Here is a 54,746-nt window from a genome sequence, read left to right as displayed (position 1 = left end):
CCGACGCCACCGCCGAGGTCGCCGAGGACGAGTCCGCCGAGGAGCAGGAGCCGGTCGATCCGGTGGCCGCCCTCCGTGACGAGCTGCGCGGCCTGCCCGGCGAGTGGTACGTCATCCACACCTACGCGGGCTACGAGAACCGCGTGAAGACCAACCTCGAACAGCGCGCCGTCTCGCTGAACGTCGAGGACTACATCTTCCAGGCCGAGGTGCCGCAGGAAGAGGTCGCCCAGATCAAGAACGGCGAGCGCAAGACCATCCGCCAGAACAAGCTCCCGGGCTACGTCCTGGTGCGCATGGACCTGACGAACGAGTCCTGGGGCGTCGTCCGCAACACGCCGGGCGTCACCGGCTTCGTCGGCAACGCCTACGACCCCTACCCGCTGACCCTGGACGAGATCGTCAAGATGCTCGCCCCGGAGGCCGAGGAGAAGGCCGCCAAGGAGGCCGCCGCGGCCGAGGGCAAGCCGGCGCCGTCCCGCAAGGTCGAGGTCCAGGTGCTGGACTTCGAGGTGGGCGACTCGGTCACGGTCACCGACGGTCCGTTCGCGACGCTGCAGGCGACGATCAACGAGATCAACGCCGACTCGAAGAAGGTCAAGGGCCTGGTCGAGATCTTCGGCCGGGAGACCCCGGTCGAGCTGTCCTTCGACCAGATCCAGAAGAACTGACCGCGCACAACTGAACCGGAGGGGCCCCGGCCCTTCCGGACACCGGCTGCCGACCAGGTCAGACGGGCCCGAGGGCCGGTCTGACCTGCTCGGTTTTTGGCCGCACGACCATACCCGTTATCGTTGTGCGGTATGCCTCCATCTGGATGACCGGATGGAACGGCGAAACACCTCTCACTAGGACCCGGAGAGAGCATGCCTCCCAAGAAGAAGAAGGTCACGGGGCTTATCAAGCTCCAGATCCAGGCCGGCGCCGCGAACCCGGCCCCGCCGGTTGGCCCCGCGCTGGGTCAGCACGGCGTCAACATCATGGAGTTCTGCAAGGCCTACAACGCCGCGACCGAGTCGCAGCGTGGCATGGTCGTGCCGGTGGAGATCACGGTCTACGAGGACCGTTCCTTCACCTTCGTCACCAAGACCCCGCCGGCCGCGAAGCTCATCCTGAAGGCCGCGGGCGTGGAGAAGGGCTCCGGCGAGCCGCACAAGACCAAGGTCGCCAAGATCACCCGCGACCAGGTCCGTGACATCGCCACCACCAAGATGCCCGACCTGAACGCCAACGACCTGGACGCCGCCGAGAAGATCATCGCCGGCACCGCCCGTTCCATGGGCATCACGGTCGAGGGCTGACCTCCAGCCCGTAAGGCACCTCCGTGGCAGGGCCAGGCGCTGGCCCGGACCACGACTCCACACCCACTGCACCAGGAGCAGAAGTGAAGCGCAGCAAGACTCTTCGCAACGCGGACGCGAAGATCGACCGGGAGCGTCTGTACGCCCCGCTCGAGGCCGTCCGTCTCGCCAAGGACACCTCGTCCGCCAAGTTCGACGCGACCGTCGAGGTCGCCATGCGTCTGGGTGTCGACCCGCGCAAGGCCGACCAGATGGTCCGTGGCACCGTGAACCTCCCGCACGGCACCGGTAAGACCGCCCGGGTCCTGGTCTTCGCGACCGGCGACCGTGCTGCGGCCGCGGAAGCCGCCGGCGCCGACATCGTCGGCTCGGACGAACTGATCGACGAGGTCTCCAAGGGTCGTCTGGACTTCGACGCCGTCGTCGCCACCCCGGACCTCATGGGCAAGGTCGGCCGCCTCGGCCGCGTGCTCGGTCCCCGTGGTCTGATGCCGAACCCGAAGACCGGCACCGTCACCCCGGATGTCGCCAAGGCTGTCACCGACATCAAGGGCGGCAAGATCGAGTTCCGCGTGGACAAGCACGCGAACCTCCACTTCATCATCGGCAAGGTCTCCTTCGACGAGACCAAGCTGGTGGAGAACTACGCCGCGGCGCTCGAGGAGATCAACCGCCTCAAGCCGTCCGCCGCCAAGGGCCGTTACATCAAGAAGGCCACCATCACCACCACGATGGGCCCCGGCATCCCGCTGGACGCCAACCGCACCCGCAACCTCCTCGTCGAGGACGAGGCCGTCTGATCTCCCCGATCGACGCCTCGTAGCGCGTAGCTGCCGTCAGGCCCCGAACTCCCCAGGGAGTTCGGGGCCTGACGCATGCGGTGTCACCCGTCTGGTCTAGAGTCGGCCCCGAGGTCCATAAAAGAAAACTAAGGGGGAGCCTCAAGTGCGCACCATGCGTATGGCCGCTGCAGCGGCGGGAGTTGTCATGCTGGTGGGCGGTCTGACCGCCTGTAACAGCGGCAAGAGCGACGACAACGCCGGCGGCAGCGGCGGTGGGGCGGGAGCCGGAAAGTCTCCGCTGCAGGCGGCGCTGGCGTCGCTGAAGACGGCCTCGCAGCAGACGGACGGCAAGAAGTCCGCGAAGATCGACGGCACCCAGAAGACCGGCCCGACCACCCGCACCATGAAGGGCGCGATGGACTGGTCGAACGGCATCCAGATGCAGCTGGACATCACCATGTCCGGCGGTCCGGCCGCGGGCAAGCCGATGAAGGCGCTGTACACCCCCGACGCGATGTACATGAACATGGGCATGCCGATGGGCGGCAAGTCCTGGATCAAGTACGACTACGACATGCTGGCCAAGCAGGCCGGCCCGTCGGGCGCGCTGATCAAGGACATGATGCAGAACAACGACCCGAGCAAGTCGGTCGAGTTGCTGATCGCCTCCGGCAAGGTCAAGGAGGCCGGCAAGGAGGACGTGCGCGGTGTGCAGGCGACCCACTACACCGGCACCGTCGACGTGGCCGAGCTGACCAAGATGCAGGCCAAGAACCTCACCGACGCCGATATGAAGGGGCTGGAGCGCCAGCTGAAGGCGACCGGTGCCTCCACGGAGACCATCGACCTGTGGATCGGCCCGGACAACCTGCTGGTGAAGAAGCGCGAGCAGATGAACGGCAAGCAGCCCTACGACTCCACCATCTTCTACTCGGACTACGGCACCAAGGTGTCGGTGACCCCGCCCCCGGCGAGCGACACCGTGACCCCTCCGGCCTCCTGAGCCCGCGGCGCTGAGGGACGTCACCGGCGTCCCTCAGCGCCGATTTGCCTGCCGCGGGCTGCTCCCGTACCGTATCCGGGAAGCCAAAGACCGCTGGTTGTCTCTGCGCGTCCGATCCCGGGCGTGTGGTGGCCGAAGGATCCGCTAGCTGCGGACGGCCTGCGCAGGTGACTGAGGAAGAACTCCCGGGCGTCAGCCTGGTCGAGTCTCGCCCCGTGCGCCTGCGCCGGGGCGTTTGTTTTGCCCAGCCCCTTCTGCGCGGTCCTCATCACCCGGAAGGAGGCCGAGGCTCATGGCGACGTCCGACAAGATCGCAGCCGTTGCAGAGATCACGGAGAAGCTCCGTGACTCCAATGCAGCAGTTGTGACCTCTTACACCGGACTGACTGTGGCACAGCTCAAGGAGCTGCGCCGTTCTCTCGGCGAGAACGCTCAGTACCGTGTGGTGAAGAACACGCTGACCAAGATCGCGGCCCAGGAGGCCGGGATTCCGCTGGACGAGCACCTCAATGGCTCGACGGCTGTCGCTTTCGTCACCGGTGACCCGGTCGAGGCGGCGAAGGGTCTTCGTGACTTCGCCAAGGAGAACCCCTCTCTCGTCATCAAGGGCGGTGTCCTTGACGGCAAGGCGCTGTCCGCCGACGAGATCAAGAAGCTTGCGGACCTCGAGTCCCGCGAGGTTCTGCTCGCCAAGCTGGCGGGCGCCATGAAGGGCAAGCAGTCCCAGGCTGCCGCGCTCTTCCAGGCGCTTCCCTCGAAGTTCGTCCGCACCGCGGAGGCGCTTCGTGCCAAGCAGGCCGAGCAGGGCGGTGCCGAGTAATTCGGCTCGCACATTGGCAGCCGCTGCCTAGGTACGCCTAGGCAGGGAGGCCACAGCGGGCCCGACGTACGCCCGCCTCACATGTACATCCGGCACCAGCCGAATTAGTGGAAGGACCGCCCATCATGGCGAAGCTCAGCCAGGAAGACCTGCTCGCGCAGTTCGAGGAGATGACCCTCATCGAGCTCTCCGAGTTCGTGAAGGCCTTCGAGGAGAAGTTCGACGTCACCGCTGCCGCCCCGGCCGCCGTCGTCGCCGCCGGTGTCCCCGGTGCCCCGGCCGCCGCCGCCGAGGAGGAGAAGGACGAGTTCGACGTCATCCTCACCGGTGCCGGCGACAAGAAGATCCAGGTCATCAAGGTCGTGCGTGAGCTGACCTCCCTGGGCCTGAAGGAGGCCAAGGACCTCGTGGACGGCACCCCGAAGCCGGTCCTCGAGAAGGTCGCCAAGGACGCCGCCGAGAAGGCCGCCGAGGCCCTCAAGGGCGCCGGTGCCTCCGTCGAGGTCAAGTGACCCCACTGAGTCTCTGACTCACGTCCTGAGCGCCTGAGGCGTAACGGACGACCAGCCAAGGGCGATCACCCATGCGGGTGGTCGCCCTTCGGCGTGCTCGCCACGGCTGCATTGCCTCGCGCCGGAGTGCGAGTATGGTGATCTTCGTTGCCCGGACGTGCTCCCATGTGACGATCTCGCAGAGGTGGGGGGCCTTGACGAACCGGACGCGGCGCGCAATTCTCGGGACGCGACGCAGAAGCGATCCAGGGTTCGAGGCATGGATCGCCGACGAAGAGGGAAGCATCGGTGTGCGCCACTGGCGCAGGGCTTTCGGCAGGCGCAGGGCATTGAGAAGAACAAACGAGGGGATCCTCCGCTGCGGAGGACGCGACTTCCCGGAGGAGAAGATCGGTATCACGGCGCTGAACCGGTCTCCGGAAACTCGCCCTGGACATCAGTGGGCCTTGTGGCTACACTGACCCTTTGCGCTGCCTGTTAGCTGCTCCCTGCCCGTCACCAGGGGCATATCCGAGCCCGAGCAAAGCTGGATGATCGGCCCTGACCTGGGCTTTCCCTCAGTCTGCTCGATTCGGAACCGGTACGCGCGTAGTGAGTCCGAGCCCTCGGAAGGACCCCCTCTTGGCCGCCTCGCGCAACGCCTCGACTGCCAATACGAACAACGGCGACAGCACCGCCCCGCTGCGCATCTCTTTTGCGAAGATCAAGGAGCCCCTCGGGGTTCCGAACCTCCTTGCGCTGCAGACCGAAAGCTTCGACTGGCTGCTCGGCAATGCCGCATGGAAGGGTCGCGTCGAGGCTGCGCTGGAGAGTGGGCAGGAAGTCCCCACCAAGTCCGGTCTGGAGGAGATCTTCGAAGAGATCTCCCCGATCGAGGACTTCTCCGGGTCGATGTCGCTGACGTTCCGCGACCACCGCTTCGAGCCTCCGAAGAACTCCATCGACGAGTGCAAGGAGCGCGACTTCACGTACGCCGCGCCGCTCTTCGTCACCGCTGAGTTCACGAACAACGAGACCGGCGAGATCAAGTCCCAGACGGTCTTCATGGGCGACTTCCCGCTCATGACGAACAAGGGCACCTTCTGCATCAACGGCACCGAGCGTGTCGTCGTCTCGCAGCTGGTGCGCTCGCCGGGTGTCTACTTCGACAGCTCCATCGACAAGACGTCCGACAAGGACATCTTCTCCGCCAAGATCATCCCGTCCCGGGGTGCCTGGCTGGAGATGGAGATCGACAAGCGCGACATGGTCGGCGTCCGCATCGACCGTAAGCGCAAGCAGTCCGTGACCGTCCTGCTCAAGGCGCTCGGGTGGACCACCGAGCAGATCCTCGAGGAGTTCGGCGAGTACGAGTCCATGCGCGCCACCCTGGAGAAGGACCACACCCAGGGCCAGGACGACGCGCTGCTGGACATCTACCGCAAGCTGCGTCCGGGCGAGCCGCCGACCCGCGAGGCCGCGCAGACGCTGCTGGAGAACCTCTACTTCAACCCCAAGCGCTACGACCTCGCCAAGGTCGGCCGCTACAAGGTCAACAAGAAGCTCGGCGGCGACGAGCCGCTCGACGCCGGTGTGCTCACCACCGACGACATCATCGCCACGATCAAGTACCTGGTGAAGCTGCACGCCGGTGAGACCGAGACGATCGGCGAGAACGGCACCGAGATCGTCGTCGAGACCGACGACATCGACCACTTCGGCAACCGTCGTCTGCGCAACGTGGGCGAGCTCATCCAGAACCAGGTCCGCACGGGTCTGGCTCGTATGGAGCGCGTCGTCCGCGAGCGCATGACCACCCAGGACGTCGAGGCGATCACGCCGCAGACCCTGATCAACATCCGGCCGGTCGTCGCCTCCATCAAGGAGTTCTTCGGCACCAGCCAGCTGTCCCAGTTCATGGACCAGACCAACCCGCTGTCGGGTCTGACCCACAAGCGCCGTCTGTCGGCGCTGGGCCCGGGTGGTCTCTCCCGTGAGCGGGCCGGCCTGGACGTCCGTGACGTGCACCCCTCGCACTACGGCCGCATGTGCCCGATCGAGACCCCCGAAGGCCCGAACATCGGTCTGATCGGCTCGCTGGCCTCGTACGGCCGGGTCAACGTCTTCGGCTTCATCGAGACCCCGTACCGCAAGGTCGTCGACGGCCAGGTCACGGAGGAGGTGGCCTACCTCACCGCCGATGAGGAGGACCGCTTCCTGATCGCCCAGGCCAACGCCAAGCTCAGCGAGGACATGCGCTTCTCCGAGCAGCGTGTGCTGGTCCGCCGCCGTGGCGGCGAGGTCGACCTGGTCCCCGCCGACGAGGTCGACTTCATGGACGTCTCGCCGCGCCAGATGGTGTCGGCCGCGACCGCCATGATCCCGTTCCTCGAGCACGACGACGCCAACCGCGCGCTCATGGGCTCGAACATGATGCGCCAGGCCGTTCCGCTGATCAAGGCGGAGTCGCCGCTGGTCGGTACCGGCATGGAGTACCGCTGTGCGGTCGACGCCGGCGACGTCATCAAGGCGGAGAAGGACGGTGTGGTCCAGGAGGTCTCCGCGGACTACATCACCGTCGCCAACGACGACGGTACGTACACCACGTACCGCGTCGCCAAGTTCACCCGCTCCAACCAGGGCACCTCCTTCAACCAGAAGGTCGTCGTGGACGAGGGCGCGCGGGTCATCGAGGGCCAGGTCCTCGCCGACGGTCCGTCCACGGACGAGGGCGAGATGGCGCTCGGCAAGAACCTGCTCGTGGCGTTCATGCCGTGGGAGGGTCACAACTACGAGGACGCGATCATCCTGTCGCAGCGCCTCGTGCAGGACGACGTCCTCTCCTCGATCCACATCGAGGAGCACGAGGTCGACGCCCGTGACACCAAGCTCGGCCCCGAGGAGATCACCCGGGACATCCCGAACGTCTCCGAGGAGGTCCTCTCCGACCTCGACGAGCGCGGCATCATCCGGATCGGTGCCGAGGTCGTCGCCGGCGACATCCTCGTCGGCAAGGTCACGCCCAAGGGTGAGACCGAGCTGACCCCCGAGGAGCGCCTGCTGCGCGCGATCTTCGGTGAGAAGGCGCGCGAGGTGCGCGACACCTCGCTGAAGGTGCCGCACGGTGAGATCGGCAAGGTCATCGGCGTCCGCGTCTTCGACCGCGAAGAGGGCGACGAGCTTCCCCCGGGCGTGAACCAGCTGGTCCGCGTCTACGTCGCGCAGAAGCGCAAGATCACCGACGGTGACAAGCTCGCCGGCCGTCACGGCAACAAGGGCGTCATCTCGAAGATCCTGCCGGTCGAGGACATGCCGTTCCTGGAGGACGGCACCCCGGTCGACATCATCCTCAACCCGCTGGGTGTCCCGTCCCGAATGAACCCGGGACAGGTCCTGGAGATCCACCTCGGCTGGCTCGCCAGCCAGGGCTGGAAGGTCGAGGGCTCCGAGGACTGGCAGCAGCGTCTGCAGGCGATCGGCGCCGACGACGTCGCGCCGCGCACCAACGTCGCGACCCCGGTCTTCGACGGTGCGCGCGAGGACGAGCTGGCGGGTCTGTTCGACTCGACGCTCCCCAACCGCGACGGTGAGCGGATGGTCAAGAGCTCGGGCAAGGCCCAGCTGTTCGACGGCCGCTCCGGTGAGCCGTTCCCGGACCCGATCTCGGTCGGGTACATGTACATCCTCAAGCTGCACCACCTGGTCGACGACAAGCTGCACGCCCGCTCGACCGGTCCGTACTCGATGATCACCCAGCAGCCGCTGGGTGGTAAGGCTCAGTTCGGTGGTCAGCGCTTCGGTGAGATGGAGGTGTGGGCGCTGGAGGCTTACGGCGCCGCATACGCCCTCCAGGAGCTGCTGACGATCAAGTCCGACGACGTCACCGGCCGCGTGAAGGTCTACGAGGCCATCGTCAAGGGCGAGAACATCCCCGAGCCCGGCATCCCCGAGTCCTTCAAGGTGCTCATCAAGGAGATGCAGTCCCTGTGCCTCAACGTGGAGGTGCTGTCCTCGGACGGCATGTCCATCGAGATGCGCGACACCGACGAGGACGTCTTCCGCGCTGCGGAGGAGCTCGGCATCGACCTGTCCCGGCGCGAGCCGAGCAGCGTCGAAGAGGTCTGACGGGTCTGGCCGGGACCTGCTCGTACGGACAGGTCCCGGCCCCGCCCCGGACCCCGACAGACCATAGAGACACGACCCTGAGAGGGATTGACGCATAGTGCTCGACGTCAACTTCTTCGACGAGCTGCGGATCGGCCTCGCCACCGCTGACGACATCCGTCAGTGGTCCCACGGTGAGGTCAAGAAGCCGGAGACCATCAACTACCGCACCCTCAAGCCCGAAAAGGACGGACTCTTCTGCGAGAAGATCTTCGGTCCGACCCGGGACTGGGAGTGCTACTGCGGTAAGTACAAGCGCGTCCGCTTCAAGGGCATCATCTGCGAGCGGTGCGGCGTCGAGGTCACTCGCGCCAAGGTGCGCCGTGAGCGGATGGGCCACATTGAGCTGGCCGCTCCCGTGACCCACATCTGGTACTTCAAGGGCGTGCCGAGCCGGCTGGGCTACCTGCTGGACCTGGCGCCCAAGGACCTCGAGAAGGTCATCTACTTCGCCGCCTACATGATCACGTGGGTGGACGAGGAGCGCCGCACGCGCGACCTGCCCTCGCTGGAGGCCCACGTCTCCGTCGAGCGTCAGCAGATCGAGCAGCGCCGCGACTCCGACCTGGAGGCCCGCGCCAAGAAGCTCGAGACCGACCTGGCCGAGCTGGAGGCCGAGGGCGCCAAGGCGGACGTTCGCCGCAAGGTGCGTGAGGGCGCCGAGCGCGAGATGAAGCAGCTGCGTGACCGTGCGCAGCGCGAGATCGACCGTCTCGACGAGGTCTGGAACCGCTTCAAGAACCTCAAGGTCCAGGACCTGGAGGGCGACGAGCTGCTCTACCGCGAGCTGCGGGACCGCTTCGGCACGTACTTCGACGGTTCGATGGGTGCCGCTGCCCTGCAGAAGCGCCTGGAGACCTTCGACCTCGACGAGGAGGCCGAGCGCCTCCGCGAGATCATCCGTACCGGCAAGGGCCAGAAGAAGACCCGTGCGCTCAAGCGCCTGAAGGTCGTCTCCGCCTTCCTGCAGACCCGCAACAGCCCCAAGGGCATGGTGCTGGACTGCATCCCGGTGATCCCGCCGGACCTGCGTCCGATGGTGCAGCTGGACGGTGGCCGCTTCGCGACCTCCGACCTGAACGACCTGTACCGCCGTGTGATCAACCGCAACAACCGCCTGAAGCGGCTTCTCGACCTCGGCGCGCCCGAGATCATCGTGAACAACGAGAAGCGCATGCTCCAGGAGGCCGTGGACGCCCTCTTCGACAACGGTCGTCGTGGTCGCCCGGTCACCGGTCCCGGTAACCGCCCGCTGAAGTCCCTCAGCGACATGCTGAAGGGCAAGCAGGGCCGCTTCCGTCAGAACCTGCTCGGTAAGCGAGTCGACTACTCGGCGCGTTCCGTCATCGTCGTCGGCCCGCAGCTCAAGCTGCACCAGTGCGGTCTGCCCAAGGCCATGGCGCTGGAGCTCTTCAAGCCGTTCGTGATGAAGCGCCTGGTGGACCTGAACCACGCGCAGAACATCAAGTCGGCCAAGCGCATGGTCGAGCGCGGCCGCACCGTGGTGTACGACGTCCTCGAAGAGGTCATCGCCGAGCACCCGGTGCTGCTGAACCGTGCGCCCACCCTGCACCGCCTCGGCATCCAGGCCTTCGAGCCGCAGCTGGTCGAGGGCAAGGCCATTCAGATCCACCCGCTCGTCTGCACCGCGTTCAACGCGGACTTCGACGGTGACCAGATGGCCGTCCACCTCCCGCTGTCCGCGGAGGCGCAGGCCGAGGCCCGCATCCTGATGCTGTCCTCGAACAACATCCTCAAGCCGGCCGACGGCCGTCCGGTCACCATGCCGACCCAGGACATGGTGCTCGGCCTCTTCTTCCTCACCACGGATGAAGAGGAGCGCGAGGTCAAGGGCGAGGGCCGGGCCTTCGGCTCGGTCGCCGAGGCGATCATGGCCTTCGACGCCCGCGAGCTCTCGCTGCAGGCGAAGGTCGACATCCGCTTCCCGATCGGCACCGTCCCGCCCCGCGGCTGGACCCCGCCGGTTCCGGAGGAGGGCGAGCCCGAGTGGCAGCAGGGTGACAGCTTCCGGCTGCGGACGACCCTGGGCCGTGCGCTCTTCAACGAGCTGCTGCCCGAGGACTACCCGTTCGTCGACTACTCGGTGGGCAAGAAGCAGCTCTCCGCGATCGTCAACGACCTGGCCGAGCGCTACCCCAAGGTCATCGTGGCGGCGACGCTCGACAACCTGAAGGCGGCCGGCTTCCACTGGGCGACCCGTTCCGGCGTCACCGTCGCCGTCTCGGACATCGTCGTGCCGGAGGCCAAGAAGGCCATCGTCGCGGGCTACGAGGCCCAGGACGAGAAGGTCCAGAAGCAGTACGAGCGCGGTCTGATCACCAAGGACGAGCGCACTCAGGAACTGATCAACATCTGGACCAAGGCGACCAACGAGGTCGCCGAGGCGATGAACGAGAACTTCCCCAAGACGAACCCCATCTTCATGATGGTTGACTCGGGTGCCCGAGGAAACATGATGCAGATGCGGCAGATCGCCGGTATGCGTGGTCTGGTGTCGAACGCGAAGAACGAGACCATCCCGCGTCCGATTAAGGCGTCGTTCCGCGAGGGCCTGTCCGTGCTGGAGTACTTCATCTCCACCCACGGTGCCCGTAAGGGTCTGGCGGACACCGCCCTTCGTACCGCCGACTCCGGTTACCTCACCCGTCGTCTGGTCGACGTCTCCCAGGACGTCATCATTCGCGAGGAGGACTGCGGCACCGAGCGCGGCCTCAAGCTGCGGATCGCCTCGAAGGACGCCGCCGGTGTCCTGCGCAAGGCGGACGACGTCGAGTCCAGCGTCTACGCCCGCATGCTGGCCGAGGACGTCGTCGTCGACGGCAAGGTCGTCGCCTCGGCGAACGTCGACCTCGGTGACGTGCTCATCGACCAGCTGATCATGCACGGCGTCGAGGAGGTCAAGACCCGCTCGGTCCTGACCTGTGAGTCCGCGGTCGGCACCTGTGCCTTCTGCTACGGCCGTTCGCTGGCCACCGGCAAGCTGGTCGACATCGGTGAGGCGGTCGGCATCATCGCCGCCCAGTCCATCGGTGAGCCCGGCACCCAGCTGACGATGCGTACCTTCCACACCGGTGGTGTGGCTGGTGACGACATCACCCTGGGTCTGCCGCGTGTCGTCGAGCTCTTCGAGGCCCGTACGCCCAAGGGTGTCGCCCCGATCTCGGAGGCGGCCGGCCGCGTCCGGATCGAGGAGACCGAGAAGACCAAGAAGGTCGTCGTCACCCCGGATGACGGCAGCGACGAGATGGCGTACGGCGTCTCCAAGCGTGCCCGTCTCCTGGTCGGCGAGGGTGACCACGTCACGGTCGGCCAGCCGATGACCGTGGGTGCGATCAACCCGCACGACGTGCTGCGGATCCTCGGCCAGCGCGCCGTCCAGGTCCACCTGGTCGGCGAGGTCCAGAAGGTCTACAACAGCCAGGGCGTGGCCATCCACGACAAGCACATCGAGATCATCATCCGGCAGATGCTGCGCCGTGTGACGATCATCGAGTCCGGCGACGCGGAGCTGCTGCCGGGCGAGCTCGTGGAGCGCACGAAGTTCGAGGGCGAGAACCGTCGTGTCGTGGCGGAAGGCGGCCACCCGGCCTCCGGCCGTCCGCAGCTGATGGGTATCACCAAGGCTTCGCTGGCCACCGAGTCCTGGCTGTCGGCGGCGTCCTTCCAGGAGACGACCAGGGTCCTGACCGATGCGGCGATCAACGCCAAGTCGGACTCCCTGATCGGCCTCAAGGAGAACGTCATCATCGGTAAGCTCATCCCGGCCGGTACGGGCCTGTCCCGCTACCGCAACATCCGGGTCGAGCCCACCGAGGAGGCCAAGGCCGCGATGTACTCGGCCGTCGGTTACGACGACATCGACTACTCGCCCTTCGGCACCGGCTCCGGCCAGGCGGTCCCGCTGGAGGACTACGACTACGGCCCGTACAACCAGTAATCCTGGTCCGTACGACAGCGACAGGGCGGCCACCCCGATGGGGTGGCCGCCCTGCGGCATTCAAGGGGACGGTGTGGCGGTGTCAGCCCCGCTGCCTCAGATACGGCTCCAGATGGTGCAGGCGGGTGTGGTACGCCGGGTGCGAGGAGAGGAGCCCGGCCAGGATGCCGGGGCGATGGACCTGCTGTCCGGCCTGCAAGGCAGCTGCCTCGGCCGCTCGTTCGCCGGTGTGCATGGTGGACAGCACCTCACTGAGCATGGGCGCGAAGCCGAGAGCCGCGGCATGCCGGTCGGCCCGCAGCTCTGACCGCCGTCCCACCGCCGCGAGCAGATACGGAGCGATCAGCACCGGCAGCACGAGGTACCAGAGCGAGATGGTCAGGAACAGCACCAGTGGCCCGAGCACCAGGAAGAGCAGTCCGGTCGCGGCCGCTGAGAAGCGGCTGGTGACCAGGAAGACCAAGCGGGCAACCGTACGCAGGGCCGCCCACGCCAGTCGGCCGGGAAGCGAGTACCAGTAGCCCAGCAGTGAGGACCAGGCGTGGCCGCCGGTGTGGTGCCCGAGCTCATGCGCGAGTACGGCGGCCAGCTGGCCGTTGGGCAGGTGGTCGAGCGAGAAGCGGGTCACGCCGACGATGTGCCCGGCGGCGGCGTACGCATTGAGCTCCTCGCTCTCCTCGATCCACAGCTCGTACGCGCGGCCGTCCACTCCCGCGCGGGCGGCCACCTCTCGCCATGCGGCAGCGAGCCGGTCGCGTTCCTGGAGCGTGGGGTAGCGGAAGCCCAGGACATGGCGGGCGAAGAAGCTCTCGGTGGGCCGGTGGAAGGCGAGTGCACCCGAAGCGATCCAGAGCGCGGTGGGCAGCCAACCGAGGTCGGGCAGCAGCATGTAGGAGACGCCGGCGATCAGGGCGAGGCTGCACAGGAATCCGGGGACGTGCAGTAGCAGAGTGCCGATGGTGGTGGCGTCGGCACCGCGCTGCTGCTCTTTGAGATGGACGCGGCGTGGACCGAAGGTCATTTCGTGCGGATGCGGGGGGTCAGAAGGGGTGTCGGACGGCGGACCGTACACGTCCTGCAGTGGGGTGGCCGGGCGTTCCGGCTCGGGGGTGGGGTACGGGGGCGCGTCCGTAGGGGAGGTGGGGCCGGGGTATCGGGGTGGGTGTGGTGGCTGAGGCGTCGCACCCTGGTCCGGATAGGGCGGCGGTGCCGAGCTGGCCGGCGGCGGACCGGCCTCGGGGTAGTGCGGCCGGGGCGGATTCGGCATGAGGGTGGGCTCCTTTCCCCAAGTCAGCCGAGGAGGAACGCTCCCGGCAGCAGCAGTGCGCCGGCGCAGAAGGCGCCCAGCCCGATACGTATCCATCGGTGCTTGCTGCCGACGATGCGGCTGTTCTCCATCAATGCGTCGATGAGTGCTGCGGTCGGATCGCGTTCGGTGTCCGCGAGAGCACGGTCCAACTCGGACTGTGCCGCGGCACGTTGGATGTCCGCGAAGTAGGTGACCGGCCGCCCTGGCTGCCAGCGGCTTCTCCGGTATCGGGGCACCACGGCCATGAGCAGGGCGATCAGTGAGACGACCAGGGCTCCGCAGCCCAGCCACCAGGCGGCGGCCGCCGGTGCGGACAGGGCCGACGGCCGCCAGTCGCGTGCTGCCAGCACCCCGCTGAGCAGGCCCGCCGTCAGGCCGAGCGCGCCGACCAGCACCGATGCCTTGCTGTCGGCACGGGCGATCTCGCCGCGCAGGTCTCCGAGCAGCCGGATGCCGGTGGTCGACCCGGGGGGCGGTGGGGTGGCGGTGGAAGGTCCGGTGGTCATGACGGCGGGGTCTCCTTGCGGCGGTCAGTGCTGCGGGGACGGGCCGTCGTCGGGCCCGTCGGCACGACGGCCCCCCTTGTGCAGGGAGGGCGGTGCGGGCGGTGTGCTTCGCTCCGCCGTGCCATGGGGAGGCGTGCCGTACGGAGCGGCGTTCCCGTACCCGCCCGGAGCGGGTGGCACATGCGGCGGGTGTGCGGGCGGCGGTGGTACATGCGGCACCTGAGGCTGCTTCTCCTGCGGCGAGGCGAGTGCCGGTCCGTTCGCCACGCCCGGCAGCCGCTGGTTGAGAAAATCCTGGAGCGTCCGGAGCGCGATCCGCTTCGGCTCTTCGAGCTCGTACTCCTCGGCGGCGTCCCCTTTGATGATCTCGGTGGCGAGCTCCATCTGGCTCTTGATGAGGATCAGTTGGTCCTGCCGCAGGCTCTCCATGACGAGCCGGGAGTCCTCGGGGTGCTGGGAGAGGTGGAATGCCCAGGCTGCGACCCCCTCCTGCTGCAGGTAGTACTGGTAGAAGCGGATCTTCTCCGCCTCGATCTGCTGCAGTTCCACCTGCTGTTGGCCCTGGAGCAGCGCGTGCTCATGCGCCAGGCCCTGCTGCTGCATGATGAGTTCGTGCTGTTGCCTGCCGCCTTCCAGGGCCCGCTCGGTCTCCAGGCGGTCCTCGCGCATCCGTAGCGCGTGGGCGGGCGTCAGCTGTTCATCGGCGTAGCGCAGCGCGCGCAGCTCCCGGTGGTGGGAGATGGCTGCGTCGTCGAGCCGTAGGCGGAGATCGCAGGTCACCCGCAGTCCGGTCCCGGCCGTCCCGAGTGCGTCGTCGGCGTCCAGCGCTTCTTGGACGGCGCGTTCCGCGGCGGGACTGCTCTCAACGGGGTGGCGGCGGGTGACCGGCCGTACACGCTGCCGGAGCCTGCGGGAGAGCAGCGCCGGCACATCGCGTTCGCCACTGGTGACGTACGCCGCGGGGTCCGCGACCTGCCAGGTGATGTCGGCCGTGGCGGCGAATTCGAAGGCGTCGTTGTCGCTGGGCAGCGCCAGCTCCAACTGCAGCTGATGGATGCCGGTGTCCACCTCGTACACGGCGGTGTACCGGCCGGTGGCGATCTCTGCCCGGCTGGGGCGGTGCGGCGGCAGGAAGGTGTCGTGCCCGCCTTTGCCGTTGACGAAGACCAGTGCGTTGTCGATACGGGTGAGGGCCCGGCGCGCGGCGTACTCAAAGCGCCCGAGCTGCCGGACGGTCAGGACGGGGTCGGTCAGCTGCGTATGGCGGTCCGCCTGCTGGTCCCATTCGGGCGGTCGTCGGAAGTCCGGCACGGTCAGCTCCTTGCGGTGACGGGGGAGGAAGCGAGGGCGGTCAGCAGCCGGGAGGCGACCGGTGGGGGCGGTCCGCCGTGCCCTCCGGGGACGGTGCGCAGCAGATGGCTGAGGCGCTGGTGGTCGGGGCCGGTGACGGCCAGTGAGGAGAGCAGATCGGCCAGGGCAGCTTCGGATTCGGGGTCGGTGTCGGCCTGACGCACCCAGCACCGCAGCCGCTCCAGCGCCAAGGCCGTATGCGTACGGTCGCCGAGCGCGGCCCGCCAGAGCGTGATCAGGAGCCGGTCGTCCTCGGTACCGGGCATTGCGGCGGCGCGGGCCTGCCAGGCCAGCAGAGCGTGCCGGGCTCCTTCCGCGTCGTCCTCGGTTCGTTCGCACGCGGCGAGGAAGGCGCGGAGGGCGAGGTCGCGTACCTTCTGCTCATCCTGGAGGAAGTCCGCCAGCTGCCGCAGGACCAGAGAGCCGACGCCGGAGAGCAGCAGCACAGCGGTGGACTCGACCAGTTCCCTGGCCTCTTCCTCGTCGGCTTCCTCGGGGTCCATCTCCCGCGCGGCCAGGGACAGCGCGGCCAGCGCCTGCTCCGGGATCTCCGGCCCGAGCAGTGCGTACGCGCGGTAGGTCGTCCAGCGGATCCGGTCGCTCTCGCTGGTGCACCAGGCGTGCAGGATGCGCGGGATGTTCGGGGCGTCGAGCAGGTGCGCGAGGGTGAGGGCGTTGGCGGCGGCCAGGCGCAGGCGGTAGCGCCGGGCGGTGGCCCAGGGCTCGATGAGCAGTGCCATGGCGGACGGGAGGTCCGCGGCGGCCAGTACGGCCGCGGTGGCTGCGGCCCGGTTGCGTACCAGGGGCCGGCCGTCCTCCGCGAGCTGCTTGAGCCACCGGATCAGGGCGGGCCGGGATGACGGGTGGCCGGTCCACACCTCGATGAGCAGCGCCATCGGCGTGCGCTCGTCCAGGAAGGCGGACTTGGTCTGCCGGACCGGGCCCCACTCGGTGTGCTCGCTCTCCGGGTAGAGGCGCGCGCGAGCCAACTGGAGACGCTTCGCGATGGAGGTGCCGAAGACGGGGATCCTCGCCCGGAGTCCGCCACCCCCTTCGATGTTCAGAAGGTAGCCGTACAACAGGTCGCTCAGTTCGGCCGTCAGGGCGTAGGGCCCTTCGTCCAAGGCGGCGAGTGCAATGAGGAAGGCCTTGTCGTGCAGCGAGACGGTCCCGTCGTCGAACCACTCTTGGACCTGCTGCTTGACGGTGGAAAGGCTGAAGCGCTCCAGCTCTTCGGCGCTCGTCTCCCCCCTTGCGTGGGCGGCCAGCGCCCGGGCGAAGGCGACGACCTCGCGCAGCTGGTGCTTACGGTCGAGGAAGTCCCTGGTCGCCCTCAGCCCGAGCAACGGCGCGAACCTGTCCTCGGTGACCATCGTTTCCAGGTGCGCCTGGAGCACCGCGTCGGGCGCCGGAGGCTCCCAGGGCGTGGTGCGTACGGTGTCTTCGAAAGCGGCGTGCGGCCCGGCAGTGATCACGAGGTAGCCGCCGTGCTCGACCAGTTTCTCCTGCATGGATCGCAGATGGGACTCACGCAGCGGCTGGTCGTTGTAGGTGATCAGATCACCCAGCAAGTACCCCTGGGAGCCGGTGAGTTGATGGGCGAGGGCTGTGAGGGAGGTGTCCGGATCCAGGATGTGTACGGGGGAGGCTCCCGCCTGGCGCAGGAGGTTCAGGGCGGCGGTACGACGCCCGGTGAACGGAGTCCCGGTCAGTACGACCACTCGCTCGCTACGGAGCAGCTCCAGGGCGGTGTCGAAGGAGTCGCAGCCGGCGAACGGGCGGGTGAGCCGCTCCAGGACGTGCTGCGGGAGATCGCCGGAGGCGTAGGCGGGGCCGCTCATACCCACGTAGTGGATCTCGGTCTTGCTGCCCATGATGACGTCGCCGACCACCTGGCCGCCGCTGACCCCGTGCTGGTCGCCGGCCACCAGCGAGCCACCGATGGCGGCCGAGCTGCCGAGCATGATCCCCGGGCTGTGGTGCCACAGGTCTTGGCGGGCACTCCAGACGTCCTGTGGTTCGTCGGTCTCCTCGGCCTTCTCCGCGGCTTCCTCGGCGGCGGTCTCCGCCTCTTCCCCTTCCGGCTGGCCGGTGCCGGACTGCGGCTCCTCCGCGGACTCGGCGGCACTCATCGACGATCACCGCCACCGCCGAGGTGGACATCGCCGTGGAGCTGGCCTCCGGAGACGCCGTGCTGGTCGCCGGCCACGACGCTGCCGCCGATGGAGGGAGCGCCACCGTAGAAGTTGAAGGTCACGGCGCGCGGGTCGCTGGCGGTGCCGGAGGCCGCCCGTGGCGAGCGGGCCGGGCCGTCACCCACCGGGTCCGGCACGTCATCGGCCCGGTGTGGGGGCGCTTCCTCCTGCGGCGCGGAGCCGTGCAGCCACGCTGTGATTCTGCCGTCCTTGGCCGCGACATCGATCCGGTGGAACGCCTCCCGCGGCACCCCGAGGTGTCCATGCCGAACAATCCCCTGGTACACCGGGTCGGACACACACAGGACGCAAGGGTCGTCGGGACGTTGAGCCAGCGCACGGCGCAGCACACCCGCGTCCAGCAGGCGGCACGCCTGGTTGAGGTCATGGCCCACGATGCCCCCGGTCACCCCGTCACGTGCGTCGTGCGCGACCTCGCCGGACGCCAGCGCGATCCGCAACCGCATCTGGGTGGTGCTGGCCGCGAGCCGGTTGTAGTGGTGCAGCAGGCCGGGGGTGGTGGTGAGCAGGGTGCGCAGCAGCGCGGCCTTGGAGATGTCCGAGCTGATCAGGGCGATCACGCCGTCGCCGCGGTCTTCGCGGTACTGCTGGGTCTGCTCCACTCCGGCGTCCACGAGGGTGTCCTCGACGATGTCGTGGAGCTTTCGCCGCAGGAACGTCTGCTCGACATCGTCGCGCCCCCCAAAGCGCTCGATGTCGAAGAGCAGGATGGTGTGGTGGACGGGATCACTCATGGTTGCCTCTCGCCGGCTCGTACGTCACGGCAGCACCGTGGCCCATACGGAGGGGGAGGCGGGAGGGACAACGGCACAGACGCTCTGTGACCGAGTGCACAGAGCGCCTGGGGAAGCCGGATGGGCGGAGCGCGGAGGTCCGGGCGGGTCAGCCGGCCCGTCCACCCCGTCCGATGCGGCGCAGCTGCTCGGGTGCGGTGATGACGAGCCCCCGGCGGCTGGTGTCGACGATCCCGCGCTGGCGCAGCTCGGTCAGCAGCCGGGCGACCCGTTCGCGGGAGGACCCCACTGAGCCGGCGAGTTCGTACTGGCTGAGCCCGGCCGTGAGCCGGACCCCTTCCGGGATCCGCTCCCCGTGTGTCCGGGCGAGTTCCAGCAAGAGGATGGCCAGCCGCTCCCGCACGCCGAGCGCCGCGAACTCCAGCCGGCGCTGATCGCTGGAGCGCATGCGGTCACTGATCAGCTCGGTGAGCCGCAGCATCACGTGCGGCGCCTCGGTCAGGTGAGTGGTGAACCGGTCCTGCTCCACCGCCACCGCCTGTACGGGGCCGAGTGTGGTCACGGTCGCGGACCGGGGCCGGCCGCGCAGCGCCGCGGACTCACCGATGATGTCGCCCGGGCCGCGCAGTGCCAGAAGTGCCTCGTAGCCGTTGGCGGCCAGCGTGGTGACCTTGGTCCAGCCGCTCAGTACGAAGAGGACATGGGTGGAGGGCTCGTCCTGGCGGAGCAGCAGACAGCGTGGCCCGTAGTCCAGAGGGCGGCCGAGGGCGAGCAACGCCGCCCGGTCGTCCTTTTCGAGGCGCGCGAGGAAGGGCACCCCGTCGTCGAGTGAGCTCCCAGGCTCGTACCGGTCCGTTAAGAGTGGCCGGGAGGCCGTTCCGCGTGCGTCGTGCTTGCTCGCCATCGCCATGGGTCCCCCGAGTCTAGGCAGCTGACAGTAGTTGACCATGTACCGCACCGGAGGGGAACAGCGGGATCGGAACTACCCATTCCTGGGCGCCGCCGCAGCGTGACGGGGGAATGGGTCGGGAGCCCGCAGGGGGCCCGGCACTGCGGGGGTCTGACAGGTGCGGCGCGGGGGGAACTTGTGCTCCCATCTCTGCGTCTGTGATGAGAAGATGGGGAGAACTGTCGAGCGGGGGGAGGGTCGCGAAGTGGCATTCCAGCCGTGGCAGGGCGGGCAGCCCGTTCAGCCGGCGCACCAGGTGCCTGTCATGCGTGCCTCGCACGCCGACCGTGAGCGGGCGGTCGATGTGCTCAAGGCGGGTTTCGCGGAGGGGCGGCTGCAGCAGCCGGAGTACGAGCAGCGGCTGACCCGGGCCTACAAGGCGCAGACCCATGCCGAGTTGCAGATGCTGGTCGCCGACCTTCCGATGGGCCCCGTGCCGCAGGCGCAGTTCATGCCGCAGCGGCCGATGGCGCCGGCGACGTTCCTGCCGATGCCCCCGCCGGTGACGACCAACGGCGCGGCGACCGGCGCGATGGTGTGCGGGATCATGACGCCGGTGACGTGGGGCATGACCGCGATCCCGGCGGTGATCCTGGGGCACAAGGCGCGGGCCGAGATCCGCCGGACCGGGGAGCGGGGCGACGGGCAGGCCCTGACCGGGCTGATCCTGGGGTGGCTGGCGATCGGGGGCTGGTCGCTGTTCCTGCTGGTGGTCATCCTGAGCGCGGCGGTCAATCTCTGACCGCGGCGGGGGAGCTCGGACATGTGGTGCGGGCGGGTGGCGCCTTCTTCCGTACGGCGACTGATCGCACTACGGTGGCCGCAACGCCGTGACGAGTCCGGCGTGTCCTTCGCGTGTGCATTTGTTTTGACCGCAGCCCATGCGGTAGGTACGCTCTGACCTTGTGCCTGGGGTGTCCCTGGCTTGCCGTGCGCGCAACCTCCCAGCGCCTTCGGGCGGGAGTGCCATCAGCGCGGAAGTCGGGTTTTGACACCGCAATCTGCCGCCTTTTCTCGTTCCAGCGAGGGACCGGGCTGCAGTATTCGACACACCCGACCGCGTGGGTCGGGGATGTTCCAGGTTAGCTTTACCGAGACTGGCACACAGAAACCGGAGAAACGGTGCCTACGATCCAGCAGCTGGTCCGCAAGGGCCGGCAGGACAAGGTCGAGAAGAACAAGACGCCCGCACTTGAGGGTTCCCCTCAGCGCCGTGGCGTCTGCACGCGTGTTTTCACCACCACCCCGAAGAAGCCGAACTCGGCCCTGCGTAAGGTCGCGCGTGTGCGTCTGACCAGCGGGATCGAGGTCACCGCTTACATTCCGGGTGAGGGCCACAACCTCCAGGAGCACTCGATCGTGCTCGTGCGTGGCGGCCGTGTGAAGGACCTGCCGGGTGTTCGGTACAAGATCATCCGCGGCTCCCTCGACACGCAGGGCGTCAAGAACCGCAAGCAGGCTCGCAGCCGCTACGGCGCCAAGAAGGAGAAGTAAGAATGCCTCGTAAGGGCCCCGCCCCGAAGCGCCCGGTCATCATCGACCCGGTCTACGGCTCTCCTCTGGTGACCTCCCTCATCAACAAGGTGCTGCTGAACGGCAAGCGCTCCACCGCTGAGCGCATCGTTTACGGCGCCATGGAGGGTCTGCGCGAGAAGACCGGCAACGACCCGGTCATCACGCTCAAGCGCGCGCTCGAGAACATCAAGCCGACCCTTGAGGTCAAGTCCCGCCGCGTCGGTGGCGCGACCTACCAGGTCCCGGTCGAGGTCAAGCCCGGCCGTGCCGCCACCCTCTCGCTCCGCTGGCTCGTGGGCTACTCCCGCGCCCGCCGCGAGAAGACCATGACCGAGCGCCTCATGAACGAACTGCTCGACGCCTCCAACGGCCTCGGCGCTTCGGTCAAGAAGCGTGAGGACACGCACAAGATGGCCGAGTCCAACAAGGCCTTCGCGCACTACCGCTGGTAGTCGCAACCCACATCGAGACCGAGAGAAGATTGAGCCACTATGGCTACCACTTCGCTTGACCTGGCCAAGGTCCGCAACATCGGGATCATGGCCCACATCGACGCGGGCAAGACGACCACCACCGAGCGGATCCTGTTCTACACCGGTGTTTCGTACAAGATCGGTGAGGTCCACGACGGCGCTGCCACGATGGACTGGATGGAGCAGGAGCAGGAGCGCGGCATCACGATCACGTCTGCCGCGACGACCTGCCACTGGCCGCTGGAGAACGTCGACAACACCATCAACATCATCGACACGCCGGGCCACGTCGACTTCACCGTCGAGGTGGAGCGCTCGCTGCGCGTGCTCGACGGTGCGGTGACGGTGTTCGACGGCGTTGCCGGTGTCGAGCCCCAGTCCGAGACCGTTTGGCGTCAGGCGGACCGCTACGGCGTGCCGCGGATCTGCTTCGTCAACAAGCTCGACCGTACGGGTGCCGAGTTCCACCGCTGCGTCGACATGATCACGGACCGCCTCGGCGCGACCCCGATCGTCATGCAGCTGCCCATCGGCACCGAGATGGACTTCAAGGGTGTCGTTGACCTCGTCACGATGAAGGCCCTGGTCTGGTCGGCCGAGGCTGCCAAGGGCGAGATGTACGACACCGTCGACATCCCGGACACCCACATCGAGGCCGCCGACGAATGGCGCGGCAAGCTCCTCGAGGTCGTGGCCGAGAACGACGAAGAGGTCATGGAGCTGTACCTGGAGGGCCAGGAGCCCACCGAGGAGCAGCTGTACGCGGCGATCCGCCGTATCACCATCGCCTCCGGCAAGGCCGAGAACACCACGGTCACCCCGGTGTTCTGCGGTACCGCGTTCAAGAACAAGGGCGTGCAGCCCCTGCTCGACGCGGTCGTGCGCTACCTCCCCTCCCCGCTGGACGTCGAGGCCATCGAGGGCCACGCGGTCAACGACCCGGAGCAGGTCGTCAAGCGCAAGCCGTCCGAGGACGAGCCGCTGTCGGCCCTGGCGTTCAAGATTGCGAGCGACCCCCACCTGGGCAAGCTCACCTTCATCCGGGTGTACTCGGGCCGCCTTGAGGCCGGCTCGCAGGTGCAGAACTCGGTGAAGGGCAAGAAGGAGCGCATCGGCAAGATCTACCGGATGCACGCGAACAAGCGTGAGGAGATCGACTCGGTGGGTGCCGGTGACATCGTCGCCGTCATGGGTCTGAAGCAGACCACCACCGGTGAGACCCTCTGCGACGCCTCGAACCAGGTCATCCTGGAGTCGATGGAGTTCCCGGCCCCGGTCATCCAGGTCGCCATCGAGCCCAAGTCCAAGGGCGACCAGGAGAAGCTGGGTGTCGCCATCCAGCGTCTCGCCGAAGAGGACCCCTCGTTCCAGGTGCACACCGACGAGGAGACCGGCCAGACCATCATCGCGGGTATGGGCGAGCTGCACCTCGACGTGCTGGTCGACCGTATGAAGCGTGAGTTCCGGGTCGAGGCCAACGTCGGTAAGCCGCAGGTCGCGTACCGCGAGACCCTGCGCAAGGCCGTCGAGCGCCTCGACTACACGCACAAGAAGCAGACCGGTGGTTCCGGTCAGTTCGCCAAGGTGCAGATCGCCATCGAGCCGCTCGAGGGCGACGGGTACGAGTTCGAGAACAAGGTCACCGGTGGCCGCATCCCGCGGGAGTACATCCCGTCCGTGGACGCGGGTTGCCAGGAGGCCATGGAGTTCGGTGTTCTCGCCGGCTACCCGCTGACCGGCGTCAAGGTCACGCTCCTCGACGGTGCGTTCCACGAGGTCGACTCGTCGGAAATGGCGTTCAAGATCGCCGGCTCGATGGCCTTCAAGGAGGCCGCCCGCAAGGCCTCCCCGGCCCTGCTGGAGCCGATGATGAAGGTCGAGGTCACCACGCCCGAGGACTACATGGGCGACGTGATCGGCGACATCAACTCCCGCCGTGGTCAGATCCAGTCCATGGAGGACCGCAGCGGCGCCAAGCTCGTCACGGGCCTGGTTCCCCTCTCGGAGATGTTCGGCTACGTCGGAGACCTCCGCAGCAAGACGTCGGGTCGCGCGAGCTACTCGATGCAGTTCGACTCCTACGCCGAGGTTCCGCGGAACGTCGCCGAGGAGATCATCGCGAAGGCCAAGGGCGAGTAAGTCCGGTCTCGTAGGAGTCGGACCGCAACACGCTTTAGGCTTGACACCGTCTGACGGGGCAATCCCCGCAAACCGTGAGGATTGCCCCCGTCAGCCGGCACCCCAGCAAAGATCACCTGGCGCCGATGAGTAAGGCGTACAGAACCACTCCACAGGAGGACCCCAGTGGCGAAGGCGAAGTTCGAGCGGACTAAGCCGCACGTCAACATCGGCACCATCGGTCACATCGACCACGGTAAGACGACCCTCACGGCCGCCATTACCAAGGTGCTGCACGACGCGTACCCGGACCTGAACGAGGCCTCGGCCTTCGACCAGATCGACAAGGCTCCTGAGGAGCGCCAGCGCGGTATCACCATCTCCATCGCGCACGTCGAGTACCAGACGGAGAACCGTCACTACGCCCACGTCGACTGCCCGGGTCACGCGGACTACATCAAGAACATGATCACCGGTGCGGCGCAGATGGACGGCGCCATCCTGGTGGTCGCCGCCACCGACGGCCCGATGCCGCAGACCAAGGAGCACGTGCTCCTGGCCCGCCAGGTCGGCGTTCCCTACATCGTTGTCGCCCTGAACAAGGCCGACATGGTGGACGACGAGGAGATCCTGGAGCTCGTCGAGCTCGAGGTCCGTGAGCTCCTCTCCGAGTACGAGTTCCCCGGCGACGACGTTCCGGTCGTCAAGGTCTCGGCGCTCAAGGCGCTCGAGGGCGACAAGGAGTGGGGCGACTCCGTCCTCAAGCTCATGGCCGCCGTCGACGAGTCGATCCCGCAGCCCGAGCGTGACGTCGACAAGCCGTTCCTGATGCCGATCGAGGACGTCTTCACGATCACCGGTCGTGGCACCGTCGTCACCGGCCGCATCGAGCGTGGTGTCCTCAAGGTCAACGAGACCGTCGACATCATCGGCATCAAGACCGAGAAGACCACCACCACGGTCACCGGCATCGAGATGTTCCGGAAGCTCCTCGACGAGGGCCAGGCCGGTGAGAACGTCGGTCTGCTCCTCCGCGGCATCAAGCGCGAGGACGTCGAGCGCGGCCAGGTCATCATCAAGCCGGGCTCGGTCACCCCGCACACCGAGTTCGAGGCGCAGGCCTACATCCTGTCCAAGGACGAGGGTGGCCGCCACACGCCGTTCTTCAACAACTACCGTCCGCAGTTCTACTTCCGTACGACTGACGTGACCGGTGTTGTGACCCTCCCCGAGGGCACCGAGATGGTCATGCCGGGCGACAACACCGAGATGTCGGTCCAGCTGATCCAGCCGGTCGCCATGGAGGAGGGCCTGAAGTTCGCCATCCGTGAGGGTGGCCGGACCGTCGGCGCCGGCCAGGTCACCAAGATCAACAAGTAAGTCGTTGATCGGGGAGACCCGGTAGCTCATCCGAGCACTCCAAGGAGCCCCGCCCACCACCAGGTGGGCGGGGCTCCTTGACAGTTGGGGTCCGATTGGCCTTGGGGTGTGTGCGTATGGCACACTGTCCAGGTTGCTCGGTTGAGTGCCGATGCTGCGCGCCTCCCGCCGGGAGGACCGGAAGCGAGTCCCAGGTATTCGTCGTCCCTTCTCAGGGCCGGAAATACGGGAATCTTTCGGGAAGCGTCAGCGGGGTGCCTCGGCCAGGCGCCCGGTGGGTGTTCTTCCCCTGCCTTCTCCTTCTTGAAGGATCTCCCGTGCGGGGATTTACGAGAAGGGGTGCGACACGCCCGACCGCGTGGGTCGGAGAAGAACGGGAATCCACCGGGTCCCAGAGCGTTACGAGAGACAGGACTACGAAGTAGCCATGGCGGGACAGAAGATCCGCATCCGGCTCAAGGCCTACGACCACGAGGTCATCGACACCTCGGCGAAGAAGATCGTCGAGACGGTGACCCGTACTGGTGCGTCGGTCGCGGGCCCGGTGCCGCTGCCCACTGAGAAGAACGTGTACTGCGTCATCAAGTCGCCGCACAAGTACAAGGACTCGCGCGAGCACTTCGAGATGCGCACGCACAAGCGCCTGATCGACATCCTCGACCCGACGCCCAAGACCGTTGACTCGCTGATGCGCCTGGACCTTCCGGCCGGCGTTGACATCGAGATCAAGCTCTGAGAGGCGCGGAAGAGATGGCTAAGCAGATCAAGGGCATCCTGGGCGAGAAGCTCGGCATGACCCAGGTCTGGGACGAGAACAACCGTGTCGTCCCGGTGACCGTGGTGAAGGCCGGCCCCTGTGTCGTTACCCAGGTGCGCACCAATGACCAGGACGGTTACGACTCCGTCCAGATCGCCTTCGGCGAGATCGACCCGCGCAAGGTGAACAAGCCCCTCAAGGGCCACTTCGCGAAGGCCGACGTCACCCCCCGTCGTCACCTCGTTGAGGTCCGTACTCCCGACGCCGGTGAGTACACCCTCGGCCAGGAGCTGACCGCTGAGACCTTCGAGTCCGGCGTCAAGGTGGACGTGACCGGCAAGAGCAAGGGCAAGGGCTTCGCCGGTGTCATGAAGCGTCACGGCTTCGGCGGCGGCAAGGCCTCGCACGGTGCCCACCGCGTGCACCGTAAGCCGGGCTCCATCGGTGGCTGTGCCACCCCGGGCCGCGTGTTCAAGGGCATGCGGATGGCCGGCCGTATGGGCAATGAGCGGGTCACCACCCAGAACCTGACCGTCCACGCCGTTGACGCGGAGAAGGGTCTGCTGCTCATCAAGGGCGCAGTTCCTGGTCCGAACGGCGGCCTCGTCCTGGTCCGTACCGCGGCCAAGGGGGCCTGAGGTAACCGATGAGCACCATTGACATCCTTTCGCCGGCAGGCGACAAGGCCGGGTCCGTCGAGCTCCCCGCGGAGATCTTCGACGCCAAGGTCAGCATTCCGCTGATCCACCAGGTCGTTGTCGCGCAGCTGGCCGCTGCCCGTCAGGGTACGCACAAGACCAAGACTCGCGGCGAGGTCCGCGGCGGTGGCAAGAAGCCGTACCGCCAGAAGGGCACCGGCCGGGCGCGTCAGGGTTCGACCCGTGCGCCGCAGTTCGCCGGCGGTGGCATCGTCCACGGCCCCGTGCCGCGTGACTACAGCCAGCGGACCCCGAAGAAGATGAAGGCCGCCGCCCTGCGCGGTGCCCTCACCGACCGGGCCCGCAACAGCCGTATCCACGTCGTTTCCGGCGTGGTCGAGGGCGACATCTCCACCAAGGCCGCCAAGGCTCTCCTCGGCAAGGTCAGCGAGCGCAAGAACGTGCTCCTGGTCGCCGAGCGCAGCGACGAGGCCGCGTGGCTGTCCGCCCGCAACCTGCCCCAGGTCCACATCCTGGAGCCGGGCCAGCTGAACACGTACGACGTGCTCGTCTCCGACGACGTGGTCTTCACCAAGGCCGCCTTCGAGTCCTTCGTGTCTGGCCCCAAGGCCAACGCTGAGACCGAAGGGAGCGACGCCTGATGACTGAGGCCGTCGTCACCAGCAAGACCTTCACGGACCCGCGCGACGTTCTCGTCAAGCCGGTGGTTTCCGAGAAGAGCTACGCGCTGCTGGACGAGAACAAGTACACGTTCATCGTCGCGCCCGGCGCGAACAAGACCCAGATCAAGCAGGCCGTCGAGGCGGTCTTCTCGGTCAAGGTCACCGGGGTCAACACGATCAACCGGCAGGGCAAGCGCAAGCGCACCCGCACCGGTTACGGCAAGCGCGCGAACACCAAGCGCGCCATCGTGACCCTCGCCGAGGGCGACCGTATCGACATCTTCGGCGGCCCGGTCTCCTAACGGAGTCCGAGTCGTCCGGAATCGGACGAGGACTGAGAAATGGGTATCCGCAAGTACAAGCCGACGACCCCGGGCCGTCGTGGCTCCAGCGTCGCCGACTTTGTCGAGATCACGCGGTCCACGCCGGAGAAGTCGCTGGTCCGCCCGCTGCACAGCAAGGGCGGCCGTAACAACGCCGGTCGTGTGACCGTTCGCCACCAGGGCGGTGGCCACAAGCGCGCCTACCGCGTGATCGACTTCCGTCGTCACGACAAGGACGGCGTGCCGGCCAAGGTCGCGCACATCGAGTACGACCCGAACCGCACCGCGCGCATCGCGCTGCTGCACTACGCAGACGGCGAGAAGCGCTACATCATCGCGCCCCGTGGCCTGGTCCAGGGTGCTCGGATTGAGAACGGCCCTGGCGCCGACATCAAGCCGGGCAACAACCTGCCGCTGCGTCACATCCCCGTGGGTACGACGATCCACGCGATCGAGCTGCGTCCGGGCGGCGGTGCGAAGTTCGCCCGCTCGGCCGGTGCCTCCGTGCAGCTGCTGGCGAAGGAGGGCGCGATGGCCCACCTTCGTATGCCGTCCGGTGAGATCCGCCTGGTCGACGTGCGCTGCCGCGCCACCGTCGGCGAGGTCGGCAACGCCGAGCAGTCGAACATCAACTGGGGCAAGGCCGGCCGTATGCGCTGGAAGGGCGTTCGCCCGACCGTGCGCGGTGTCGTGATGAACCCGGTCGACCACCCGCACGGTGGTGGTGAGGGCAAGACCTCCGGTGGTCGCCACCCGGTCTCGCCCTGGGGCCAGAAGGAGGGTCGTACTCGCTCGCCGAAGAAGGCCAGCAACAAGTACATCGTCCGCCGCCGCAAGACGAACAAGAAGCGCTAGGAGCGGGTTTAGATGCCGCGTAGTCTCAAGAAGGGGCCCTTCGTCGACGACCACCTCGCCAAGAAGGTGGATGTTCAGAACGATGCAGGCACCAAGAACGTCATCAAGACCTGGTCCCGCCGCTCCATGATCGTCCCGGCCATGCTCGGCCACACGATCGCGGTGCACGACGGCCGCAAGCACGTCCCGGTGTTCGTCACCGAGTCGATGGTCGGCCACAAGCTCGGCGAGTTTGCGCCGACCCGCACCTTCCGCGGCCACGAGAAGGACGACCGCAAGTCGCGTCGTCGCTGATCGACCGGAGTGCGAAGACTATGACTGACACCGAAGGGACAACCATGGAAGCCAGGGCCCAGGCGCGGTACATCCGCGTCACGCCCATGAAGGCCCGCCGCGTGGTGGACCTTATCCGTGGCATGGATGCCACGGAGGCTCAGGCGGTCCTGCGTTTCGCCCCGCAGGCCGCGAGCGTGCCGGTGGGCAAGGTGCTGGACAGCGCCATTGCCAACGCCGCGCACAACTACGACCACACCGACGCCTCTTCGCTGGTCATCAGCGAGGCGTACGTCGACGAGGGCCCGACCCTGAAGCGGTTCCGTCCGCGTGCTCAGGGCCGTGCCTACCGGATCCGCAAGCGGACCAGCCACATCACCGTGGTCGTCAGCAGCAAGGAAGGAACCCGGTAATGGGCCAGAAGGTAAACCCGCACGGGTTCCGGCTCGGTGTGACGACGGACTTCAAGTCCCGTTGGTACGCCGACAAGCTGTACAAGGACTACGTCAAGGAAGACGTCGCCATTCGTCGCATGATGACGAAGGGCATGGAGCGCGCTGGTATCTCCAAGGTGGAGATCGAGCGCACCCGTGAGCGCGTCCGCGTTGACATCCACACCGCTCGTCCGGGCATCGTCATCGGCCGCCGCGGCGCCGAGGCCGACCGCATCCGCGGCGAGCTGGAGAAGCTGACCGGCAAGCAGGTCCAGCTGAACATCCTCGAGGTCAAGAACCCCGAGACCGATGCTCAGCTGGTGGCCCAGGCCGTCGCCGAGCAGCTGTCGTCCCGCGTCTCCTTCCGTCGCGCCATGCGTAAGAGCATGCAGTCGACGATGAAGGCCGGCGCCAAGGGCATCAAGATCCAGTGTGGTGGCCGTCTCGGCGGCGCCGAGATGTCCCGCTCGGAGTTCTACCGCGAGGGCCGTGTGCCCCTGCACACCCTCCGTGCGAACGTCGACTACGGCTTCTTCGAGGCCAAGACCACCTTCGGCCGCATCGGTGTGAAGGTCTGGATCTACAAGGGCGACGTCAAGAACATCGCCGAGGTTCGCGCCGAGAACGCCGCGGCCCGTGCGGGCAACCGCCCGGCCCGTGGTGGCAACGACCGTCCGCGCCGCGGTGGCGAGCGTGGCGGCCGCGGCCGCAAGCCGCAGCAGTCCGCTGCTGCCGAGGCCCCCAAGGCCGAGGCCGCTGCCGCTGCTCCGGCGGAGACCCCCGGAACGGAGGCCTGACCGACATGCTGATCCCTCGCAGGGTCAAGCACCGCAAGCAGCACCACCCGAAGCGCAACGGCATGGCCAAGGGTGGCACCGAGCTGGCCTTCGGTGAGTACGGAATCCAGGCCGTCACCCCGGCCTACGTGACGAACCGGCAGATCGAGTCCGCTCGTATCGCCATGACCCGTCACATCAAGCGTGGCGGCAAGGTGTGGATCAACATCTACCCCGACCGTCCGCTGACGAAGAAGCCGGCCGAGACCCGCATGGGTTCCGGTAAGGGTTCTCCGGAGTGGTGGGTCGCGAACGTCAAGCCCGGTCGGGTGATGTTCGAGCTGTCCTTCCCGAACGAAAAGGTTGCCAAGGAGGCGCTGACCCGCGCCGCCCACAAGCTTCCGATGAAGTGCCGCATCGTGCGGCGCGAGGCAGGTGAGTCGTGATGGCGGCCGGTACCAAGGCGACCGAGCTGCGCGAGCTGAACAACGAGGACCTCGTTGCCAAGCTGCGTGAGGCCAAGGAGGAGCTGTTCAACCTCCGCTTCCAGGCGGCGACCGGACAGCTCGAAAACCACGGCCGGCTGAAGGCCGTCCGCAAGGACATCGCCCGGATCTACACCCTGATGCGGGAGCGCGAGCTCGGCATCGAGACGGTGGAGAGCGCCTGATGAGCGAGACGAATGTGACTGAGAACAAGCAGGAGCGCGGCTTCCGCAAGGTCCGTGAGGGCCTGGTCGTCAGCGACAAGATGGACAAGACCGTCGTCGTCGCCGTTGAGGACCGCGTCAAGCACGCTCTGTACGGCAAGGTCATTCGCCGTACCAACAAGCTCAAGGCGCACGACGAGCAGAACGCTGCCGGTGTCGGCGACCGCGTCCTCCTGATGGAGACCCGGCCGCTGTCCGCCACCAAGCGCTGGCGCGTCGTCGAGATCCTCGAGAAGGCCAAGTAATCCCTCCTAGGGGGACCCCCTAGGAACAGTTCCGCCAGGCTCGGCGAGAAGCGCGAAGCACTCGCGCTTCTCGCCGGGAACCGGCAGACATTCAGGAGATAGACGTGATCCAGCAGGAGTCGCGACTGCGTGTCGCCGACAACACTGGTGCGAAGGAGATCCTTTGCATCCGTGTTCTCGGTGGTTCCGGTCGCCGCTACGCGGGCATCGGTGACGTCATCGTTGCCACCGTCAAGGATGCGATCCCCGGTGGCAACGTGAAGAAGGGTGACGTCGTCAAGGCGGTCATCGTTCGCACCGTCAAGGAGCGCCGCCGTCCGGACGGCTCGTACATCCGCTTCGACGAGAACGCGGCCGTCATCCTCAAGAACGATGGCGACCCCCGCGGCACCCGCATCTTCGGCCCCGTGGGCCGGGAACTGCGCGAGAAGAAGTTCATGAAGATCATCTCGCTCGCGCCGGAGGTGCTGTAACCGATGAAGATCAAGAAGGGCGACCTGGTCCAGGTCATCACCGGTAAGGACAAGGGCAAGCAGGGCAAGGTCATCCAGGCCTTCCCCCGCGAGGACCGCGTCCTGGTCGAGGGTGTCAACCGGGTCAAGAAGCACACCAAGGCCGGACAGACCGCCCGTGGTTCGAAGACCGGCGGCATCGTGACCACCGAGGCCCCCATCCACGTCAGCAACGTTCAGCTGGTTGTGGAGAAGGACGGTCAGAAGGTCGTCACCCGCGTCGGATACCGCTTCGACGACGACGGCAACAAGATCCGCGTTGCCAAGCGGACCGGTGAGGACATCTGATGACTGCCACCACCAACGCGCCGCGTCTGAAGACGCGCTACCGCGAAGAGATCGCCGGGAAGCTGAAGGACGAGTTCTCCTACGAGAACGTCATGCAGATCCCCGGTCTGACCAAGATCGTGGTCAACATGGGTGTGGGCGACGCCGCCCGCGACTCCAAGCTGATCGAGGGCGCCATCCGCGACCTCACCACGATCACCGGCCAGAAGCCGGCCGTCACCAAGGCCCGTAAGTCCATCGCGCAGTTCAAGCTGCGTGAGGGCCAGCCGATCGGTGCCCACGTCACCCTCCGCGGTGACCGCATGTGGGAGTTCCTGGACCGCCTGCTGTCGCTCGCGCTGCCGCGTATCCGCGACTTCCGTGGTCTGTCCCCGAAGCAGTTCGACGGTCGGGGCAACTACACCTTCGGTCTCACGGAGCAGGTCATGTTCCACGAGATCGACCAGGACAAGATCGACCGTACCCGGGGTATGGACATCACCGTGGTCACCACGGCGACCAACGACGATGAGGGCCGCGCTCTCCTTCGTCACCTCGGCTTCCCGTTCAAGGAGGCGTGAGCGAGATGGCGAAGAAGGCTCTGATTGCCAAGGCTGCTCGCAAGCCGAAGTTCGGTGTGCGTGCGTACACCCGCTGCCAGCGCTGCGGCCGCCCGCACTCCGTCTACCGCAAGTTCGGCCTGTGCCGCGTGTGCCTTCGTGAGATGGCTCACCGTGGCGAGCTGCCGGGCGTGACCAAGAGCTCCTGGTAATCCCCCAGTTGGGATAACCAAGAGGCTCTCGGTAAGCAATCGGTCGGCGGGCGCCCCGCCTCCTCCCGTAGGGTGGAGGGGTTTGGGGTGTTCCGCCGCCCGAGACCGACCGCGGGCGAAGCCCGCAAACGTCGCTTACTACGCCGTAGGTCCCCGCGCCGCACCCGTCCCGACCATGATCGGGGAGAGGGATGGCGCACATAGGAAACCCCGGCGAGAGAGGCCGAAGGCCAATTCATGACCATGACTGACCCCATCGCAGACATGCTGACCCGTCTGCGGAACGCGAACTCGGCTTACCACGACACCGTCGTGATGCCGCACAGCAAGATCAAGTCGCACATCGCGGAGATCCTCCAGCAGGAGGGTTACATCACCGGCTGGCGCGTCGAGGACGCCGAGGTTGGCAAGAACCTCGTCCTCGAGCTCAAGTTCGGTCCGAACCGTGAGCGCTCGATCGCCGGCATCAAGCGGATCTCGAAGCCGGGCCTGCGGGTCTACGCAAAGTCCACCAACCTGCCGAAGGTGCTCGGCGGCCTGGGCGTGGCGATCATCTCCACGTCGCACGGTCTGCTCACCGGCCAGCAGGCGCAGAAGAAGGGCGTGGGTGGGGAAGTCCTCGCCTACGTCTGGTAATCGGGAACGGAGGAAGAGCTAATGTCGCGCATTGGCAAGCTGCCCATCCAGGTTCCCGCTGGCGTGGATGTCACCATCGACGGCCGTACGGTCAACGTGAAGGGCCCCAAGGGTTCCCTCTCGCACACCGTCGCGGCCCCCATCGAGGTCGCCAAGGGTGAGGACGGCGTCATCAACGTCTCCCGCCCGAACGACGAGCGTCAGAACAAGGCCCTGCACGGCCTGTCCCGCACGCTGGTGGCGAACATGATCACCGGCGTGACCCAGGGCTACAGCAAGGCGCTTGAGATCAGCGGTGTCGGTTACCGCGTCCAGGCCAAGGGCTCCAACCTGGAGTTCTCCCTGGGCTACAGCCACCCGATCCTGATCGAGGCCCCCGAGGGCATCTCGTTCAAGGTCGAGTCCCCGACCAAGCTCAGCGTCGAGGGCATCGACAAGCAGAAGGTCGGCGAGGTGGCGGCGAACATCCGCAAGCTGCGTAAGCCTGACCCGTACAAGGCCAAGGGCGTCAAGTACGCCGGCGAGGTCATCCGCCGCAAGGTCGGAAAGGCTGGTAAGTAAGCCATGGCATACGGTGTGAAGATCGCTAAGGGTGACGCGTACAAGCGCGCCGCTGCCAAGCGTCGCCACATCCGCATCCGTAAGCGGATTTCGGGTACCCCGGAGCGTCCGCGTCTGGTCGTGACGCGGACCAACCGCGGCATCACGGCGCAGGTCATCGACGACATCGCGGGTCACACCGTGGCGTCGGCGTCGACCCTGGACGCGTCGATCCGTGGTGGCGAGGGCGACAAGAGCGCTCAGGCCAAGCAGGTCGGTTCCCTGGTCGCCGAGCGTGCCAAGGCCGCCGGTGTCGAGGCCGTCGTGTTCGACCGTGGTGGCAAGCAGTACGCCGGGCGGATTGCCGCTCTGGCCGACGCCGCCCGCGAAGCCGGGCTGAAGTTCTAAGCCCCGGTTCCGGAGCTAGCGGACGTAACAGAGAGAGGTAAATCCAATGGCTGGACCCCAGCGCCGCGGCAGCGGTGCCGGTGGCGGCGAGCGGCGGGACCGGAAGGGTCGCGACGGTGGCGCTGCCGCCGAGAAGACCGCGTACGTTGAGCGCGTTGTCGCGATCAACCGCGTCGCCAAGGTTGTCAAGGGTGGTCGTCGTTTCAGCTTCACCGCGCTGGTCGTGGTGGGCGACGGTGACGGCACCGTAGGTGTCGGTTACGGCAAGGCCAAGGAAGTTCCGGCTGCCATCGCCAAGGGCGTGGAAGAGGCCAAGAAGAACTTCTTCAAGGTCCCCCGTATCCAGGGCACCATCCCGCACCCCATCCAGGGCGAGAAGGCTGCGGGCGTCGTCCTGCTCAAGCCGGCTTCCCCCGGTACCGGTGTGATCGCCGGTGGCCCCGTGCGTGCCGTTCTGGAGTGCGCGGGCATCCACGACGTGCTGAGCAAGTCGCTCGGTTCGTCGAACCCGATCAACATCGTGCACGCCACGGTGACCGCGCTCCAGGGCCTGCAGCGCCCCGAGGAGATCGCGGCCCGTCGTGGCCTGCCGCTGGAGGACGTTGCCCCCGCCGCTCTGCTGCGGGCGCGTGCTGGGGTGACCGCGTAATGGCGCACCTCAAGATCACGCAGACGAAGTCCTACATCGGCAGCAAGCAGAACCACCGCGACACCCTTCGTTCGCTGGGCCTGAAGCGGCTCAACGACGTGGTTGTCAAGGAGGACCGCCCCGAGTTCCGCGGCATGGTGCACACCGTCCGCCACCTCGTGACGGTTGAGGAGGTCGACTGACATGGCGGAGAACAACCCGCTGAAGGTCCACAACCTCCGGCCCGCCCCGGGCGCCAAGACCGCCAAGACCCGTGTCGGTCGTGGTGAGGCGTCCAAGGGTAAGACCGCCGGTCGTGGTACCAAGGGCACCAAGGCCCGTTACCAGGTTCCGGAGCGCTTCGAGGGTGGGCAGATGCCCCTCCACATGCGCCTCCCGAAGCTGAAGGGCTTCAAGAACCCCGCCCACAAGCAGTTCCAGGTCGTGAACCTGGCCAAGCTGGCCGAGCTCTACCCGCAGGGTGGCGAGGTCACGGTGGCCGACCTGGTCGCCAAGGGCGCGGTGCGCAAGAACGAGCTCGTCAAGGTCCTGGGCCAGGGCGAGGTCTCCGTGGCGCTGCAGGTTTCGGTTGACGCCGTCTCCGGCTCCGCCAAGGAGAAGATTGCCGCTGCCGGCGGCACCGTCACCGAGCTCATCAACGGCTGAGCGCGCTGACCGTACGGCACCAGGGGCCGGTCCTCTTCGGAGGGCCGGCCTCCGGTGTTTCGGTGCCCGGTGGCGCGCCCCGTGCGGCGGTGGCGGCGCTCATGGCGCCGTCGCGGGCCGGCCGCGCGGTCACCGGCCGGAGGCGCGGGAGGGTTCTCGCGTGGGGCGCATCGTGCGTTGCGCCCCATTCCCGGTCGGTGATCTCACCGCTGGGCAGGCGCGACCCGGTAGGGTAGCCAAAGCTGTCATTTGTTATCGCGGGGTTTTCCCGGGATGGCTCACACCAACACTGTCACTGACTTCGACCCCCGTCGTATGCCCACACTGGACGTGTGAGGTGCAGGAGGCTCCGTGTTCACCGCGTTCGCCCAGGCGTTCAAGACGCCTGACCTGCGCAAGAAGCTGCTGTTCACGCTGGGCATCGTGCTGGTCTACCGGCTCGGCACCCATATTCCCATGCCCGGGGTGAACTACTCGAACGTTCAGCTGTGCATGAAGCAGGCCGGTACCAACACCGGTCTCTTCGGGCTGGTGAACATGTTCAGCGGTGGTGCGCTGCTGCAGGTCACCATCTTCGCGATGGGGATCATGCCGTACATCACGGCCAGCATCATCCTGCAGCTGCTGACCGTGGTGATCCCCCGGCTGGAGGCCCTCAAGAAGGAGGGCCAGACCGGCCAGGCCAAGATCACCCAGTACACCCGCTACCTGACCATCGCGCTCGCCGTGATGCAGGGCACCGGCCTGATCGCAGTGGCCCGCAACGGCGCCCTCTTCCAGGGCTGCCCGGTCGCCAGCGAGATCATCCCCAGCGACTCGATCTTCACCACCATCACCATGGTCATCACGATGACCGCCGGTACCTGCCTGATCATGTGGCTCGGTGAGCTGATCACCGACCGCGGCATCGGCAACGGCATGTCGATCCTGATGTTCATCTCGATCGCCGCCGGCTTCCCGGGCGCCCTGTGGCAGATCAAGCTCACCGGCAAGCTCGCCGACGGCTGGATCGAGTTCTTCTCCGTGATCCTGGTGGGTCTGGCGATGGTCGCCCTGGTGGTCTTCGTCGAGCAGGCCCAGCGGCGCATTCCGGTGCAGTACGCGAAGCGGATGATCGGGCGCCGGTCCTATGGCGGTACGTCCACCTACATCCCGCTCAAGGTGAACCAGGCAGGTGTGATTCCTGTCATCTTCGCGTCATCGCTGCTCTACATTCCGGCCCTCATCGCACAGTTCAGCGGGTCGAAGGCGGAATGGGCGACGTGGATCGCCACCAACTTCACCAAGGGAAATCACCCCGTTTACATCGTTACGTACTTCCTGCTGATCGTCTTCTTCGCCTTCTTCTACGTCGCCATCAGCTTCAACCCCGAAGAAGTTGCCGACAACATGAAGAAGTATGGTGGCTTCATCCCGGGTATCCGGGCTGGTCGCCCGACGGCCGAGTACCTCAGCTACGTGCTCAACCGGATCACGTGGCCGGGCTCGCTGTACCTGGGTCTGATCGCGCTCGTACCAACAGTGGCGTTGGTGCTTTTCAACGCGAACCAGAACTTCCCGTTCGGCGGGACGAGCATCCTCATCATCGTGGGTGTGGGTCTGGAGACCGTGAAGCAGATCGAGAGCCAGCTTCAGCAGCGCAACTACGAAGGGTTCCTCCGCTGATGCGAATCGTCCTCGTCGGACCCCCGGGGGCCGGCAAGGGTACACAGGCTGCGTACCTTGCCAAGAACCTCGCGATCCCGCACATCTCCACGGGGGACCTGTTCCGCGCCAACATCAGTCAGGGCACGCCCCTGGGTGTCGAGGCGAAGTCGTACATGGACGCCGGCAACCTGGTGCCCGACTCGGTCACGATCGGCATGGCCGAGGACCGCATGGAGCAGCCCGACGCCGCCGAGGGCTTCCTGCTGGACGGCTTCCCGCGCAACATCGGCCAGGCCGAGGCGCTGGACGCGTACCTCAAGGACAAGAACCTCACGCTGGACGCCGTCCTGGACCTCGAGGTCCCCGAGGACGAGGTCGTGAAGCGGATCGCCGGCCGGCGGATCTGCCGCAATGACAGCAGCCACGTCTTCCACGCCGAGTACAACAAGCCGAAGACCGAGGGCGTTTGCGACGTCTGCGGCGGCGAGCTGTACCAGCGTGACGACGACCGCGAGGAGACCGTCCGCAAGCGGCTGGAGGTCTACCACACGGAGACCGAGCCGATCATCGACTACTACAAGGCCCAGGACCTGGTCGTCACGATCCCGGCCCTCGGCAAGGTCGAAGAGGTCACCGAGCGCGCGATGGCGGCGCTCCAGCGCGGCGAGTAAGCGCACAGCTCCGTACGGCCGCGGTGTCCACCATGGGCACCGCGGCCGTACTGTTGGTCAGAACAGACGCAGGACGAGAGCGAAGGCGGAAGGCACCGCATGGTGGAGATCAAGACCCCCGAGCAGATCGCGAAGATGCGCGAGGCGGGGCTGGTGGTCGCCGCCATCCACGCGGCGACCCGGAAGGCGGCGGTGCCGGGCGCCACGACCAAGGACCTGGACGACGCGGCGCGCAAGGTGCTGGCCGAGCACGGCGCGAAGTCGAACTTCCTGGGCTACGGCGGCTTCCCGGCGACGATCTGCACCTCGGTGAACGACGTCGTCGTCCACGGCATCCCCGACACCGACACGGTGCTGCAGGACGGGGACATCATCTCCATCGACTGCGGCGCGATCGTCGACGGCTGGCACGGCGACGCCGCGTACACCGCCTTCGTCGGGTCCGGTCACTCCGCGGAGCTGGTCGAGCTCAGCCGGGTGACCGAGGAGTCGATGTGGGCCGGCATCGCAGCGGTCGCCAAGGGCAACCGCCTGGTGGACATCTCCAAGGCGATCGAGGGCTACATCCGCCGCCAGCCGCGTCCGTCGAGCGGTAAGTACGGCATCGTCGAGGACTACGGCGGCCACGGCATCGGCTCGCAGATGCACATGGACCCGCACCTGCTGAACTACGTCGACCGCAAGCGCGGCCGCGGCCCCAAGCTGGTGCCCGGCTTCTGCATCGCGATCGAGCCGATGGTCAACCTCGGGACGCCCAAGACCCATGTGCTCGAGGACGACTGGACGGTGAAGTCCAACGACGGCAGCTGGTCCTCGCACTGGGAGCACTCGGTCGCGCTGACCGAGGACGGCCCGCTGGTGCTCACCGCGCCGGACGGCGGCAAGGCCAAGCTGGCCGAGCTGGGGATCACTGCGGCGCCCGACCCGGCCGCAAAGTCTTGATCATCTGGGGAGACCCCGAGCGTAAGGATCTCCGCCGGTGGGCAATAATCCAGGATTCGTCTTTTCCTGGGTGCTGACGTAGACTGACGCGTCGGCTCTCGTGCATCCGTATGCCTGGAGACAGGCGGCGTCACTGACGCCGCGGGCGCACAAGAGTTGATCAAGGTAGCCGATTCGAAGGGCGAAGCGTGGCCAAGAAGCAAGGTGCCATCGAGATCGAGGGCACCGTGATCGAGTCCCTGCCGAACGCCATGTTCAAGGTGGAGCTCCAGAACGGTCACAAGGTCCTCGCGCACATCAGCGGCAAGATGCGGATGCACTACATCCGCATCCTCCCGGATGACCGGGTCGTCGTGGAGCTCTCTCCGTACGACCTGACGCGTGGCCGGATCGTCTACCGCTACAAGTAGATCTTGTCGGCGCCCCGCTCCCGTGGGGTGACGGCACTGACCCGGAGAACCTCACATCCCATGAAGGTCAAGCCGAGCGTCAAGAAGATCTGCGACAAGTGCAAGGTGATCCGCCGCCACGGCCGGGTCATGGTCATCTGCGACAACCTGCGCCACAAGCAGCGCCAGGGCTGACGCACGCCGACCACCTGCATTTCGCAGTTCGCGCGACGCAAGCACATACGTACATACGCAGTCACCCGACCCCCGCACCACTCGCGGGGACGACACCCCCGGCTCGGAGGCCGGGGACCCGGCTCGTAATGCTGCAGAGTCTTACGGGAACGGTGCTGCGGAAGACCTCCGAATAGCCATCAGGAGCCACATCAATGGCACGCCTCGCAGGCGTTGATCTCCCGCGCGAAAAGCGTGTGGAGGTCGCCCTCACCTACGTCTTCGGTATCGGGCGGACGCTCTCGCGTCAGACCCTCGACGCCACCGGCGTGAACCCCAACACGCGGGTTCGCGACCTGGCCGAGGAAGACCTGATCAAGATCCGCGAGTACGTCGACAACAACCTCAAGACCGAGGGTGACCTCCGTCGCGAGATCCAGGCCGACATCCGCCGCAAGGTCGAGATCGGCTGCTACCAGGGTCTGCGTCACCGCCGCGGCCTGCCGGTGCACGGTCAGCGCACCAGCACGAACGCCCGTACCCGCAAGGGTCCGCGTCGCGCGATCGCCGGCAAGAAGAAGCCGGGCAAGAAGTAGTCCTCAGCAGGACGCACTGTGTGCTCTGGGGGGACTCCCCCCAGGCCCCCCAAGCGGTCTTCGCTGTAGGACCGACCACCTCCACGGGAGAAATTCATGCCTCCGAAGGGCCGTACGGCCGGCGCCAAGAAGGTGCGCCGCAAGGAGAAGAAGAACGTCGCCCACGGGCACGCTCACATCAAGAGCACGTTCAACAACACGATCGTCTCGATCACCGACCCGACCGGGAACGTGATCTCTTGGGCCTCTGCCGGCCACGTCGGCTTCAAGGGCTCGCGCAAGTCCACCCCCTTCGCCGCGCAGATGGCCGCCGAGTCGGCCGCCCGCCGCGCGCAGGAGCACGGCATGCGCAAGGTCGACGTCTTCGTCAAGGGTCCCGGCTCCGGCCGTGAGACCGCGATCCGCTCCCTCCAGGCCACCGGCCTCGAGGTGGGTTCGATCCAGGACGTCACCCCCACCCCGCACAACGGATGCCGCCCGCCCAAGCGTCGCCGCGTCTGACCATCTGAAGTAGGAGACAACTAGACAATGGCGCGTTACACCGGGGCCGACTGCAAGCGTTGCCGTCGGGAGAAGCAGAAGCTCTTCCTCAAGGGGAGCAAGTGCGAGAGCGCGAAGTGCCCGATCGAGATCCGTCCTTACCCCCCGGGTGAGCACGGTCGCGGGCGCACCAAGGACAGCGAGTACCTGCTCCAGCTTCGTGAGAAGCAGAAGTGCAGCCGTATCTACGGTGTCCTTGAGAAGCAGTTCGTGAACTACTACAAGGAAGCGAACCAGAAGACCGGCAAGACCGGTGAGAACCTTCTGCGCATCCTTGAGACCCGCCTCGACAACGTGGTCTACCGGGCCGGCTTCGCCAAGTCCCGTGACCACGCCCGTCAGCTGGTCCGTCACGGACACATCAACGTGAACGGCCGCAAGACCGACATCCCGTCGGCCCGCGTCGCCGTGAACGACATCATCGAGGTCCGCGAGGGCTCTCGGAACCTGACCCCCTTCGAGGTGGCCAAGGCCGAGGCCGGCGAGAAGACCGTTCCGGCCTGGCTGGAAGCGATCCCGTCGAACCTCCGGATCCTCGTGCACAGCCTGCCCGAGCGCCAGGTGATCGACACCCAGGTGCAGGAGCAGCTGATCGTCGAGCTTTACTCCAAGTAAGGCTCACCGGCTCCCTTCCGCAGGGAGTCGGCCGGGTGGGGGCGGTACGGCACTTCGGTGCCGTGCCGCCCGTACCCTTGTCAGTACAGCGGGCGTCAAATAGCGGGCGTCCACGACTGAAGGACCGAAAACATGCTGATTGCTCAGCGTCCCTCGCTGACCGAAGAGGTCGTCGACGAATACCGCTCCCGGTTCGTGATCGAGCCGCTGGAGCCGGGCTTCGGCTACACCCTCGGCAACTCCCTGCGTCGTACGCTCCTCTCCTCGATCCCCGGTGCCGCCGTCACCAGCATCCGGATCGACGGTGTCCTGCACGAGTTCACCACCGTGCCGGGCGTCAAGGAGGACGTCACCGACCTCATCCTCAACATCAAGCAGCTGGTCGTCTCCTCCGAGCACGACGAGCCGGTCGTGATGTACCTGCGCAAGCAGGGCCCGGGCCTGGTCACCGCCGCGGACATCGCGCCGCCGGCCGGTGTCGAGGTGCACAACCCCGACCTGGTCCTCGCCACCCTCAACGGCAAGGGCAAGCTGGAGATGGAGCTGACCGTCGAGCGCGGTCGCGGCTACGTCTCCGCCGTCCAGAACAAGCAGGTGGGCCAGGAGATCGGCCGGATTCCGGTCGACTCCATCTACAGCCCCGTGCTCAAGGTCACCTACAAGGTCGAGGCGACCCGTGTCGAGCAGCGCACCGACTTCGACAAGCTGATCGTCGACGTCGAGACCAAGCAGGCCATGCGTCCGCGTGACGCCATGGCGTCGGCTGGTAAGACCCTGGTCGAGCTGTTCGGTCTGGCGCGCGAGCTCAACATCGACGCCGAGGGCATCGACATGGGCCCGTCCCCGACGGACGCCGCCCTCGCCGCCGACCTGGCGCTGCCGATCGAGGAGCTGGAGCTCACCGTCCGCTCCTACAACTGCCTCAAGCGTGAGGGCATCCACTCCGTGGGTGAGCTCGTGGCGCGCTCCGAGGCCGACCTGCTCGACATCCGCAACTTCGGTGCGAAGTCGATCGACGAGGTCAAGGCGAAGCTGGCCGGCATGGGCCTGGCCCTCAAGGACAGCCCGCCCGGATTCGACCCGACCGCCGCCGCCGACGCCTTCGGCGCGGACGACGACGCGGACGCCGGGTTCGTGGAGACCGAGCAGTACTGAGCACTGCCGGCCGGGGTCCGGGGCATCGCCCCGGGCCCCAGCCGTGTGAATCTTCCGGGGGGCGGCCGCCTCACGGGAACTGACACCGGTACCTGATACGGCCGGTGCAGCAAAGAAGGAGAAACACCATGCCGAAGCCCGCCAAGGGTGCCCGTCTGGGCGGCAGCGCTGCGCACGAGCGCCTGATGCTGCGCAACCTGGCGACCAGCCTCTTCGAGCACGGCCGCATCACGACGACCGAGGCCAAGGCCCGTCGTCTGCGTCCGTACGCGGAGCGTCTGGTGACCAAGGCGAAGAAGGGCGACCTTCACAACCGCCGTCAGGTCATGCAGCTGATCTCGGACAAGAGCGTCGTGCACACGCTCTTCACGGAGATCGCGCCGCGGTTCGCGGAGCGTCCGGGTGGCTACACCCGCATCACCAAGATCGGTAACCGTCGTGGCGACAACGCCCCGATGGCGGTCATCGAGCTGGTCGAGGGCGAGATCGCCAAGAAGGCGACCGTCGCTGAGGCCGAGGCCGCGACCAAGCGCGCGGTGAAGGAGTCCGAGGCCGCGGCCGAGGCTCCCGCCGAGGCCACCGAGGCGCCCGCCGAGGAGTCCAAGGACGCCTGAGGCACTGCCCGGCTGTGAGCGGGTCCGTCCCTTCGGGGGCGGGCCCGCTTCGCGTTGCCGCGAGCCTGAGAGGATGTGTGACGTGAGTGACGAGGTGGAGCCCGGGTACGTCCGGGTGCGGCTGGACCTTTCCTACGACGGCAAGGACTTCTCGGGCTGGGCCAAGCAGGCCCGGGGGCAGCGGACGGTCCAGGGGGAGATCGAGGACGCGCTGCGCACGGTGACGCGGTCGCGGGAGACCCACGAGCTGACGGTGGCCGGGCGGACCGATGCCGGGGTGCACGCCCGCGGCCAGGTGGCGCACGTGGACCTGCCGGCGGAGCTCTGGGCCGAGCACCGGGAGAAGCTGCTCAAGCGGCTGGCCGGACGGCTGCCGAAGGACGTCCGGGTGTGGTCGGTGGCCGAGGCGCCCGAGGGCTTCAACGCGCGCTTCTCGGCGATCTGGCGGCGGTACGCGTACCGGGTGACCGACCACCATGGGGGCGTGGACCCGCTGCTGCGCGGCCATGTGCTCTGGCACGACTGGCCGCTCGACGTGGCCGCCATGAACGAGGCGGCCCGGCCGCTGCTCGGGGAGCACGACTTCGCCGCGTACTGCAAGAAGCGGGAGGGCGCCACCACCATCCGCACCCTCCAGGAGCTGAGCCTGGTGCGGGGCGAGGACGGGATCATCACGGCGACCGTGCGGGCGGACGCCTTCTGCCACAACATGGTGCGCTCGCTGATCGGCGCGCTGCTGTTCGTCGGCGACGGGCACCGGCCGCCGGAGTGGCCGGGCAAGGTGCTGGCGGCCGGCGTGCGGGACTCCGCGGTCCATGTCGTCCGGCCGCACGGGCTGACGCTGGAGGAGGTCGGCTACCCGGCCGATGCGCTGCTGGCGGCGCGCAACAAGGAGGCGCGGAACCGGCGGACGCTCGGGGCGTCCACCGGCGCCGGCTGCTGCTGAGCGGCCCCCGCGCCCGGGAGCCGGGGTGGCGCCGTCCCAAGGAGGGCGCCACCGCAGGGGTCAGGACGCCTGGCCGGCCTTCTTCTGGGCCTCCTTCAGCTGACGCTCGGCGGCCTTCGCCGCCTGGTCCTTGCCGCGCTGGGTGATCTGGCTGAAGGCGAAGGAACCGCCGTCCCGGGCGATCTGCTGGGCCTTGGTCTCGGACGCGACCACGTCCTTGCCGTTGAGGTAGCCGGCGATGGTGAAGTAGGCATAGCGGCCAGTGGCGTTGGTGGCCATCCGGCACTTGTGGCCCTGGCAGAAGTCCGAGGGGACGCCGCCGCCGGGCAGCGGCTTGAGGTTGGTCCGGGCCTCGTTCATGACCTTGGTGGCCTGGGCGGGCGAGGGGAAGACCGCGACGCCGATGGTGACCGCGACGCCGCCCTTGGCGTACGTGACGCGCAGCAGCTGCTTGCAGCCGTTGTGGGAGAGCGAGGAGACCAGGGCGCCCTGCGCGCCGGCCGTGCAGTCCTTGGTGCTGTCGGACTTGGTGCGCGGGTAGCTGTGCTCGCCGACGACCATCGTCTTCTGCGGGAAGAGGGTGGCGGGGGTGAGCGGCGCGGTGTCCTTCTTGGGGTCGGAGATGTAGTCCGCGGGGTTGGGCGGGGGCGGCACCGAGACGTCGGGGAAGGACGGCTTGTCGTCCGGCTGGGCGGCCTGCTCGGACGCGGTGGCGGTGGCCGTCGGACCGCCGCCGGGGGAGCCGCCGCCGGAGATGACGGCGGCGGTGACGATGCCCGCCACCGCGAGGGCCGCCAGCGCACCGCCGCCGATCCACAGCCAGCGCTTGCGCCGGGCCCGGGTCTCGCTCTCGTCCGCGAGCGCGTCCCAGTCCGGAGTGGAAGAAGAACCCCCGGGGCCGTCGAAGGGCCCGCCTTGCCCAAAACTCATGGCGCGCATCCTAATCCGGTTGGTGGAACGCGTGGTGGCCGGTCACAATCCGCCCATGGGACATCTCGAAGCCGGACACCTGGAGTACTACCTGCCGGACGGGCGGGTCCTGCTGGGGGACGTGTCCTTCCGGGTGGGGGAGGGGGCCTCGGTCGCGCTGGTGGGAGCCAACGGCGCGGGCAAGACCACCCTGCTGCGGCTGATCGCCGGAGAGCTCCAGCCGCACGGCGGGTCGGTGACGGTCAGCGGCGGGCTGGGGGTGATGCCGCAGTTCGTGGGGTCCGTACGGGACGACCGCACGGTGCGGGATCTGCTGGTGTCGGTCGCCCAGCCGCGGATCCGGGAGGCGGCGGCCGCGGTGGACGCCGCCGAGCTGGCCCTGATGACGGCCGACGGCGACGACGAGACGGCGCAGATGGCGTATGCGCAGGCGCTCAGCGACTGGGCGGAGGCGCGGGGCTACGAGGCCGAGACGGTCTGGGACATGTGCACCATGGCCGCGCTGGGGACGCCGTACGAGAAGGCGCAGTGGCGGCAGGTGCGCACGCTGTCCGGCGGTGAGCAGAAGCGCCTGGTCCTGGAGTCGCTGCTACGCGGCACGGACGAGGTGCTGCTGCTGGACGAGCCGGACAACTATCTGGACGTCCCCGGCAAGCGCTGGCTGGAGGAGCAGCTGCGGCAGACCCGTAAGACGGTGCTGTTCGTCTCCCACGACCGGGAGCTGCTGTCCCGGGCCTCGGAGAAGATCGTCAGCGTGGAGCCGGGCCCGGCGGGCTCCGACGTCTGGGTGCACGGCGGCGGCTTCGGCACCTACCACCAGGCGCGCAAGGAGCGCTTCGCCCGCTTCGAGGAGCTGCGCCGGCGCTGGGACGAGCAGCACGCGAAGCTCAAGGACCTGGTCAGGTATCTGAAGCAGAAGGCGATGTACAACGACGGCATCGCTTCCCGGTACCAGGCCGCGCAGACCCGGCTGCGGAAGTTCGAGGAGGCCGGGCCGCCGCCGGAGCCGCCGCGGGAGCAGGAGATCACCATGCGGCTGCGCGGCGGACGTACCGGCGTCCGCGCGGTGACCTGCGAGGACCTGGAGCTGACCGGGCTGATGCGGCCGTTCTCGCTGGAGGTCTTCTACGGCGAGCGGGTCGCCGTCCTCGGCTCCAACGGGTCGGGCAAGTCGCACTTCCTGCGGCTGCTGGCGGGCGACGCGGACCGTCCGGTGGAGCACGCGGGCAGCTGGAAGCTGGGCGCCCGGGTGGTGCCCGGTCACTTCGCGCAGACCCATGCCCACCCCGAGTTGCTGGGGCGCACCCTGCTCGACGTGCTGTGGACCGAGCATGCCAAGGACAAGGGCCAGGCGATGTCCGCGCTGCGCCGCTACGAACTGGAGAAGCAGGCCGACCAGCACTTCGACCGGCTCTCCGGCGGCCAGCAGGCCCGGTTCCAGATCCTCCTGCTGGAGCTGTCGGGGTGCACCGCCCTGCTGCTGGACGAGCCGACCGACAACCTGGACCTGGAGTCGGCCGAGGCCCTCCAGGAGGGGCTGGAGGCGTTCGACGGGACGGTGCTGGCGGTGACGCACGACCGCTGGTTCGCCCGGTCCTTCGACCGGTTCCTGGTGTTCGGGGCGGACGGGGTGGTCCGGGAGACGCCGGAGCCGGTGTGGGACGAGCGGAGGGTCGAGCGGCAGCGCTGAGGGATGTCCGGTAGGCGGGAGTCCGCGGCCGGTGGTGCCGGCGGCGGGCTGCGGGGGACAATGGACGAGGACCGCGCCGGGGAGCGGTGGGGCGGGGCCGGGGCGCGGCCCGGGGGGCGTTTTGACCCCGCTGGGGACGGCCCGGTATTCTGCTGGTTCGTTATGCGTATTGGCTTGCTCTATCTCACGTGAGGGGCCCTTACGCCGGTCCACCGGACCGATGACCAGCGGCGGACGATCGGGTTGCGTCACCCGTAGTGCCGCCCTGCTGTGTGATCGGCTGTGGTGACCAGTACAGGACCCATTCACCAAAGAAGCGAAGGCTAAGACGTGCGTACGTTCAGCCCCAAGCCCGGCGATGTCCAGCGCCAGTGGCACATCATTGACGCGCAGGACGTTGTCCTGGGCCGTCTGGCCAGCCAGGCCGCATCCCTCCTGCGGGGTAAGCACAAGCCCGTGTACGCCCCGCACGTCGACACCGGTGACTTCGTCATCATCGTCAACGCCGACAAGGTGCACCTGTCCGGCAACAAGCGCACCCAGAAGATGGCCTACCGTCACTCCGGTTTCCCGGGTGGTCTGCGCTCCGTCCGCTACGACGAGCTGCTGGACAAGAACCCGGAGAAGGCCGTCGAGAAGGCCATCAAGGGCATGCTCCCCAAGAACACCCTCGGCCGTCAGATGCTCTCGAAGCTGAAGGTCTACGCGGGCGCTGAGCACCCGCACGCTGCGCAGCAGCCGGTCCCGTTCGAGATCACCCAGGTCGCGCAGTAAGTCCGGCCACCCCCTAAGACGACAGAGAATTCTTAAGGAGCATCGTGGCTGAGACCACCCCCGAGACCCCGCTGGACGAGGTTGAGGTCGAGGAGTACACCACCGAGACCGAGGTCGTGGAGTCGGAGTACACCTCCGAGTCCCTCGCGTCCCGTTTCGGCGACCCGCAGCCGGCCGCCGGCCTGGGTCGTCGCAAGAACGCCATCGCCCGCGTCCGGATCGTTCCGGGCACCGGCCAGTGGAAGATCAACGGTCGCACCCTTGAGGGCTACTTCCCCAACAAGGTGCACCAGCAGGAAGTCAACGAGCCCTTCAAGGTGCTCGAGCTGGACGGTCGTTACGACGTCATCGCCCGCATCGCCGGCGGCGGCATCTCCGGCCAGGCCGGTGCGCTGCGCCTGGGCGTTGCCCGTGCGCTGAACGAGGCGGACGTCGACAACAACCGCCCCGCGCTGAAGAAGGCCGGGTTCCTCAAGCGTGACGACCGTGCGGTCGAGCGCAAGAAGGCCGGTCTGAAGAAGGCCCGTAAGGCGCCGCAGTACAGCAAGCGCTGATCTCGCGCTGCAGCCATGCAGCTCTGGCGAACGCCCCGGTGGCACTCCGTGCTGCCGGGGCGTTCGGCTATCCGGGACCAGGGGCGTATACCTGGATTCAAGGCCCTGGTCACAGCTCGACAACTCGGAGGACACCAGTGGGACGACTCTTCGGTACGGACGGTGTGCGCGGCGTAGCCAATGCGGACCTGACGGCGGAGCTGGCGCTCGGTCTGTCGGTCGCGGCGGCGCACGTACTGGCCGAAGCGGGCACCTTCGAAGGGCACCGCCCGGTGGCGGTCGTCGGGCGCGATCCCCGTGCGTCCGGGGAGTTCCTGGAGGCCGCGGTCGTCGCCGGGCTGGCCAGTGCCGGAGTGGACGTGCTGCGGGTGGGGGTGCTGCCGACCCCGGCGGTGGCCTATCTGACCGGGTCGCTGGGTGCCGACCTCGGTGTGATGCTCTCCGCCAGCCACAACCCGATGCCCGACAACGGCATCAAGTTCTTCGCCCGCGGCGGTCACAAGCTCGCCGACGAGCTGGAGGACCGGATCGAGGAGACCTACCGGGCGCACGCCTCCGGTGAGCCGTGGGACCGGCCGACCGGCGCCGGCGTGGGCCGGGTCACCGTCTACGACGAGGGCTTCGACAACTACGTCGCGCACCTGGTGGGCGTGCTGCCCAACCGCCTGGACGGGCTGAAGATCGTCATCGACGGTGCGCACGGCGCGGCGGCGCGGGTCTCGCCCGAGGCGTTCGCCCGGGCCGGCGCCGACGTCATCACCCTCGGCACCGACCCCGACGGCCTCAACATCAACGACGGCTGCGGCTCCACCCACCTCGCCCAGCTGCGCGCGGCGGTCGTGGAGCACGGCGCCGACCTGGGCGTGGCGCACGACGGTGACGCCGACCGCTGCCTGGCGGTGGACCGGGACGGCAACGAGGTCGACGGCGACCAGATCCTGGCGGTGCTCGCGCTGGGCATGCGCGAGGCGGGGGCGCTGCGCAAGAACACCGTGGTGGCCACCGTCATGTCCAACCTGGGCTTCAAGCTGGCCATGGAGCGCGAGGGCATCGAGCTTGTGCAGACCGCGGTCGGTGACCGCTACGTCCTGGAGGAGATGAAGGCGCACGGCTTCGCGCTGGGCGGCGAGCAGTCCGGGCACGTCATCGTCCTCGACCACGCCACCACCGGGGACGGCACGCTGACCGGCCTGATGCTGGCGGCCCGGGTCGCCGTCACCGGCCGTTCGCTCGGCGAGCTGGCGGGCGTGATGGAGCGGCTGCCGCAGATCCTGGTCAACGTTCCCGACGTCGACAAGGCGCGGGTCGGCAGCTCGCCCGAGCTGACCGCCGCGGTGGCCGAGGCGGAGCGGGAGCTGGGCGCCACCGGCCGGGTGCTGCTGCGGCCGTCCGGCACCGAGCCGCTGGTCCGCGTCATGGTGGAGGCCGCGGACATCGAGCAGGCCCGGTCCGTGGCGGAGCGCCTCGCGGATGTGGTGAAGTCCGCGCTGGGCTAGGCGACAGCACCCGGGGCGCGCCTCCTGTTAGGCCGCGCCCTTCGGACGGTCTTCGGGCCCGGTCCCCCGCGGCGACGGCCGACGGGCGGCCGGGCCCGTCGTGTGCCGGGCCCACAGCAGCTTCTGCGTGGCCAGTGTCAGCGTGCCCGCGAGCACGATGCCCGCGAGGTTGAGCAGCAACTGCTCCATGGAGCTCCAGGCCTGGCCGTACGCCTGGTAGGCGAGGGCGACCGCGGCGTTGGCGGCGGCCGGGACGGTGGTCACCGAGATCGCCACGCCCACCAGCGCACCCGATTTGGCGGAGGTCAGCGAGAGCACCCCGGCCATGCCGGCGAGCACCGCGACGACGAAGGAGAACCAGTCGGGCCGGTAGATGAAGTTGGTGTTCGGCCGGGGGGCCTCCAGCGCCTCGACGTGGAAGAGTCCGACCGCGTCCATGAACAGGCTGAAGCCGACGGTGACCGCCATCGCCACCGCGAACCCCACGAGCAGCGCCGTCAGCGAGCGCCAGGCCAGCCGCGGGGCCCGCTGGACCAGCGCGGTGCAGATCCCGGCCAGCGGCCCGAACTCCGGGCCCACCGCCATCGCACCGACGATCAGGATCGCGTTGTCCAGGACCACACCGCAGGCCGCGATCATCGTGGCGAGGGTGAGGAACGCCAGGTAGGTGACGGAGAGGGTGGACTCCTCGTGGGTGGCGTCGGTCAGCGACTCCCACAGGACGGCGTCCGCGCCCTCCCCGGGTGCCTCGTCCTCCGCCCGCTGCGCCCGCAGTGACAGCGACAGATCGATGTGCTCGATGGCGATCGCACCGGTCCGGTCCAGGCCCAGCTCCCGCAGCCGGGCCAGCAGCCCGTCACCGGCCTCCCGGGCCACGTCGCACAGCACGACATCGCCCTGCGGGTCGCGGGCGGCCCCGCTCAGCACCGCCAGATGCGTCGTACCGACGGTGGTCTCCAGCAGTTCGACGACCTCGTCCGTACGGTCGGCGGGCACCATCAGTCGAAGATGCAGCACGGTGGGGCGGCTCCTTACAGCTTCCGCAGCGACAGCCGCTGCACCTTGTGGTCCGGCCCCTTGCGGAGCACCAGGTTCGCGCGGCCGCGGGTGGGGGCCACATTCTGCTGGAGGTTGGGCTTGTTGATGGTCCGCCACATCATCCGGGCGTAGTCCAGCGCCTCCTCCTCCGAGACCTGGGTGTACTTGCGGAAGTACGAGAACGGGTTCTGGAAGGCGGTCTCGCGCAGCTTGCGGAAGCGGCCGAGGTACCACTGCTCGATGTCCTCGGTGCGGGCGTCGACGTAGACCGAGAAGTCGAAGAAGTCCGCGAGGCCGAGGCGGGTGCGGCCGTCCTTGCCGGGCAGTGCGGGCTGCAGGACGTTGAGGCCCTCGACGATGAGGATGTCGGGGCGGTGCACGGTGAGCCGCTCGCCGGGCACGATGTCGTAGATCAGGTGGGAGTAGACCGGGGCGGTGACCTCGGCCTTGCCGGACTTCACATCGGCGACGAAGCGGGTCAGGGCCCGGCGGTCGTAGGACTCGGGGAAGCCCTTGCGGGACATCAGCCCGCGCCGGTGCAGCTCGGCGTTGGGGAAGAGGAACCCGTCGGTGGTGATCAGCTCGACGCGGGGGTGTTCCGGCCAGCGGGCCAGCAGCGCCTGTAGCAGCCGGGCGGTGGTGGACTTGCCGACCGCCACGCTGCCGGCGACCCCGATGACGAACGGGGTGCCGGGCTGGGATCCCTGGCCGCCGCCCGCGTCGCCCAGGAAGGTGTTCAGCGCGCCGCGCAGGCTGCTGCTCGCGCCCACGTAGAGGTTGAGCAGGCGGGAGAGCGGCAGGTAGACATCGCGGACCTCGTCGAGGTCGATGACGTCGCCCAGCCCACGCAGCCGTTCGACCTCCTCGGCCGTCAGGGGCAGCGGGGTCTTCTCCCTGAGGGCGCTCCATTGCGCACGGGTCAGGTCGACGTACGGCGAGCCGTCGGCGCGGCGTCGTTGCTGCGGATCGGTCGTCAAGGGCACGGGCCCATTGTCCGCAGCCGTCATCCGCCGTTCATCTCGGGGTGTCAGCCTGCGTCGCAGGGGCGCTCGGATGGACGCAGGGGCGCGCTTTGGGTGCTTCACTACCTGGCTGTCTGTACCCGAGTTGTTTTGCCCGGTACGGTCAGCGCGGGGAGCGGCCCACAGGAGGGCCGCGTACGAGACAGCACGAGACAGGGGGTAGCAGTGCGAACGGGAATGGCCGGTCTGCTGCGGAAGCAGGGCCGGGGGAGGCACATCGGCACGGGCGACGGCCGTGAGGTGGCCGCCGCGTCGGACGGCTTCGCCGCGCGGATGTACGCCGAGCTGGCCGAGGAACTGCCGGACGAGAACCTGGCGGAGGACCTCGGCGAGGACCTCGCGGACTTCCTGGAGCGCTATGAGCCGGCTGCCGGCATCGGCGCGGACACCGAGGTCGACGAGGAGTTCCTGGAGACGGTGCGCGAGGCGCACCACCGGATAGCGCAGGGGTATTGAGGGGAGTTGGAGACCGTCAACCGGTGTCCGGCTCCCTATCGCGGGAGGCGTTCGCGTTCGGCGCCCGTGACGGCACGTTCCACCTGCACTAGTCCCCGCGGTGCTGTACCCCCGCTCCGATGCCTTGGAGCGGGGCACAGCGCGTCAGGTCAGTGGCGCACGTCGGGCGCCGTGGGCTACTCGTCGAGGTAGAGCAGCGCGGTGATCGTCTTCTTGCACACGTCGCAGTGCATCGGCGCCTCGATGCTGGCCAGGTCGCACTCGATGGACGTGATCCGATCGACCGCGCCGGTGTCGGTCTCAACGCGCCACGCGTCGTGCCACCGCTCGGTGTTCTCCTGGAGCCCCGAGACGTAGCCGCGGGTCATCTCGTAGAACGCCCGGACGCCGTGCTCCTTCATATAACCCCAGTTGAACTCCAGGCTCTTGAGCACCACGGGGAACGGGTGCAGCGCCTGGGTACGGCCCCAGGTCTCTAGTACGTCCGCAACGTTGAGCCTGCCGGCCCGTTCGTCAAGGACCGTCCACATACCCGAGGCGTCGTAGTCGCCCAGCACCTGGTCGAGGATCCCGGCGCAGCGGCGCAGGTTCGCCTTCTTCGCCTGGAAGACCCGGGTGACCTCGGTGGGCGCCCCAGCCGTCGGTTCCTTGCGGGCCTTGCTGATCGCCCGTGTTAACTCCGTACTGAGTGCTGCCTCATCGCACAGTGAATCTCCGAAGCTGAGCCAGGGGTCCGGGAACCCCCGCTCAGCCGTGATCTGGAAGATCCGATCGCCTTGCGTTCCCATCCGCTACTCCTCGAAGGTCGGCAGCGGAATGGGTCCGCTGCGCGTCAACTGGATGGTGCGCACCGCCGCGCGAGTTCCGCGGCGGCCTGATCAAGCGGCACCTGGACCTGCTCGCCGCTGTCCATGTCCCGCAGCGTGACCGTGCCCGCATCGCGCTCTGACTGGCCGTAGATCACGCAGAAGCGGGCTCCCTGGTCGCTGGCCCACTTCATCTGCTTGGCGAACTTCCCACTCGACCCGAGGTAAACGCCAGTTCGAACACCGGCACGGCGGATTTCGGCCGCCAATCGGAAACTGTCCGCAGACAGGTCCTCGCCCATGACCGTGACAGCCACATCGATCTGCGAGTAGCCCCCCACCTCGCCCTGCTCCAGCAGCGGCAGGATGCGCTCAATGCCCAGCGAGCCACCGCAGGCCGGGGAGTCCTTGCCGCCGAGCCGCGCGATGAGGCCGTCGTACCGGCCGCCGGAGGCGATCGACCCCGGCATCCCCGGCGCCACGACCTCGAAGATGATCCCCGTGTAGTAGTCGAGGCCGCGGACGAGGTTTGGCGCGAAGCCGATCCGCTCGGCGGGGATGGCGTCCTTGGTCAGCTCCAGCAGCCGATCCACCTCAGCCAGGCCCGTCTGACCGACCTCGCTGGACTTCAGCTCACCCCTGATCCGCTCCATTGCGTCCGGCGACGTCAGGTCATCCACCAGGCCCTGCGCCACCTCGGACGACAGGCCGCGGCCCGAAACCAGCTCCTCGACGACAGCCGCCGGGGACAGCTTGTCGAGCTTGTCGAGGGTGATCAGCACTCCGGACCCCAGGTCCGCGGGGACGCTGTATGCCTCCAGCAGACCGAACAGAACGTGCCGCGAGTTCAGCAGGAACCGGAACTCCGGTACGCCGAGTGCATCCAGAGCGTCATGAAGGGCCAGGACGACTTCGGCGTCGGACAGCGGAGAGGAGGAGCCCACGATGTCCAGGTCGCACTGCACGAACTCGCGGAACCGTCCCTTGCCCGGCCGGTCGGCCCGCCACACCGGATCGATGGCGTACCGCTTGTACGGGGAGGGCAGCTGGCTGCCGTAGGCAGCCACCGCGCGAGCCAGGGGCACCGTGAGGTCATAGCGGAGAGCGAGATCAGCCTCGCCGGTCGCCTCATGCTCACCACGCCGGAGGATCTTGAAGATCAGCTTGTCGCCCTCGTCGCCGTACTTGCCGGTGAGGACGTCCAGCCGCTCGAACGCGGGCGTCTTCAGGGGGTGAAAGCCATAGCGGCTGAACACTTCCCGGATTGTCGCGAATGCGCGTTCCCGCCTCTCATGCTCGGCGGCGAGGAAATCGCGGGTGCCGGATGCGGGCTCAAACTGCTTCAACGAGGCCATGCCGTCATAGTCCCGGAAGCCGGGTGCCGCAGGCAAAACGCATCGAGCGGTGTCATGACGGCCCAGTCGAACAGCCTGATGAAGGTGATCCCCGCGCGGAGATATGGTCCCGTTCTGCCGGTCGTCGCGGGGAGCACTGGCAGCGCCGGGCGATCCGGTACGCAGAGTGCAACCGGACTCGACCGCTTTCCGGCGCTAGCGGTGGTGACCGCCGCACCAGTGCCCCCTGGCCGTGCACGCGCAGAGCGCCGGTTCGGCGCACGGCCGGGGCGGACCGGTCGCGGCGTGGGCGAGGGGGAGGAGGAGCACGCGGCGGGCCGACCATTCGACACGGGTCCACCCTGCGGAGGCGACGAACGCGTACGGCTCGCCGGCCCTGAGCCGCGCCACCGCCTCCCACTGCCCGTGGTCGAGCCACTGGTAGGCCCGCTCGGTGTCGTACGGGTCGAAGCCGGACAGCAGTACGCGGACGGCCAGGCGCATCCACACCATGGCCTGCGTCGGGGTCTCGGCGCACCGGGTCCGTACGAGGACCTCTTCGCCGCTGCCGTCAGGCGCCGGGGTGCGGGTGATGAACTCGCACCACCAGGCGTGCCGGAGGGGGGAGTTGGGGCGGTGGAGCATGCTCATGGCTGCTCGGTGCGGTGCAGCGCGAGGTGGGCCCAGACCGTCTTGCCGGGGTCGCGCGGCCGTACGCCCCAGGAGTCGGACAGCGCGTCGACGAGGAACAGACCGCGGCCGGAGAGGTCCTCCGGGGCGGGCTTGTGGAGTTCGGGCATCCGCCACCGGTAGGAGTCGGCCACCTCCAGAGCGAGCACCCCGTCGCGGCGGCGTAAGGACAGTTCGAAGTAGTCGCCCATGCCCTTGGCGTGGTGGACGACGTTGGTGGTCAGTTCGCTGGCGATGAGGACGGCGTCCTCGATGAGGAGGCCGAGTTTCCAGTCGGTCAGGGTCGCTGTGACGTGCCGCCGTACGGCGGAGATGGAACGTGCGCGGACCCGGAACCTCGTGATGCAGGTGCGCCCGGACATGGGTCCCCCAAGGGTGTGGGCAGGCTGAGGCTTGATCACGGAGCGTCAATGGCCTCTGACGCTTCGTGGCGAAATCCAAGCTAGAGCGGAACTGTCGCGTATCGCAACTCCCTT

The 54,746-nt window shown here is 67.7% G+C and carries 63 protein-coding genes (1 of these 63 cut by a window edge); 50 read left to right on the top strand and 13 right to left on the bottom strand.

What is annotated here, in order from left to right:
- The 8 genes from nusG to AB0G84_RS10995 form a co-directional block, all read left to right on the top strand.
- Positions 1–671, top strand: partial view of a transcription termination/antitermination protein NusG gene (nusG, locus tag AB0G84_RS11030; RefSeq protein WP_361318410.1) — the 3' portion only. 214 nt of this gene lie to the left of the window's left edge; only the last 671 of its 885 coding nucleotides appear in the window; its start codon lies off the left edge, out of view; the stop codon is at positions 669–671.
- 195 nt (positions 672–866) lie between these two features.
- Positions 867–1,301, top strand: coding sequence for a 50S ribosomal protein L11 (rplK, locus tag AB0G84_RS11025; RefSeq protein WP_030412999.1), 435 nt, complete (start codon positions 867–869; stop codon positions 1,299–1,301).
- 83 nt (positions 1,302–1,384) lie between these two features.
- Positions 1,385–2,101: a 50S ribosomal protein L1 gene (gene rplA / locus AB0G84_RS11020; protein ID WP_361318408.1), complete on the top strand. Its 717-nt coding sequence runs from the start codon at positions 1,385–1,387 to the stop codon at positions 2,099–2,101.
- A gap of 154 nt (positions 2,102–2,255) precedes the next feature.
- A complete protein-coding gene (locus tag AB0G84_RS11015) occupies positions 2,256–3,086 on the top strand; it encodes a hypothetical protein (RefSeq protein WP_361318585.1) in 831 nt (276 codons plus the stop codon).
- 292 nt (positions 3,087–3,378) lie between these two features.
- Positions 3,379–3,906, top strand: coding sequence for a 50S ribosomal protein L10 (gene rplJ, locus AB0G84_RS11010; protein ID WP_361318406.1), 528 nt, complete (start codon positions 3,379–3,381; stop codon positions 3,904–3,906).
- 125 nt (positions 3,907–4,031) lie between these two features.
- Entirely contained in the window at positions 4,032–4,418 is a 387-nt protein-coding gene (rplL, locus tag AB0G84_RS11005; RefSeq protein ID WP_265362214.1) for a 50S ribosomal protein L7/L12, read from the top strand.
- A gap of 621 nt (positions 4,419–5,039) precedes the next feature.
- Entirely contained in the window at positions 5,040–8,522 is a 3,483-nt protein-coding gene (gene rpoB / locus AB0G84_RS11000) for a DNA-directed RNA polymerase subunit beta (protein WP_361318404.1), read from the top strand.
- Between the two features lie 97 nt (positions 8,523–8,619).
- Positions 8,620–12,519 carry a DNA-directed RNA polymerase subunit beta' gene (locus AB0G84_RS10995; RefSeq protein WP_361318402.1) on the top strand — a complete coding sequence of 1,300 codons (3,900 nt, stop codon included), beginning with the start codon at positions 8,620–8,622 and terminating at the stop codon, positions 12,517–12,519.
- Positions 12,520–12,601: 82 nt separating this feature from the next.
- On the opposite strand, the gene AB0G84_RS10990 is transcribed toward AB0G84_RS10995, so the two are convergent.
- The 6 genes from AB0G84_RS10990 to AB0G84_RS10965 form a co-directional block, all read right to left on the bottom strand.
- Positions 12,602–13,540 (bottom strand): M48 family metalloprotease, encoded by a 939-nt coding sequence (locus tag AB0G84_RS10990; RefSeq protein ID WP_361318400.1) that lies wholly within the window; start codon positions 13,538–13,540, stop codon positions 12,602–12,604.
- A gap of 269 nt (positions 13,541–13,809) precedes the next feature.
- A complete protein-coding gene (locus tag AB0G84_RS10985) occupies positions 13,810–14,334 on the bottom strand; it encodes a Pycsar system effector family protein (protein ID WP_361318398.1) in 525 nt (174 codons plus the stop codon).
- Positions 14,335–14,358: 24 nt separating this feature from the next.
- Positions 14,359–15,645: a PE-PGRS family protein gene (locus tag AB0G84_RS10980; protein WP_361318396.1), complete on the bottom strand. Its 1,287-nt coding sequence runs from the start codon at positions 15,643–15,645 to the stop codon at positions 14,359–14,361.
- 2 nt (positions 15,646–15,647) lie between these two features.
- The gene (locus AB0G84_RS10975) at positions 15,648–17,816 is read right to left on the bottom strand and encodes a hypothetical protein (RefSeq protein WP_361318394.1); all 2,169 of its coding nucleotides are present in this window, start codon (positions 17,814–17,816) and stop codon (positions 15,648–15,650) included.
- Positions 17,813–18,634: a hypothetical protein gene (locus tag AB0G84_RS10970; protein ID WP_361318392.1), complete on the bottom strand. Its 822-nt coding sequence runs from the start codon at positions 18,632–18,634 to the stop codon at positions 17,813–17,815. The genes AB0G84_RS10975 and AB0G84_RS10970 overlap by 4 nt, the downstream gene beginning before the upstream one ends.
- A gap of 148 nt (positions 18,635–18,782) precedes the next feature.
- A complete protein-coding gene (locus AB0G84_RS10965; RefSeq protein WP_361318390.1) occupies positions 18,783–19,544 on the bottom strand; it encodes a Crp/Fnr family transcriptional regulator in 762 nt (253 codons plus the stop codon).
- A 304-nt stretch (positions 19,545–19,848) separates the two neighbouring features.
- Between AB0G84_RS10965 and AB0G84_RS10960 the strand changes: the two genes are divergently transcribed.
- From AB0G84_RS10960 to truA, 37 genes are all read left to right on the top strand, one after another.
- Positions 19,849–20,325, top strand: coding sequence for a DUF1707 and DUF4190 domain-containing protein (locus tag AB0G84_RS10960; protein ID WP_361318388.1), 477 nt, complete (start codon positions 19,849–19,851; stop codon positions 20,323–20,325).
- 380 nt (positions 20,326–20,705) lie between these two features.
- Positions 20,706–21,077 carry a 30S ribosomal protein S12 gene (rpsL, locus tag AB0G84_RS10955; protein WP_003948652.1) on the top strand — a complete coding sequence of 124 codons (372 nt, stop codon included), beginning with the start codon at positions 20,706–20,708 and terminating at the stop codon, positions 21,075–21,077.
- A gap of 2 nt (positions 21,078–21,079) precedes the next feature.
- Positions 21,080–21,550: a 30S ribosomal protein S7 gene (rpsG, locus tag AB0G84_RS10950; RefSeq protein ID WP_004571813.1), complete on the top strand. Its 471-nt coding sequence runs from the start codon at positions 21,080–21,082 to the stop codon at positions 21,548–21,550.
- Between the two features lie 39 nt (positions 21,551–21,589).
- Positions 21,590–23,710, top strand: coding sequence for an elongation factor G (fusA, locus tag AB0G84_RS10945; RefSeq protein ID WP_361318385.1), 2,121 nt, complete (start codon positions 21,590–21,592; stop codon positions 23,708–23,710).
- A 165-nt stretch (positions 23,711–23,875) separates the two neighbouring features.
- Positions 23,876–25,069 carry an elongation factor Tu gene (tuf, locus tag AB0G84_RS10940; protein ID WP_361318383.1) on the top strand — a complete coding sequence of 398 codons (1,194 nt, stop codon included), beginning with the start codon at positions 23,876–23,878 and terminating at the stop codon, positions 25,067–25,069.
- 427 nt (positions 25,070–25,496) lie between these two features.
- Complete coding sequence (rpsJ, locus tag AB0G84_RS10935) at positions 25,497–25,805, top strand: 30S ribosomal protein S10 (RefSeq protein ID WP_004571821.1); 309 nt, start codon at positions 25,497–25,499, stop codon at positions 25,803–25,805.
- A gap of 14 nt (positions 25,806–25,819) precedes the next feature.
- A complete protein-coding gene (gene rplC, locus AB0G84_RS10930) occupies positions 25,820–26,464 on the top strand; it encodes a 50S ribosomal protein L3 (protein ID WP_030413011.1) in 645 nt (214 codons plus the stop codon).
- Between the two features lie 8 nt (positions 26,465–26,472).
- On the top strand, positions 26,473–27,126 hold the full coding sequence (gene rplD, locus AB0G84_RS10925) for a 50S ribosomal protein L4 (RefSeq protein ID WP_030413012.1): 654 nt from the start codon (positions 26,473–26,475) through the stop codon (positions 27,124–27,126).
- On the top strand, positions 27,126–27,449 hold the full coding sequence (gene rplW / locus AB0G84_RS10920) for a 50S ribosomal protein L23 (protein ID WP_042155860.1): 324 nt from the start codon (positions 27,126–27,128) through the stop codon (positions 27,447–27,449). Before rplD ends, rplW begins: the two co-directional genes overlap by 1 nt.
- A gap of 39 nt (positions 27,450–27,488) precedes the next feature.
- Positions 27,489–28,325, top strand: a complete 837-nt coding sequence (rplB, locus tag AB0G84_RS10915; RefSeq protein ID WP_030413014.1) for a 50S ribosomal protein L2 — start codon at positions 27,489–27,491, stop codon at positions 28,323–28,325.
- A 12-nt stretch (positions 28,326–28,337) separates the two neighbouring features.
- Entirely contained in the window at positions 28,338–28,619 is a 282-nt protein-coding gene (gene rpsS / locus AB0G84_RS10910; RefSeq protein ID WP_016571057.1) for a 30S ribosomal protein S19, read from the top strand.
- A 44-nt stretch (positions 28,620–28,663) separates the two neighbouring features.
- Positions 28,664–29,011 carry a 50S ribosomal protein L22 gene (rplV, locus tag AB0G84_RS10905; protein ID WP_004571827.1) on the top strand — a complete coding sequence of 116 codons (348 nt, stop codon included), beginning with the start codon at positions 28,664–28,666 and terminating at the stop codon, positions 29,009–29,011.
- The gene (gene rpsC, locus AB0G84_RS10900) at positions 29,011–29,829 is read left to right on the top strand and encodes a 30S ribosomal protein S3 (RefSeq protein ID WP_361318379.1); all 819 of its coding nucleotides are present in this window, start codon (positions 29,011–29,013) and stop codon (positions 29,827–29,829) included. The genes rplV and rpsC overlap by 1 nt, the downstream gene beginning before the upstream one ends.
- 5 nt (positions 29,830–29,834) lie before the next feature.
- Positions 29,835–30,254, top strand: a complete 420-nt coding sequence (rplP, locus tag AB0G84_RS10895; RefSeq protein ID WP_004571829.1) for a 50S ribosomal protein L16 — start codon at positions 29,835–29,837, stop codon at positions 30,252–30,254.
- Positions 30,254–30,478 (top strand): 50S ribosomal protein L29, encoded by a 225-nt coding sequence (gene rpmC / locus AB0G84_RS10890; protein WP_004950453.1) that lies wholly within the window; start codon positions 30,254–30,256, stop codon positions 30,476–30,478. Before rplP ends, rpmC begins: the two co-directional genes overlap by 1 nt.
- Positions 30,478–30,762: a 30S ribosomal protein S17 gene (gene rpsQ, locus AB0G84_RS10885; RefSeq protein WP_361318377.1), complete on the top strand. Its 285-nt coding sequence runs from the start codon at positions 30,478–30,480 to the stop codon at positions 30,760–30,762. Before rpmC ends, rpsQ begins: the two co-directional genes overlap by 1 nt.
- Before the next feature lie 104 nt (positions 30,763–30,866).
- Positions 30,867–31,235 carry a 50S ribosomal protein L14 gene (gene rplN / locus AB0G84_RS10880; RefSeq protein WP_003998823.1) on the top strand — a complete coding sequence of 123 codons (369 nt, stop codon included), beginning with the start codon at positions 30,867–30,869 and terminating at the stop codon, positions 31,233–31,235.
- A gap of 3 nt (positions 31,236–31,238) precedes the next feature.
- On the top strand, positions 31,239–31,562 hold the full coding sequence (rplX, locus tag AB0G84_RS10875) for a 50S ribosomal protein L24 (RefSeq protein WP_361318375.1): 324 nt from the start codon (positions 31,239–31,241) through the stop codon (positions 31,560–31,562).
- Positions 31,562–32,122 carry a 50S ribosomal protein L5 gene (gene rplE, locus AB0G84_RS10870; RefSeq protein WP_016571061.1) on the top strand — a complete coding sequence of 187 codons (561 nt, stop codon included), beginning with the start codon at positions 31,562–31,564 and terminating at the stop codon, positions 32,120–32,122. Before rplX ends, rplE begins: the two co-directional genes overlap by 1 nt.
- 5 nt (positions 32,123–32,127) lie before the next feature.
- Positions 32,128–32,313, top strand: a complete 186-nt coding sequence (locus tag AB0G84_RS10865; protein WP_003956452.1) for a type Z 30S ribosomal protein S14 — start codon at positions 32,128–32,130, stop codon at positions 32,311–32,313.
- Between the two features lie 237 nt (positions 32,314–32,550).
- Positions 32,551–32,949: a 30S ribosomal protein S8 gene (gene rpsH, locus AB0G84_RS10860; RefSeq protein ID WP_030413019.1), complete on the top strand. Its 399-nt coding sequence runs from the start codon at positions 32,551–32,553 to the stop codon at positions 32,947–32,949.
- Positions 32,950–32,970: 21 nt separating this feature from the next.
- Positions 32,971–33,510 carry a 50S ribosomal protein L6 gene (gene rplF / locus AB0G84_RS10855; protein ID WP_361318373.1) on the top strand — a complete coding sequence of 180 codons (540 nt, stop codon included), beginning with the start codon at positions 32,971–32,973 and terminating at the stop codon, positions 33,508–33,510.
- A 3-nt stretch (positions 33,511–33,513) separates the two neighbouring features.
- A complete protein-coding gene (gene rplR / locus AB0G84_RS10850; protein WP_361318371.1) occupies positions 33,514–33,897 on the top strand; it encodes a 50S ribosomal protein L18 in 384 nt (127 codons plus the stop codon).
- Between the two features lie 46 nt (positions 33,898–33,943).
- Positions 33,944–34,546, top strand: coding sequence for a 30S ribosomal protein S5 (gene rpsE, locus AB0G84_RS10845; RefSeq protein ID WP_006604888.1), 603 nt, complete (start codon positions 33,944–33,946; stop codon positions 34,544–34,546).
- Entirely contained in the window at positions 34,546–34,728 is a 183-nt protein-coding gene (rpmD, locus tag AB0G84_RS10840) for a 50S ribosomal protein L30 (protein WP_006604889.1), read from the top strand. Before rpsE ends, rpmD begins: the two co-directional genes overlap by 1 nt.
- A gap of 1 nt (position 34,729) precedes the next feature.
- On the top strand, positions 34,730–35,191 hold the full coding sequence (gene rplO, locus AB0G84_RS10835) for a 50S ribosomal protein L15 (RefSeq protein WP_361318369.1): 462 nt from the start codon (positions 34,730–34,732) through the stop codon (positions 35,189–35,191).
- A 351-nt stretch (positions 35,192–35,542) separates the two neighbouring features.
- Complete coding sequence (gene secY, locus AB0G84_RS10830) at positions 35,543–36,856, top strand: preprotein translocase subunit SecY (RefSeq protein WP_361318367.1); 1,314 nt, start codon at positions 35,543–35,545, stop codon at positions 36,854–36,856.
- Positions 36,856–37,509 carry an adenylate kinase gene (locus AB0G84_RS10825; protein WP_361318365.1) on the top strand — a complete coding sequence of 218 codons (654 nt, stop codon included), beginning with the start codon at positions 36,856–36,858 and terminating at the stop codon, positions 37,507–37,509. Before secY ends, AB0G84_RS10825 begins: the two co-directional genes overlap by 1 nt.
- Before the next feature lie 99 nt (positions 37,510–37,608).
- On the top strand, positions 37,609–38,451 hold the full coding sequence (map, locus tag AB0G84_RS10820; protein WP_361318363.1) for a type I methionyl aminopeptidase: 843 nt from the start codon (positions 37,609–37,611) through the stop codon (positions 38,449–38,451).
- 188 nt (positions 38,452–38,639) lie between these two features.
- The gene (infA, locus tag AB0G84_RS10815; protein ID WP_003956442.1) at positions 38,640–38,861 is read left to right on the top strand and encodes a translation initiation factor IF-1; all 222 of its coding nucleotides are present in this window, start codon (positions 38,640–38,642) and stop codon (positions 38,859–38,861) included.
- 60 nt (positions 38,862–38,921) lie between these two features.
- Positions 38,922–39,035, top strand: coding sequence for a 50S ribosomal protein L36 (gene rpmJ, locus AB0G84_RS10810; protein ID WP_003956441.1), 114 nt, complete (start codon positions 38,922–38,924; stop codon positions 39,033–39,035).
- A gap of 194 nt (positions 39,036–39,229) precedes the next feature.
- A complete protein-coding gene (gene rpsM / locus AB0G84_RS10805) occupies positions 39,230–39,610 on the top strand; it encodes a 30S ribosomal protein S13 (protein ID WP_361318361.1) in 381 nt (126 codons plus the stop codon).
- Positions 39,611–39,706: 96 nt separating this feature from the next.
- Complete coding sequence (gene rpsK / locus AB0G84_RS10800; protein WP_004571845.1) at positions 39,707–40,111, top strand: 30S ribosomal protein S11; 405 nt, start codon at positions 39,707–39,709, stop codon at positions 40,109–40,111.
- 27 nt (positions 40,112–40,138) lie between these two features.
- Positions 40,139–40,765, top strand: coding sequence for a 30S ribosomal protein S4 (gene rpsD, locus AB0G84_RS10795; protein ID WP_361318359.1), 627 nt, complete (start codon positions 40,139–40,141; stop codon positions 40,763–40,765).
- Between the two features lie 132 nt (positions 40,766–40,897).
- Entirely contained in the window at positions 40,898–41,920 is a 1,023-nt protein-coding gene (locus AB0G84_RS10790; protein WP_003956430.1) for a DNA-directed RNA polymerase subunit alpha, read from the top strand.
- 128 nt (positions 41,921–42,048) lie between these two features.
- Entirely contained in the window at positions 42,049–42,534 is a 486-nt protein-coding gene (rplQ, locus tag AB0G84_RS10785; protein ID WP_361318357.1) for a 50S ribosomal protein L17, read from the top strand.
- 82 nt (positions 42,535–42,616) lie between these two features.
- The gene (gene truA, locus AB0G84_RS10780; RefSeq protein WP_361318355.1) at positions 42,617–43,480 is read left to right on the top strand and encodes a tRNA pseudouridine(38-40) synthase TruA; all 864 of its coding nucleotides are present in this window, start codon (positions 42,617–42,619) and stop codon (positions 43,478–43,480) included.
- A 60-nt stretch (positions 43,481–43,540) separates the two neighbouring features.
- Here the strand turns inward: truA and AB0G84_RS10775 are convergent, their stop codons facing one another.
- On the bottom strand, positions 43,541–44,410 hold the full coding sequence (locus tag AB0G84_RS10775; protein WP_361318353.1) for a hypothetical protein: 870 nt from the start codon (positions 44,408–44,410) through the stop codon (positions 43,541–43,543).
- A gap of 55 nt (positions 44,411–44,465) precedes the next feature.
- On the opposite strand from AB0G84_RS10775, the gene AB0G84_RS10770 reads away from it, so the two are divergent.
- The 4 genes from AB0G84_RS10770 to glmM all read left to right on the top strand — a co-directional run bounded on the left by AB0G84_RS10770 (position 44,466) and on the right by glmM (position 48,924).
- The gene (locus AB0G84_RS10770; RefSeq protein WP_361318351.1) at positions 44,466–46,100 is read left to right on the top strand and encodes an ATP-binding cassette domain-containing protein; all 1,635 of its coding nucleotides are present in this window, start codon (positions 44,466–44,468) and stop codon (positions 46,098–46,100) included.
- A gap of 330 nt (positions 46,101–46,430) precedes the next feature.
- Positions 46,431–46,874, top strand: coding sequence for a 50S ribosomal protein L13 (gene rplM / locus AB0G84_RS10765; RefSeq protein ID WP_361318349.1), 444 nt, complete (start codon positions 46,431–46,433; stop codon positions 46,872–46,874).
- 44 nt (positions 46,875–46,918) lie between these two features.
- The gene (gene rpsI / locus AB0G84_RS10760; protein WP_361318347.1) at positions 46,919–47,428 is read left to right on the top strand and encodes a 30S ribosomal protein S9; all 510 of its coding nucleotides are present in this window, start codon (positions 46,919–46,921) and stop codon (positions 47,426–47,428) included.
- 137 nt (positions 47,429–47,565) lie between these two features.
- Entirely contained in the window at positions 47,566–48,924 is a 1,359-nt protein-coding gene (glmM, locus tag AB0G84_RS10755; protein WP_361318345.1) for a phosphoglucosamine mutase, read from the top strand.
- Positions 48,925–48,951: 27 nt separating this feature from the next.
- On the opposite strand, the gene AB0G84_RS10750 is transcribed toward glmM, so the two are convergent.
- A complete protein-coding gene (locus AB0G84_RS10750) occupies positions 48,952–49,941 on the bottom strand; it encodes a DUF389 domain-containing protein (RefSeq protein WP_361318343.1) in 990 nt (329 codons plus the stop codon).
- Positions 49,942–49,955: 14 nt separating this feature from the next.
- Positions 49,956–50,945 carry a type I pantothenate kinase gene (gene coaA, locus AB0G84_RS10745; RefSeq protein ID WP_361318341.1) on the bottom strand — a complete coding sequence of 330 codons (990 nt, stop codon included), beginning with the start codon at positions 50,943–50,945 and terminating at the stop codon, positions 49,956–49,958.
- A 204-nt stretch (positions 50,946–51,149) separates the two neighbouring features.
- Here coaA and AB0G84_RS10740 point away from each other — a divergent pair, with 204 nt between their 5' ends.
- Positions 51,150–51,440 carry a hypothetical protein gene (locus tag AB0G84_RS10740; RefSeq protein WP_361318339.1) on the top strand — a complete coding sequence of 97 codons (291 nt, stop codon included), beginning with the start codon at positions 51,150–51,152 and terminating at the stop codon, positions 51,438–51,440.
- Positions 51,441–51,616: 176 nt separating this feature from the next.
- Here the strand turns inward: AB0G84_RS10740 and AB0G84_RS10735 are convergent, their stop codons facing one another.
- The 4 genes from AB0G84_RS10735 to AB0G84_RS10720 form a co-directional block, all read right to left on the bottom strand.
- The gene (locus AB0G84_RS10735; RefSeq protein WP_361318337.1) at positions 51,617–52,228 is read right to left on the bottom strand and encodes a hypothetical protein; all 612 of its coding nucleotides are present in this window, start codon (positions 52,226–52,228) and stop codon (positions 51,617–51,619) included.
- A gap of 44 nt (positions 52,229–52,272) precedes the next feature.
- Complete coding sequence (gene hisS / locus AB0G84_RS10730) at positions 52,273–53,601, bottom strand: histidine--tRNA ligase (protein WP_361318335.1); 1,329 nt, start codon at positions 53,599–53,601, stop codon at positions 52,273–52,275.
- 195 nt (positions 53,602–53,796) lie between these two features.
- Complete coding sequence (locus AB0G84_RS10725) at positions 53,797–54,231, bottom strand: hypothetical protein (protein WP_361318333.1); 435 nt, start codon at positions 54,229–54,231, stop codon at positions 53,797–53,799.
- On the bottom strand, positions 54,228–54,632 hold the full coding sequence (locus AB0G84_RS10720) for an ATP-binding protein (protein ID WP_361318331.1): 405 nt from the start codon (positions 54,630–54,632) through the stop codon (positions 54,228–54,230). Before AB0G84_RS10720 ends, AB0G84_RS10725 begins: the two co-directional genes overlap by 4 nt.
- Positions 54,633–54,746: the final 114 nt, after the last annotated feature.

The organism is Streptomyces sp. NPDC020742 (assembly GCF_040641675.1).
Taxonomy (GTDB): domain Bacteria; phylum Actinomycetota; class Actinomycetes; order Streptomycetales; family Streptomycetaceae; genus Streptomyces.
This window is presented reverse-complemented; position numbering and strand designations above follow the sequence as displayed.

What these genes read in the sequence shown, in the direction of transcription:
- rplP (WP_004571829.1), top strand. Translation starts at nt 29,835, where the DNA reads ATGCTGATCCCTCGCAGGGTCAAGCACCGCAAGCAGCACCACCCGAAG.
- AB0G84_RS10790 (WP_003956430.1), top strand. Translation starts at nt 40,898, where the DNA reads ATGCTGATTGCTCAGCGTCCCTCGCTGACCGAAGAGGTCGTCGACGAA.
- AB0G84_RS10975 (WP_361318394.1), bottom strand. Translation starts at nt 17,816, where the DNA reads ATGAGTGCCGCCGAGTCCGCGGAGGAGCCGCAGTCCGGCACCGGCCAG.
- rplK (WP_030412999.1), top strand. Translation starts at nt 867, where the DNA reads ATGCCTCCCAAGAAGAAGAAGGTCACGGGGCTTATCAAGCTCCAGATC.
- rplD (WP_030413012.1), top strand. Translation starts at nt 26,473, where the DNA reads ATGAGCACCATTGACATCCTTTCGCCGGCAGGCGACAAGGCCGGGTCC.
- AB0G84_RS10775 (WP_361318353.1), bottom strand. Translation starts at nt 44,410, where the DNA reads ATGAGTTTTGGGCAAGGCGGGCCCTTCGACGGCCCCGGGGGTTCTTCT.
- rplE (WP_016571061.1), top strand. Translation starts at nt 31,562, where the DNA reads ATGACTGCCACCACCAACGCGCCGCGTCTGAAGACGCGCTACCGCGAA.
- rplX (WP_361318375.1), top strand. Translation starts at nt 31,239, where the DNA reads ATGAAGATCAAGAAGGGCGACCTGGTCCAGGTCATCACCGGTAAGGAC.
- rplL (WP_265362214.1), top strand. Translation starts at nt 4,032, where the DNA reads ATGGCGAAGCTCAGCCAGGAAGACCTGCTCGCGCAGTTCGAGGAGATG.
- AB0G84_RS10725 (WP_361318333.1), bottom strand. Translation starts at nt 54,231, where the DNA reads ATGAGCATGCTCCACCGCCCCAACTCCCCCCTCCGGCACGCCTGGTGG.
- rpmJ (WP_003956441.1), top strand. Translation starts at nt 38,922, where the DNA reads ATGAAGGTCAAGCCGAGCGTCAAGAAGATCTGCGACAAGTGCAAGGTG.
- rplF (WP_361318373.1), top strand. Translation starts at nt 32,971, where the DNA reads ATGTCGCGCATTGGCAAGCTGCCCATCCAGGTTCCCGCTGGCGTGGAT.
- rpsS (WP_016571057.1), top strand. Translation starts at nt 28,338, where the DNA reads ATGCCGCGTAGTCTCAAGAAGGGGCCCTTCGTCGACGACCACCTCGCC.
- AB0G84_RS10720 (WP_361318331.1), bottom strand. Translation starts at nt 54,632, where the DNA reads ATGTCCGGGCGCACCTGCATCACGAGGTTCCGGGTCCGCGCACGTTCC.
- AB0G84_RS10865 (WP_003956452.1), top strand. Translation starts at nt 32,128, where the DNA reads ATGGCGAAGAAGGCTCTGATTGCCAAGGCTGCTCGCAAGCCGAAGTTC.
- AB0G84_RS10825 (WP_361318365.1), top strand. Translation starts at nt 36,856, where the DNA reads ATGCGAATCGTCCTCGTCGGACCCCCGGGGGCCGGCAAGGGTACACAG.
- map (WP_361318363.1), top strand. Translation starts at nt 37,609, where the DNA reads ATGGTGGAGATCAAGACCCCCGAGCAGATCGCGAAGATGCGCGAGGCG.
- AB0G84_RS10985 (WP_361318398.1), bottom strand. Translation starts at nt 14,334, where the DNA reads ATGACCACCGGACCTTCCACCGCCACCCCACCGCCCCCCGGGTCGACC.
- rpsG (WP_004571813.1), top strand. Translation starts at nt 21,080, where the DNA reads ATGCCTCGTAAGGGCCCCGCCCCGAAGCGCCCGGTCATCATCGACCCG.
- rpsK (WP_004571845.1), top strand. Translation starts at nt 39,707, where the DNA reads ATGCCTCCGAAGGGCCGTACGGCCGGCGCCAAGAAGGTGCGCCGCAAG.
- fusA (WP_361318385.1), top strand. Translation starts at nt 21,590, where the DNA reads ATGGCTACCACTTCGCTTGACCTGGCCAAGGTCCGCAACATCGGGATC.
- rpsD (WP_361318359.1), top strand. Translation starts at nt 40,139, where the DNA reads ATGGCGCGTTACACCGGGGCCGACTGCAAGCGTTGCCGTCGGGAGAAG.
- rplO (WP_361318369.1), top strand. Translation starts at nt 34,730, where the DNA reads ATGGCGGAGAACAACCCGCTGAAGGTCCACAACCTCCGGCCCGCCCCG.
- AB0G84_RS10990 (WP_361318400.1), bottom strand. Translation starts at nt 13,540, where the DNA reads ATGACCTTCGGTCCACGCCGCGTCCATCTCAAAGAGCAGCAGCGCGGT.
- rpsH (WP_030413019.1), top strand. Translation starts at nt 32,551, where the DNA reads ATGACCATGACTGACCCCATCGCAGACATGCTGACCCGTCTGCGGAAC.
- rplQ (WP_361318357.1), top strand. Translation starts at nt 42,049, where the DNA reads ATGCCGAAGCCCGCCAAGGGTGCCCGTCTGGGCGGCAGCGCTGCGCAC.
- rplJ (WP_361318406.1), top strand. Translation starts at nt 3,379, where the DNA reads ATGGCGACGTCCGACAAGATCGCAGCCGTTGCAGAGATCACGGAGAAG.
- rpsJ (WP_004571821.1), top strand. Translation starts at nt 25,497, where the DNA reads ATGGCGGGACAGAAGATCCGCATCCGGCTCAAGGCCTACGACCACGAG.
- rplC (WP_030413011.1), top strand. Translation starts at nt 25,820, where the DNA reads ATGGCTAAGCAGATCAAGGGCATCCTGGGCGAGAAGCTCGGCATGACC.
- rpsM (WP_361318361.1), top strand. Translation starts at nt 39,230, where the DNA reads ATGGCACGCCTCGCAGGCGTTGATCTCCCGCGCGAAAAGCGTGTGGAG.
- rpsE (WP_006604888.1), top strand. Translation starts at nt 33,944, where the DNA reads ATGGCTGGACCCCAGCGCCGCGGCAGCGGTGCCGGTGGCGGCGAGCGG.
- rpsQ (WP_361318377.1), top strand. Translation starts at nt 30,478, where the DNA reads ATGAGCGAGACGAATGTGACTGAGAACAAGCAGGAGCGCGGCTTCCGC.
- AB0G84_RS10735 (WP_361318337.1), bottom strand. Translation starts at nt 52,228, where the DNA reads ATGGGAACGCAAGGCGATCGGATCTTCCAGATCACGGCTGAGCGGGGG.
- hisS (WP_361318335.1), bottom strand. Translation starts at nt 53,601, where the DNA reads ATGGCCTCGTTGAAGCAGTTTGAGCCCGCATCCGGCACCCGCGATTTC.
- rpsC (WP_361318379.1), top strand. Translation starts at nt 29,011, where the DNA reads ATGGGCCAGAAGGTAAACCCGCACGGGTTCCGGCTCGGTGTGACGACG.
- AB0G84_RS11015 (WP_361318585.1), top strand. Translation starts at nt 2,256, where the DNA reads ATGCGTATGGCCGCTGCAGCGGCGGGAGTTGTCATGCTGGTGGGCGGT.
- rpmC (WP_004950453.1), top strand. Translation starts at nt 30,254, where the DNA reads ATGGCGGCCGGTACCAAGGCGACCGAGCTGCGCGAGCTGAACAACGAG.
- AB0G84_RS10960 (WP_361318388.1), top strand. Translation starts at nt 19,849, where the DNA reads ATGCGTGCCTCGCACGCCGACCGTGAGCGGGCGGTCGATGTGCTCAAG.
- rplR (WP_361318371.1), top strand. Translation starts at nt 33,514, where the DNA reads ATGGCATACGGTGTGAAGATCGCTAAGGGTGACGCGTACAAGCGCGCC.
- rplW (WP_042155860.1), top strand. Translation starts at nt 27,126, where the DNA reads ATGACTGAGGCCGTCGTCACCAGCAAGACCTTCACGGACCCGCGCGAC.
- rpmD (WP_006604889.1), top strand. Translation starts at nt 34,546, where the DNA reads ATGGCGCACCTCAAGATCACGCAGACGAAGTCCTACATCGGCAGCAAG.
- rplB (WP_030413014.1), top strand. Translation starts at nt 27,489, where the DNA reads ATGGGTATCCGCAAGTACAAGCCGACGACCCCGGGCCGTCGTGGCTCC.
- rplV (WP_004571827.1), top strand. Translation starts at nt 28,664, where the DNA reads ATGGAAGCCAGGGCCCAGGCGCGGTACATCCGCGTCACGCCCATGAAG.
- AB0G84_RS10970 (WP_361318392.1), bottom strand. Translation starts at nt 18,634, where the DNA reads ATGAGTGATCCCGTCCACCACACCATCCTGCTCTTCGACATCGAGCGC.
- AB0G84_RS10770 (WP_361318351.1), top strand. Translation starts at nt 44,466, where the DNA reads ATGGGACATCTCGAAGCCGGACACCTGGAGTACTACCTGCCGGACGGG.
- AB0G84_RS10965 (WP_361318390.1), bottom strand. Translation starts at nt 19,544, where the DNA reads ATGGCGATGGCGAGCAAGCACGACGCACGCGGAACGGCCTCCCGGCCA.